This window comes from Pseudomonas sp. KH_040 (assembly GCF_057839305.1).
Genome location: NZ_CM174487.1, coordinates 286,658 through 343,086, shown reverse-complemented (window position 1 = coordinate 343,086; position 56,429 = coordinate 286,658). Strand labels below are relative to the sequence as shown.

The 56,429-nt window shown below is 58.7% G+C and carries 54 protein-coding genes, 1 tRNA gene and 1 pseudogene (1 of these 56 cut by a window edge); 30 read left to right on the top strand and 26 right to left on the bottom strand.

Going from position 1 to position 56,429, the window contains the following annotated elements:
* The 4 genes from AC3IUF_RS01525 to AC3IUF_RS01510 all read left to right on the top strand — a co-directional run.
* Positions 1-106, top strand: partial view of an ABC transporter permease gene (locus tag AC3IUF_RS01525; RefSeq protein WP_007909164.1) — the final stretch only. Its footprint begins 584 nt before the window's first position; only the last 106 of its 690 coding nucleotides appear in the window; its start codon lies beyond the left edge, outside the window; the stop codon is at positions 104-106.
* Entirely contained in the window at positions 87-1,322 is a 1,236-nt protein-coding gene (locus AC3IUF_RS01520; protein WP_007950151.1) for a methyltransferase, read from the top strand. Before AC3IUF_RS01525 ends, AC3IUF_RS01520 begins: the two co-directional genes overlap by 20 nt.
* Positions 1,323-1,667: 345 nt before the next feature.
* Complete coding sequence (locus tag AC3IUF_RS01515; RefSeq protein WP_489280171.1) at positions 1,668-2,504, top strand: FkbM family methyltransferase; 837 nt, start codon at positions 1,668-1,670, stop codon at positions 2,502-2,504.
* A gap of 75 nt (positions 2,505-2,579) precedes the next feature.
* A tRNA-Thr gene (locus tag AC3IUF_RS01510) sits at positions 2,580-2,655 on the top strand.
* 80 nt (positions 2,656-2,735) lie between these two features.
* On the opposite strand, the gene AC3IUF_RS01505 is transcribed toward AC3IUF_RS01510, so the two are convergent.
* Together AC3IUF_RS01505 and AC3IUF_RS01500 are read right to left on the bottom strand one after the other, a co-directional pair.
* Entirely contained in the window at positions 2,736-3,020 is a 285-nt protein-coding gene (locus AC3IUF_RS01505) for a helix-turn-helix domain-containing protein (protein ID WP_007909144.1), read from the bottom strand.
* Positions 3,010-3,327: pseudogene (locus AC3IUF_RS01500) on the bottom strand (transcriptional regulator). Before AC3IUF_RS01500 ends, AC3IUF_RS01505 begins: the two are co-directional and overlap by 11 nt.
* 483 nt (positions 3,328-3,810) lie before the next feature.
* On the opposite strand from AC3IUF_RS01500, the gene AC3IUF_RS01495 reads away from it, so the two are divergent.
* A complete protein-coding gene (locus AC3IUF_RS01495; RefSeq protein ID WP_007909136.1) occupies positions 3,811-4,092 on the top strand; it encodes a DUF3077 domain-containing protein in 282 nt (93 codons plus the stop codon).
* A 43-nt stretch (positions 4,093-4,135) separates the two neighbouring features.
* Here the strand turns inward: AC3IUF_RS01495 and AC3IUF_RS01490 are convergent, their stop codons facing one another.
* Both AC3IUF_RS01490 and AC3IUF_RS01485 read right to left on the bottom strand, forming a co-directional pair.
* The gene (locus AC3IUF_RS01490; protein WP_007909135.1) at positions 4,136-4,801 is read right to left on the bottom strand and encodes an RES family NAD+ phosphorylase; all 666 of its coding nucleotides are present in this window, start codon (positions 4,799-4,801) and stop codon (positions 4,136-4,138) included.
* A gap of 11 nt (positions 4,802-4,812) precedes the next feature.
* A complete protein-coding gene (locus AC3IUF_RS01485) occupies positions 4,813-5,220 on the bottom strand; it encodes an MbcA/ParS/Xre antitoxin family protein (RefSeq protein WP_095113951.1) in 408 nt (135 codons plus the stop codon).
* Positions 5,221-5,917: 697 nt separating this feature from the next.
* Here AC3IUF_RS01485 and AC3IUF_RS01480 point away from each other — a divergent pair.
* Positions 5,918-6,844 carry a LysR family transcriptional regulator gene (locus tag AC3IUF_RS01480; RefSeq protein WP_489280169.1) on the top strand — a complete coding sequence of 309 codons (927 nt, stop codon included), beginning with the start codon at positions 5,918-5,920 and terminating at the stop codon, positions 6,842-6,844.
* Here AC3IUF_RS01480 and AC3IUF_RS01475 read toward each other — a convergent pair.
* The 6 genes from AC3IUF_RS01475 to AC3IUF_RS01450 form a co-directional block, all read right to left on the bottom strand.
* Complete coding sequence (locus AC3IUF_RS01475; protein ID WP_007909127.1) at positions 6,761-7,078, bottom strand: AzlD domain-containing protein; 318 nt, start codon at positions 7,076-7,078, stop codon at positions 6,761-6,763. The two genes, AC3IUF_RS01480 and AC3IUF_RS01475, sit on opposite strands and share 84 nt — an antisense overlap.
* Entirely contained in the window at positions 7,057-7,773 is a 717-nt protein-coding gene (locus AC3IUF_RS01470; RefSeq protein WP_007909125.1) for an AzlC family ABC transporter permease, read from the bottom strand. Before AC3IUF_RS01470 ends, AC3IUF_RS01475 begins: the two co-directional genes overlap by 22 nt.
* On the bottom strand, positions 7,770-8,147 hold the full coding sequence (locus tag AC3IUF_RS01465) for a GNAT family N-acetyltransferase (protein WP_007909123.1): 378 nt from the start codon (positions 8,145-8,147) through the stop codon (positions 7,770-7,772). The genes AC3IUF_RS01470 and AC3IUF_RS01465 overlap by 4 nt, the downstream gene beginning before the upstream one ends.
* Positions 8,148-8,226: 79 nt before the next feature.
* Positions 8,227-8,973, bottom strand: coding sequence for a 2OG-Fe dioxygenase family protein (locus AC3IUF_RS01460; RefSeq protein ID WP_007909122.1), 747 nt, complete (start codon positions 8,971-8,973; stop codon positions 8,227-8,229).
* A gap of 232 nt (positions 8,974-9,205) precedes the next feature.
* Positions 9,206-10,492: an OprD family porin gene (locus AC3IUF_RS01455; protein WP_007909120.1), complete on the bottom strand. Its 1,287-nt coding sequence runs from the start codon at positions 10,490-10,492 to the stop codon at positions 9,206-9,208.
* A 297-nt stretch (positions 10,493-10,789) separates the two neighbouring features.
* Positions 10,790-11,458 carry a DsbA family protein gene (locus AC3IUF_RS01450; protein WP_095113950.1) on the bottom strand — a complete coding sequence of 223 codons (669 nt, stop codon included), beginning with the start codon at positions 11,456-11,458 and terminating at the stop codon, positions 10,790-10,792.
* A 254-nt stretch (positions 11,459-11,712) separates the two neighbouring features.
* Between AC3IUF_RS01450 and AC3IUF_RS01445 the strand changes: the two genes are divergently transcribed.
* On the top strand, positions 11,713-13,806 hold the full coding sequence (locus AC3IUF_RS01445; protein WP_489280166.1) for a TonB-dependent receptor: 2,094 nt from the start codon (positions 11,713-11,715) through the stop codon (positions 13,804-13,806).
* Positions 13,807-13,993: 187 nt separating this feature from the next.
* Here the strand turns inward: AC3IUF_RS01445 and AC3IUF_RS01440 are convergent, their stop codons facing one another.
* The 4 genes from AC3IUF_RS01440 to AC3IUF_RS01425 form a co-directional block, all read right to left on the bottom strand.
* Positions 13,994-14,206, bottom strand: coding sequence for a hypothetical protein (locus tag AC3IUF_RS01440; RefSeq protein ID WP_007909115.1), 213 nt, complete (start codon positions 14,204-14,206; stop codon positions 13,994-13,996).
* Positions 14,207-14,452: 246 nt separating this feature from the next.
* Complete coding sequence (gene aguA / locus AC3IUF_RS01435) at positions 14,453-15,559, bottom strand: agmatine deiminase (protein ID WP_414894993.1); 1,107 nt, start codon at positions 15,557-15,559, stop codon at positions 14,453-14,455.
* A gap of 5 nt (positions 15,560-15,564) precedes the next feature.
* Positions 15,565-16,443: an N-carbamoylputrescine amidase gene (gene aguB / locus AC3IUF_RS01430; protein WP_095113946.1), complete on the bottom strand. Its 879-nt coding sequence runs from the start codon at positions 16,441-16,443 to the stop codon at positions 15,565-15,567.
* Between the two features lie 307 nt (positions 16,444-16,750).
* Entirely contained in the window at positions 16,751-19,663 is a 2,913-nt protein-coding gene (locus tag AC3IUF_RS01425; RefSeq protein WP_489280163.1) for an aminotransferase, read from the bottom strand.
* A 165-nt stretch (positions 19,664-19,828) separates the two neighbouring features.
* Here AC3IUF_RS01425 and rfbC point away from each other — a divergent pair, with 165 nt between their 5' ends.
* From rfbC to AC3IUF_RS01405, 4 genes are read left to right on the top strand one after another with little or no spacing between them, the layout of a single operon-like run.
* Positions 19,829-20,374, top strand: a complete 546-nt coding sequence (rfbC, locus tag AC3IUF_RS01420) for a dTDP-4-dehydrorhamnose 3,5-epimerase (RefSeq protein ID WP_007909101.1) — start codon at positions 19,829-19,831, stop codon at positions 20,372-20,374.
* A gap of 42 nt (positions 20,375-20,416) precedes the next feature.
* The gene (locus tag AC3IUF_RS01415) at positions 20,417-22,225 is read left to right on the top strand and encodes a sensor histidine kinase (RefSeq protein WP_007909099.1); all 1,809 of its coding nucleotides are present in this window, start codon (positions 20,417-20,419) and stop codon (positions 22,223-22,225) included.
* Positions 22,222-23,607: a sigma-54-dependent transcriptional regulator gene (locus AC3IUF_RS01410; RefSeq protein WP_007909097.1), complete on the top strand. Its 1,386-nt coding sequence runs from the start codon at positions 22,222-22,224 to the stop codon at positions 23,605-23,607. Before AC3IUF_RS01415 ends, AC3IUF_RS01410 begins: the two co-directional genes overlap by 4 nt.
* Positions 23,604-24,059, top strand: coding sequence for a YiiD C-terminal domain-containing protein (locus tag AC3IUF_RS01405; RefSeq protein ID WP_007909095.1), 456 nt, complete (start codon positions 23,604-23,606; stop codon positions 24,057-24,059). The genes AC3IUF_RS01410 and AC3IUF_RS01405 overlap by 4 nt, the downstream gene beginning before the upstream one ends.
* A 205-nt stretch (positions 24,060-24,264) precedes the next feature.
* On the opposite strand, the gene cysQ is transcribed toward AC3IUF_RS01405, so the two are convergent.
* Both cysQ and nudE read right to left on the bottom strand, forming a co-directional pair.
* Positions 24,265-25,098 (bottom strand): 3'(2'),5'-bisphosphate nucleotidase CysQ, encoded by an 834-nt coding sequence (gene cysQ / locus AC3IUF_RS01400; protein WP_095113985.1) that lies wholly within the window; start codon positions 25,096-25,098, stop codon positions 24,265-24,267.
* Positions 25,099-25,103: 5 nt separating this feature from the next.
* Positions 25,104-25,670, bottom strand: coding sequence for an ADP compounds hydrolase NudE (gene nudE, locus AC3IUF_RS01395; protein WP_007909093.1), 567 nt, complete (start codon positions 25,668-25,670; stop codon positions 25,104-25,106).
* An 88-nt stretch (positions 25,671-25,758) separates the two neighbouring features.
* Between nudE and yrfG the strand changes: the two genes are divergently transcribed.
* Positions 25,759-26,421 (top strand): GMP/IMP nucleotidase, encoded by a 663-nt coding sequence (gene yrfG, locus AC3IUF_RS01390; RefSeq protein ID WP_007909091.1) that lies wholly within the window; start codon positions 25,759-25,761, stop codon positions 26,419-26,421.
* A 100-nt stretch (positions 26,422-26,521) separates the two neighbouring features.
* Here the strand turns inward: yrfG and lysM are convergent, their stop codons facing one another.
* Positions 26,522-26,962: a peptidoglycan-binding protein LysM gene (lysM, locus tag AC3IUF_RS01385; RefSeq protein ID WP_007909089.1), complete on the bottom strand. Its 441-nt coding sequence runs from the start codon at positions 26,960-26,962 to the stop codon at positions 26,522-26,524.
* Positions 26,963-27,101: 139 nt separating this feature from the next.
* Here lysM and AC3IUF_RS01380 point away from each other — a divergent pair, with 139 nt between their 5' ends.
* From AC3IUF_RS01380 to AC3IUF_RS01365, 4 genes are all read left to right on the top strand, one after another.
* Positions 27,102-27,989 (top strand): LysR family transcriptional regulator, encoded by an 888-nt coding sequence (locus tag AC3IUF_RS01380; protein ID WP_007909077.1) that lies wholly within the window; start codon positions 27,102-27,104, stop codon positions 27,987-27,989.
* A 92-nt stretch (positions 27,990-28,081) separates the two neighbouring features.
* Positions 28,082-28,921 (top strand): formate dehydrogenase accessory sulfurtransferase FdhD, encoded by an 840-nt coding sequence (fdhD, locus tag AC3IUF_RS01375; protein WP_007909076.1) that lies wholly within the window; start codon positions 28,082-28,084, stop codon positions 28,919-28,921.
* Complete coding sequence (locus AC3IUF_RS01370; RefSeq protein ID WP_077570248.1) at positions 28,918-31,266, top strand: FdhF/YdeP family oxidoreductase; 2,349 nt, start codon at positions 28,918-28,920, stop codon at positions 31,264-31,266. Before fdhD ends, AC3IUF_RS01370 begins: the two co-directional genes overlap by 4 nt.
* A gap of 290 nt (positions 31,267-31,556) precedes the next feature.
* A complete protein-coding gene (locus AC3IUF_RS01365; RefSeq protein ID WP_007909074.1) occupies positions 31,557-32,039 on the top strand; it encodes a glycine zipper domain-containing protein in 483 nt (160 codons plus the stop codon).
* 55 nt (positions 32,040-32,094) lie between these two features.
* Here AC3IUF_RS01365 and AC3IUF_RS01360 read toward each other — a convergent pair whose 3' ends face one another.
* The 4 genes from AC3IUF_RS01360 to AC3IUF_RS01345 all read right to left on the bottom strand — a co-directional run bounded on the left by AC3IUF_RS01360 (position 32,095) and on the right by AC3IUF_RS01345 (position 36,788).
* Complete coding sequence (locus tag AC3IUF_RS01360) at positions 32,095-32,520, bottom strand: acyl-CoA thioesterase (protein ID WP_007909073.1); 426 nt, start codon at positions 32,518-32,520, stop codon at positions 32,095-32,097.
* A gap of 213 nt (positions 32,521-32,733) precedes the next feature.
* Positions 32,734-33,960 carry a 3-hydroxyacyl-CoA dehydrogenase gene (locus AC3IUF_RS01355; protein WP_489280161.1) on the bottom strand — a complete coding sequence of 409 codons (1,227 nt, stop codon included), beginning with the start codon at positions 33,958-33,960 and terminating at the stop codon, positions 32,734-32,736.
* A gap of 213 nt (positions 33,961-34,173) precedes the next feature.
* Entirely contained in the window at positions 34,174-36,102 is a 1,929-nt protein-coding gene (locus tag AC3IUF_RS01350) for a RecQ family ATP-dependent DNA helicase (RefSeq protein ID WP_489280159.1), read from the bottom strand.
* Between the two features lie 182 nt (positions 36,103-36,284).
* Positions 36,285-36,788, bottom strand: coding sequence for a hypothetical protein (locus AC3IUF_RS01345; protein ID WP_007917950.1), 504 nt, complete (start codon positions 36,786-36,788; stop codon positions 36,285-36,287).
* 303 nt (positions 36,789-37,091) lie between these two features.
* On the opposite strand from AC3IUF_RS01345, the gene AC3IUF_RS01340 reads away from it, so the two are divergent.
* The 5 genes from AC3IUF_RS01340 to AC3IUF_RS01320 all read left to right on the top strand — a co-directional run bounded on the left by AC3IUF_RS01340 (position 37,092) and on the right by AC3IUF_RS01320 (position 40,245).
* Complete coding sequence (locus AC3IUF_RS01340) at positions 37,092-37,367, top strand: hypothetical protein (protein ID WP_007917948.1); 276 nt, start codon at positions 37,092-37,094, stop codon at positions 37,365-37,367.
* Positions 37,368-37,461: 94 nt separating this feature from the next.
* A complete protein-coding gene (locus tag AC3IUF_RS01335) occupies positions 37,462-38,604 on the top strand; it encodes a hypothetical protein (RefSeq protein WP_489281587.1) in 1,143 nt (380 codons plus the stop codon).
* 342 nt (positions 38,605-38,946) lie between these two features.
* Positions 38,947-39,246, top strand: coding sequence for a hypothetical protein (locus AC3IUF_RS01330; RefSeq protein WP_007917945.1), 300 nt, complete (start codon positions 38,947-38,949; stop codon positions 39,244-39,246).
* A 292-nt stretch (positions 39,247-39,538) separates the two neighbouring features.
* A complete protein-coding gene (locus tag AC3IUF_RS01325) occupies positions 39,539-39,709 on the top strand; it encodes a YhfG family protein (RefSeq protein ID WP_007917944.1) in 171 nt (56 codons plus the stop codon).
* Entirely contained in the window at positions 39,709-40,245 is a 537-nt protein-coding gene (locus AC3IUF_RS01320; RefSeq protein ID WP_489280157.1) for a Fic/DOC family protein, read from the top strand. Before AC3IUF_RS01325 ends, AC3IUF_RS01320 begins: the two co-directional genes overlap by 1 nt.
* A 181-nt stretch (positions 40,246-40,426) precedes the next feature.
* Here the strand turns inward: AC3IUF_RS01320 and AC3IUF_RS01315 are convergent, their stop codons facing one another.
* On the bottom strand, positions 40,427-41,968 hold the full coding sequence (locus tag AC3IUF_RS01315; protein WP_007917942.1) for a phosphoenolpyruvate carboxykinase: 1,542 nt from the start codon (positions 41,966-41,968) through the stop codon (positions 40,427-40,429).
* Positions 41,969-42,149: 181 nt separating this feature from the next.
* A complete protein-coding gene (gene hslO, locus AC3IUF_RS01310) occupies positions 42,150-43,052 on the bottom strand; it encodes an Hsp33 family molecular chaperone HslO (protein WP_007917941.1) in 903 nt (300 codons plus the stop codon).
* A gap of 105 nt (positions 43,053-43,157) precedes the next feature.
* Here hslO and AC3IUF_RS01305 point away from each other — a divergent pair, with 105 nt between their 5' ends.
* Positions 43,158-43,958, top strand: a complete 801-nt coding sequence (locus tag AC3IUF_RS01305; RefSeq protein WP_489280156.1) for a phosphatase PAP2 family protein — start codon at positions 43,158-43,160, stop codon at positions 43,956-43,958.
* A gap of 121 nt (positions 43,959-44,079) precedes the next feature.
* Here AC3IUF_RS01305 and AC3IUF_RS01300 read toward each other — a convergent pair whose 3' ends face one another.
* Positions 44,080-44,487: an RNA-binding S4 domain-containing protein gene (locus AC3IUF_RS01300; RefSeq protein WP_007917939.1), complete on the bottom strand. Its 408-nt coding sequence runs from the start codon at positions 44,485-44,487 to the stop codon at positions 44,080-44,082.
* Positions 44,488-44,705: 218 nt separating this feature from the next.
* Here AC3IUF_RS01300 and rimB point away from each other — a divergent pair, with 218 nt between their 5' ends.
* Complete coding sequence (gene rimB, locus AC3IUF_RS01295; RefSeq protein WP_007917936.1) at positions 44,706-45,185, top strand: retropepsin-like aspartic endopeptidase RimB; 480 nt, start codon at positions 44,706-44,708, stop codon at positions 45,183-45,185.
* Entirely contained in the window at positions 45,182-46,087 is a 906-nt protein-coding gene (gene rimK / locus AC3IUF_RS01290) for a 30S ribosomal protein S6--L-glutamate ligase (RefSeq protein WP_007949201.1), read from the top strand. Before rimB ends, rimK begins: the two co-directional genes overlap by 4 nt.
* A 323-nt stretch (positions 46,088-46,410) precedes the next feature.
* Here rimK and AC3IUF_RS01285 read toward each other — a convergent pair whose 3' ends face one another.
* Together AC3IUF_RS01285 and ompR are read right to left on the bottom strand one after the other, a co-directional pair.
* Entirely contained in the window at positions 46,411-47,724 is a 1,314-nt protein-coding gene (locus AC3IUF_RS01285; RefSeq protein WP_007917930.1) for an ATP-binding protein, read from the bottom strand.
* 113 nt (positions 47,725-47,837) lie between these two features.
* Entirely contained in the window at positions 47,838-48,578 is a 741-nt protein-coding gene (ompR, locus tag AC3IUF_RS01280; protein ID WP_007917928.1) for an osmolarity response regulator transcription factor OmpR, read from the bottom strand.
* Between the two features lie 357 nt (positions 48,579-48,935).
* On the opposite strand from ompR, the gene AC3IUF_RS01275 reads away from it, so the two are divergent.
* The 6 genes from AC3IUF_RS01275 to tauC all read left to right on the top strand — a co-directional run bounded on the left by AC3IUF_RS01275 (position 48,936) and on the right by tauC (position 56,412).
* Positions 48,936-51,260, top strand: coding sequence for a Tex family protein (locus AC3IUF_RS01275; protein WP_414894990.1), 2,325 nt, complete (start codon positions 48,936-48,938; stop codon positions 51,258-51,260).
* Positions 51,260-51,643 (top strand): PaaI family thioesterase, encoded by a 384-nt coding sequence (locus tag AC3IUF_RS01270; protein ID WP_007917925.1) that lies wholly within the window; start codon positions 51,260-51,262, stop codon positions 51,641-51,643. The genes AC3IUF_RS01275 and AC3IUF_RS01270 overlap by 1 nt, the downstream gene beginning before the upstream one ends.
* A gap of 246 nt (positions 51,644-51,889) precedes the next feature.
* On the top strand, positions 51,890-53,473 hold the full coding sequence (gene gshA / locus AC3IUF_RS01265) for a glutamate--cysteine ligase (RefSeq protein ID WP_095113935.1): 1,584 nt from the start codon (positions 51,890-51,892) through the stop codon (positions 53,471-53,473).
* 314 nt (positions 53,474-53,787) lie between these two features.
* Positions 53,788-54,765 carry a taurine ABC transporter substrate-binding protein gene (gene tauA / locus AC3IUF_RS01260; RefSeq protein WP_257356782.1) on the top strand — a complete coding sequence of 326 codons (978 nt, stop codon included), beginning with the start codon at positions 53,788-53,790 and terminating at the stop codon, positions 54,763-54,765.
* A gap of 16 nt (positions 54,766-54,781) precedes the next feature.
* Entirely contained in the window at positions 54,782-55,576 is a 795-nt protein-coding gene (gene tauB / locus AC3IUF_RS01255) for a taurine ABC transporter ATP-binding subunit (protein ID WP_489280153.1), read from the top strand.
* Positions 55,573-56,412 (top strand): taurine ABC transporter permease TauC, encoded by an 840-nt coding sequence (tauC, locus tag AC3IUF_RS01250; RefSeq protein WP_489280152.1) that lies wholly within the window; start codon positions 55,573-55,575, stop codon positions 56,410-56,412. The genes tauB and tauC overlap by 4 nt, the downstream gene beginning before the upstream one ends.
* Positions 56,413-56,429 lie beyond the last annotated feature (17 nt).

Genomic DNA, 56,429 nt, shown 5'->3' with positions numbered 1-56,429 from the left:
CTTCTTCGCGGCGGGCGTGTTCTATCTGCTGATGGCTTACGTGCTCGTGCGTGGCTTCAAGCTGCTGGAGCGCTGGCTGCGCGTCGATGCCTGCCAAGGGCGTTGATTCTTCCTACGTGCTGACGGGCGAGGACTTACTCGCCCGCTTCACGGCGCTGGATGCTTTTCTGACAACGCATCAGGCGTTATGGAAACCTCGGCCGTTCACTCACCGTTCTCTTGCCTGGGAAGCGTCCTGCCCGGAGTTAGCCTTGTGGCTACGCGGGCGCACTCTGGAAGACGCGGAAAACGCTCACAACCAACCTGCTGATCTTGTCGATGCGCCGGAGCCGTTTGCTTCATTGGCGGCTTTGTCGGCTGAGCTGAGCGCGGTCGGTGAGTTGCCGGGACATGCGCTGAAAGCTGCGGGCCATCGACTGAATGTCGATGTGCCGGGGCGCAAGTGGCAGCAGATCGAGGCGTTTGCCAGTCGATTGTCCTTTGCTTCGCAGCCGACGCACTGGCTGGATTGGTGCTCGGGCAAGGGTCATTTGGGGCGGCGCTTGTTGGGTTTGGGGCAGCAACTGACTTGCGTTGAATACGATCCGCTTTTGGTCGCCAGCGGTCAGGCATTGAGTCAGCGTCATCACCTCCATGCCTTGCACGTGGAACAGGATGTACTGGCGGCGAATGCCTCTGCCGTGTTGAGCGCGACTCACACGCCCGTCGCCCTCCACGCGTGTGGCGATCTACATGTTCGGCTGATGCAACTGGCCAGTGCTGCAGGTTGCCAGCAAATGGCGATCGCGCCCTGCTGCTACAACCGCATCAGTTGCAGCGAATATCAGCCGTTGTCCCACGCCGGACTGGCATCGCTCCTACAGCTCTCAGTCGAAGATCTGGCGCTGCCAATGAGCGAAACCGTCACCGCCGGAGCCCGCGTCCGACGTCAGCGTGACACCTCAATGGCCCGTCGCCTGGCCTTCGACCTACTGCAACGGCAAGTGCGCGGCGTCGACGAATACCTGCCAACGCCCTCCCTGCCCAGCGCCTGGCTGGACAGACCGTTCGCTGAATACTGTCGCGATCTCGCAGCGCTAAAAGAGTTATCCACAATCGGCTCGCCAGATTGGCCCGCACTCGAAGCAGCCGGTTGGCTGCGGTTGGCCGAAGTTCGCAACCTGGAATTGCTTCGCGGATTGTTCCGACGGCCACTTGAGCTTTGGCTGAATCTGGATCGGGCACTTTTCCTCGCAGAACAGGGATACGTCGTACGCCTCGGCACTTTCTGCGAGGCCCCCCTCACACCACGTAACCTGCTGCTGTTGGCCGAACGCGAATAATTCATCGACTTCCTGTGGATAACTCTGTTGATGAATTCTTCGTGGATCCAATATCCATGCCTGTTTCGAGCCCCTAACAGCACTGGTCATTTTTTGTTCACATTGATAAAAAACCAATAAAACAGGGATTTGCGAACAAAATGAGAACGCGTCCACAAATAACTGCCTAAGCATGGTCTCGTGCCAGCCCGTTGTGCATAAGCCGTCAATCAAAACGACATAACCGCCGAAATTCACCGGTCCGAAGCGAATAATTGCGGCGCATCGCCAGCCTTGCTATACAAGTCCACAGCGTGCCGCCAGCGCGTCTCCAAACAAGAACAATCAGACCGACAGGAAGCGCCCGTGACGTTCATTTCTTATGCGCAAAATTTTGAAGACGTCCGCTTGTGGCGCGCGCTTAAACAGTTCGAGCACGGTTTCTACATCGACGTCGGCGCCAACGACCCCAGCCACGACTCTGTCACCAGAGCCTTCTACGACCACGGCTGGCACGGCGTTAATGTCGAGCCGATGCAAAACTACTACGACGCGCTCTGCCAACAACGCCCGCGCGACGCCACCGTCCAATGCATCGCCAGCGACCAACCCGGCGAAACGACCTTCTACGGCATTCCCGGCACAGGCCTCTCCACCGCCGACCCCGCCGTCGCCCAGCAACGCAAAGACCTCGGCATGAACGTGCAGAGCCTCACGGTCAAGGCTCGCACGCTGACCTCGATCTGCGAACAATACGCCGCCGACCGCCCGATCCATTTCCTCAAAATCGACGTGGAAGGCCACGAAGAAACCGTTCTGCGTGGCATGGACTTCAGTCGCTTCCGCCCTTGGGTCATCGTCGTCGAAACCCCATGGCTGCGCGATCACACGTGGGAACACCTGATCACCGACGCAGGCTATCAATCGATCCTGTTCGACGGCCTCAACACCTGGTTCCTCGCCGACGAACACCACAACCTCAAACCCGCGTTCGACATCCCGCCGTGCAACCTCGACAACTTCCAATTATGCAAAGGCCACGCCTTCGCTCACCCGATCAGCGCCAGCGAAGTCGACACCGCCCAACAACTGGCCAACGCTCTGCAACGCGCCGAACAGGCCGAAGCGCAACTGGCGCCCCTGCAAAACAGCCGCACATTGAAGGCGCTGCAAACGCTGCGAAATGTGCTGCGCAGGGCTTGATTTGCAAAGATGCAAAAATAGTCAGAATTCAGGGGTTTACAGAAATTATCCAGTCGCTATAATCGTCGCCCACACGCCGGTATAGCTCAGTTGGTAGAGCAACTGACTTGTAATCAGTAGGTCCCGGGTTCGACTCCTGGTGCCGGCACCATACAAAACGAAGCCTCTGCAGAAATGCAGGGGCTTCGTTGTTTTCTGTAGCAGAAGTCTGCCCAAAGGTTTTAAGTGGTATCAAGCAGGATGCAGATCCCGCAAAACTTCCGGATGCTGGCGGGCGACCCTAAGGAGAGTTTGAGCCGCACCCGTCGGCTGCCGGCGACCCTGCTCCCAATCCTGCAAAGTCCGCAGACTCACACCGATCAGTTTGGCAAACGCACTTTGAGAAACACCCACTTTGGCACGCGCTTCTGCTGCCGCAGAGAGCGGCACTTGAGTCACGCGCGCAGCCTTTCCAGCCTTCATCTGACGTACAGATTCCAGCAAGTCCTGCTGGAATTGCTCCAGTTCATCGACCATCGCTGATTTCCTCCTTCAGTTGCTTAAGGAAGGCTAAGGGCAAATCGTCAAACTTTGCCTTGGTTTAGGCAATGAGTAACCAGATCGAGCCTTCAGAAAGCGTGTTGTAATAAATGACACGTGTACCGCCTCGCTTACCTATGCCGGTGCAAGTCCACCGCACCTTGCGCAAACCTCCACTGCCAGGCACGACATCACCAGCCAGAGGATTTGCAGCAAGCCAATTTATGAATTCATGGCGCTCACCATCGACCCATATGGCGTCTGCATAGCGCTTGAACATTTCCGTTTCGATGATTGTATACATGAACCTGACTATACGGCTACGCCGTACAAACAAACCATAAACGTTTATAGGGACAGATCGACGAAATGCATGGCGCGAAGCCTTGTGAAATCTGTTGTAACGACAAGCCACTACTAGCCACCGTTGCTCATTCGCCCCTCGCAAAGCTACCGTTCAGTTCGTCGCTGCCAATTCAGCGACCGGGCCTGAGAACCCGCGTAAGATACAGGCGCACCAGCGCCCAAAATCACGATTGCCGGCGCTTTTTTGTGCCCGCATCCACGTGTAATGGCGGCTGTGCGTGGGAGACCTTCGGGTCTGCCGGGTTCCTGTATCTCCGGTTTCTCAGCCTGCGCATAGCTGCCACCCTTTCGCCTGAGAACGAAAATGGCGGCTCTCATTTGATACAGGGAGTTCACAAATGAATGCCATTGATCCATCAGCAATTCACAGAGCTGCAGAAACGGTCACCTCACGACACTTCCTTACGGCAGGTGAAGCGAAATGACCGACTACCTCCATTTGAAAACCCCAGGCCTCACGCACTTTTCCTTCCAGGCCAATCAAGCGCTGTTCCGCACCAATCGTGGCGTTCCAGTGATCGCCGCTCTCTCGCACGCCTCACATTTACTTCACATTTCCAAGCTACTGACCGCAGATTCCACAGTCTCGCGCGATCCTGATCTTCACGCTTATGCCTCGCAGTATTTGCAGGAATTGAGCAAGGCGCTGATCGATGATGTGGTGAAAGTGATGGATGCGCCGCCGGACAAGCCGTTGATGTAAACGCCGGTTTCAGGCCCTCGCCGATGCGAGGGCTTTTTGCGTTTCAGACCTGACTGATCTCAAGCACGAACGAAATCTTCTGCTGACTCGCACTCCACACATAGCGCAAATGCTTGCCCTGCTTCGGAATGGATACCGCTGGAGGTCTAAACGCGGCGACACATTCGTGGCCCGGCAAGCGAACGCTGTTGTAGAGAAGCCCCCACGACTCGGTTTCGCGCAGTTGACGGGCGAATAGCTGAGACGGCCCGTAAGCCTCCGGATCCGGATTGTGCAGCTCGGGGTGAACGTGGCGAATATCGTGTAGCGGTTTAACCACCCGATTGACGTAAGTCCGCATGGTCAACTCGAGATCCGCTTCCCGAGTCGCCGCAAGAAATCGCTCCTGGTGATAACAGGTCTCGGCGATGGCCGCAGCCTGACTGCTCGCAGCGTAGTAAACGCCGAAGGTGCCGTCACAGAAACGACTGCGTTTGCCAATATGAGTAAACGCAGCCATCACCGGAGTCGAGCCGGGGCCAGAGAGTCGGTCTTCGGGTCGCACTCGGGCAAGTACCCCGGCCTGCTCGATCAGACGATCATTGGTCAGCGCTTCAATTGCGTAGGCAACTTCCAGATCTTCGGGATCGAGCACGTCTTCGAACAACGCAATCGGCGGGAAGCTGCTGTTGACGATCCGATAGGCTCGCGTCCACGCCACATCAACCAAATCGGGCGCCTTCAACCGCGTACCCCATCGAGATAGCGACGCACATCGGCGATGTCGATCACTCTCCCCGCCAGCATGTAATCCAATGCAGTTTGCCCGTTGAACGGCGCCGCTGTGTTTGGACTGCTAACCCACGTATAGGCGCGCTCACGGTTATTGCTGAAGATGATGCTCAACGCCTTGTGAATGCCCATCAGGTAGGAGATGCGCTCAAGGGTGTCGTTAGGCAGACGTATGTTCGGCAGGTGTTTGTATTTGTAGAACGTGGTGTTACCAACGCCGCCGAGTAATGTGCGTTGCTGCTCTGCGCTGCAGCCCCAACGCTCCATAAGGTTGAAGAAGAACTTCAGCGCAACGCGGCCGGCTTCGGGGGCGTCGAGTTGTTCGCGTGGAGTGAGGGCTGGGGATGAGGTAGTCATTGAGCCTCTCCAGATTTGTCTTGCTTTGATACTAGTACATATACGAATAAGCCGATAAAAAAGCTCCGTAAGCGTATTACTGGTTACCACATTCGCCATTGATTGGGATTCGGATATGACCGGATTTGAGCATTTCGTCGACCGAATCGAACCGCTGCCGAATAGTTCGTGCTTCCAACATGGCTTGGGCAGTCTTGTCCGTAGGAATTCGTGCAATGGACGGTTGCTCTTGAATTTCAATAACGTGATGAAGCCTGTTGCCAACTTGGCACTCCATATCGGCCGCTTCTTTTGATGCAATCACTTCGCTTACCTCACACAGATCTGTAGCCACATAGGCATGATGCCTCCCCACTGCTACTTCATCTGCTTTGACGGGTCGCCGCTATCAGCTCGGTCGCAAGTTCGCCTAAGACGCATCCACGTATTTCGCAGGCCAAAACCACTAACGTTGTCAGCCGTTTCCCCGTGAAAAATCGCCGCTACGCACCAAAACCAAGCACTTTTTTTGACCCCCATCACCCCCACGTCACTAAAAACCCCGATCCTGTGTCAGCCTCCAGCCATCGGCGGGGGCATCAATTCGCTACTAAACCCGCGACAACTATGCTCAGGTACAGGAATATAGCCAGCATATGGCGCCTGACCGGCAGTCTCGTAAACAACAATACCCAGCCCACTTCAGAGGGCATTACCCATGGATAGCAGAACCTTACGCAACCTCATGCGCATCGTGCAGACCGGCTCTTTGTCGGCCGCAGCCGAGCATTCGTGCCTGACCGTGCAGGCGCTGGCCGCGCAGTTGAACAAGGTCGAAGAGCAGTTCGGTTTCCGCTTGTTTCGACGTTCCAACAAAGGGCTGACGCTGACGCCGCTGGGCACTGAGCTGACGCCTTATATGGACAAAGTGCTGATTGCCACACGACAGATGGAAGAAAAGGTCGAGGCGCTGAAAGTGCCGGGGCAGCGGACGTTGAAGGTTGCGTTGAACAACACCTTATCAACTGACTTCAACCGGCGAATGATCGGGCGCCTGATCGAGGTGTTTCCCGATTATCAGATGGAGTTCAGCTACGCCGAGTCGATGGAAAACCTCAGCAAGCTGAAGAATGAAGACTTCGACCTGGCGGTGCTGATCGGTCCGCAGCGGCCGGGTTTGCCGAGCATTGTCTTGCCGGATGTGCAGGTGCAGGTGGTCGGTGCGCATTGCGGTCAGGAGAATGATCCGCTGACCTTGCTGGGCAACAAGTTCCAGGTACGTCCTGCAGAAGATTGTCCGTATTCCCACAGCTTTTTGCGTTTTCTCGACGCCGGGCTGGGCAATCACGAGAACGGTCAGCGCATGGTCTATTCGTGCAGCGAGACCCTGACGCTGTCGCTGATCACGCAGATGGACGCGGTCGGCATGGTTTCGCGTGAGGCCGCGCAAAAGAACGGCCTGACGATTTTCCCCGGGTTCGAGGATTTCCTCGAAGTGCGCCTGGCAGTGAACAATCCTGAATTGTCCAATCAGGCGTTGAGCGACGTCGTCGATCTGCCGTTACATGAACGAGCCGAGCGCAATGTACGCAGCCGTCCCAACCGCCACACTGAGAAAGAGGTTTTTGCTGAAATACGCACATAGCAACGTCGGAATCGCGGCATAGAATTCCGGGCGATCGAGCTGTATGTGCTGATCCTTGATCAATAAGGGTGTCAGGCTGATCGCAGCGACGATCGCCACCGGCAGGTATTCCAGCGCCCGCGCAATAAACGGCGGCCAGTGCTCGGTGTTGACTTGCAGGGGCAAGGCGCGTGGCAGGAAAGTCACGGCCATCATCAGCGCGACCACCAGAATCAGGAACGTTTGGTCAGGCATACACCCACTCCGCAGCCCACAAACGTGGCGATAAACACATTGAACGGCGAACTGCCGACCAGGCTCAGCGCGCCCATGCACAGCACGGCAGCAGCGGCGGCGATGAGTTTGTTGCGCGTATTGCACAGCGACACCAGCACGTAGAGCATCATTGCCGTCAGTGCGTAGTCGAGCTGATATTTGATCAGGTGCGCCGCGTACTGCGCGCAAACCGCGCCAAGCAAACCGCCGAGCACCCACGAGGTGTGGCAGAACAGATTGAAGCCGATCAGATAACGCACATTGACCGGCGCACCCGTGCCGAGTTTAACGCTGTGGAAAGCGAAGGATTCGTCCGTCAGGCCACCGGCGTAAGCCCAACGCTCCATGCGACTCAAGCCGAGTGCGCGCAGGGCCTTGGCCATGTACACCGACATCAGCATGTGCCGCGCGTTGATCAGGAACGTGGTCAGTACGATGGTGGTCAGCGACGCTCCACTTGAGATCAGCGCCAATGCGGCGAATTGCGAAGCGCCGGCATACACGAACAAACACATCGCCACCGGCAGCCACATCGGCAAGCCTGCGTTGACGGCCATCAGCCCGAACACGAATGACACCGTGAAGTAGCCGGCGACGACCGGGCTGGCTTCGGCAAACGTGCGCGATGGCTGATGGGCAGCCATCAGCGGCGCACTGCCGGACGTTTCATTCATAGATCCCTCTCAAATGTCCGTTCGCCATGAGGCTCGCAAAAACCCTGGGCAGTCCAGAATCGCTTGCCCGCGAGGTTAGCATCGTCAACGAACAGAAACATCCGCAACACACCGACACGCTTCATGTCGGAAGACGCCGCTTCAACCAGACGTTGACCGACGCCCTGGCTGCGATAGCGCGGGCTGACGGCCAGATGATTGATGGTGCCGCGACTGCCGAGCATGCCGCCGAGCACCGCGCCGACGATTTCGCCGGCGATGTCGAAGGCGAGATAGGCCGTGGTGGTTTTCTGGATCAGCACGCCGCGCAGGCACTTGGCGTCCTGCCATTCGCAGAAGGACACTTCGTCGAACTGGCGGAAGAAGCGCTCCATGCGCTGCGCATCCTTGGCCGTGGCGCGTCGCAGCACCACCGGCGTCGAGCATTCGACGCCATCGATTGGGGTGATCTGATTAGCGAACAATGTCGAAAGCGGTCCCGGGCCGCGAGAAGGAAATCGCCAGAATCTGCCGGTACGCCATCGCATGAGTGTGCGGGTTGCGGGCCGGGGTCACGTAGTGGCGCATATCGCGATCGAGGAAGTAGGTGGTGTCGAGAATTTCCTGGTAAGTGGTCGACGCCAGTTGATGCTCGTGGATGTCGTACAGACGACTCTCCGCACCCTCGACGTTATTGCGGCCCCAGAAGTGCACACCGCTGAACGGATAGCCGTCGCAGTGAATGCCTTCAGGGGTGATTTCCAGTTGTTTGCCGGGTTTGATCTCGATGCGGATCTGATGGATCTGGCACTGCCAGATTTCATCGTGCAGCTCTTCCGGCAGTACGCTTTTGTACACTTCGAAATCGGTGTCGATCAGGCTGCGCATCACCGGTGAAGTAATCACTTCGTCGGAGAAGTCCTGAAAGTGTCGCACGAGGCCGCCGACATAGGCGTTGTTCTCTTTCGACTGCACGTAGGCGCGATGTTCGAGTTGCTTGAGCTCGCGGGTTTTCGGGTTGTACTCAAAGTCGCTGTAACGACGGTAACGCATGCCGGCTTCGGCCTGACCGTAGTAACTGTCAGGCTCCATGTTTTCCCAACTTTTGGTCAGTCTGACGAAGTCGGCAAAATGACCGTAGAGATTGAAGTCACCACCCTGGACGTTGACATATTTGTCGCGCCGTAGCGATTCGCCCACTTCTCTGTTCAAAACGATCATTACCAAATTCTCCGCTGCGTTGAGCGGCCTAATCTATTAGGTGGAGAAATTGCGTCCATGAGAAAGAATTTCAGGCATTTAAAGCCCTGTTTGAAACGGCGTTTACAGCCACTTAAAAACAACTTTTACATGACAAAAACACAGGTTTTTTCCGGTTTTCATCGAAAAACCGTCGAAAAAAAACCCCGAACCAGTCGGGGTTTTTCTCATGTTTCTTACACTTGATCAGGCATCAGAAGATGTTGATCGGGTAGTCCACGAATACACGCAGTTCGTTACCGCTGACGTTGTACTCGCTGGATTTCTGCGAAACACGCAGGATCGAGCTGCGCAATTTCACGCTCAGGTCTTTGGCCGGGCCAGACTGCACGACGTATTTGAACTGGTTGAAGATCTCGCGCTCGGTGCCACCTTCGCTGGTGGAGGTGGTGATGTTGTCGCCACGCACGTAAGCGAAGTTGTAGCTCAGACCCGGTACGCCGAATGCGCCGAAATCCAGGCCATAGCCCAGCTGCCAGCTGCGTTCGTCTTCAGCGTTGAAGTCGGACCAGTAGGAGTTGGCCAGATAGATGGAGTTACCGCCGTCACCGACACGACCTTGATCTTTCTGGTAACCGCCGTAGGCGTAACCGAGGTTGCTGTCGCCGGTGGAACGCTGGTGCGCCACGGTGAACGAGTGCGGACCGGTAGCGAAGGTTGCGGCCAGGCTCCAGATCTTGTTGTCGTCGCCAGTTACCCCGTTTTCGCGGACATAAGAGTTGTCCAGCTTGGTGCGGTAACCGTTGAAGTCCAGGGTTAGCGACTGATCCTTGTTGAACGGCAACACGTAGTTGGCGTTCACGTATTGTTTCTTCAATACGTCTTCGACGTCGGACGCGTAGAGCGCGCCTTTGAAGTTTTCAGTGAACTGGTAGCTACCGCCCAACACGTTGATCGACTTCAGACCACCGCTGTCACGGCCTTCGTCGCTCTTGCGCGATTCGGCGGTGAAACGACCGGCGTTCAGTTCCAGGCCTTTGATCTCTTTAGAAGTGATCAGGGTACCGGTGTAGCTTTCCGGCAGCAGGCGCACATTGTCGTAGCTCAGCACTGGCAGGGCCGGCATCTGGTCGCCGTAGGTCAACACGGTGTTGGAGAAGCGGAACTTCACCGCGGCACCGCCCTTGGCTATGTCATGGTTCGCGCGACCGTCATTTTCCTGCTTGAAGAAATCGATACCACCGGCGCCGCTACGGCCCTTGCCGCCGTCCAGACGCAGTGCGTACAGACCGAAAGCGTCGACACCGACACCCACGGTGCCTTGGGTGAAGCCGGACGAGAACGTACCGATGGCCGCTTGGCCCCACTCGGCTTTGTCTTTGTTGCCGTCTTTGTAATCACGATTGATGTAGGCATTGCGCAGCAGCACTTTGAGGCTGCTGTCTTCAACAAAACCCTTGGACTCGGCCTGGTCGTTAGCCATGGCCTGAGTGGCGCTCAACATCCCCAGTGCGATCAGACTGATTCGCTTGTTCAACATTTTGTTTTCCTTATTACGGGTTGAAACGCGCTGTGTCGAACGGCGGAAACGGCGCTTTTGCACTCTTTTATTCACCCCGAAACAAAAAGGCCCGCCCACGATAACGTGATGGCGGGCCTGCTCCTTATTTTGAGTCATGGCGGTTGGCCACAGGCGTTGGGCCGAATCGTAGCCGCGCCCTGAACAATGTGTCAATTTCAAGAATCGTCTTTAAATAGGTAAAAATCGTCTAAGAAACGTAAATTTTGCGCTGACTCCTTGCTGGGAAATGCACACAGCCAGTGAATCCAGTGCGTATCAGGCGCAACCATCAATAGAACAGAATGCAGAAGATTTACCGCTTTCATCGAGGACGATTGCCTGTTGTAACCAATCGGCAAATGCCTGCGGCTTGCCCAGCCACGGACTAATGTCGATCAATTGGAATGTGCCATCCTGCTCCAGAGCCATGGTCGGAAAACCCTGGCCGCCCAATTGCGCCAAAAACTGGCGACTGGCTTTTACGTGCCTCTCGCTATCAACGGACTCAAACGCAATGTGGAAATCGTCCTGCGCATAGCCCATCTGCATCGCCAATTCCAACAGCACGGCTGAATCGGCAATGCGTCGCCCTTCCACATAGTGTGCGCTCTGCAACCGCCCCAACATGCGCAGACCGCCTCGGTCGATGGCTTCGGCCGCCATCACCGCAGCAATCGGTGGCGTCGAATCGAACACGGCCGATTGATCTCGCAGCAAACCGTCGAAATAGGCCTCGCCGAAAGGCTGGCCTGTGTACTCGGCAATGCGTCGGTCGTGGGGCATGACGTAATTGCGCAGTTGTGGCGAAACGCGCTGGCGATTGGCGCCACTCATCATTCCCCCGGCATGCGCGATCACTGGCAGCACTGCCTGCGCCGCTTCCACCAGCGGCTTGGCGCCGTAACACCAGCCGCATAACGGGTCGTAGACGTAATGAAGGATCATGGGAAAACTCCGGCAAAAAGTGAGGGAAATCGATGGCGGCAGATTAGTGCCCGCACTCTTGCGGAAAAACGCCAGAATGGCTTTCAGTCTGTTTCATGAATCGGTCAAATTGCCGTTCAGGCAGATTGTGTCGAAGGCGACACAAATTGAAACAATCAGATCAGGGAACTTATAAGGAATAATTAACGGAAGTAAATGCAAAGCATTACCATTTGCGCGATCGAATTCTTCCACCCTTTCGGATGCGCTGTTAAATGCCTGCCCCGTTCCGTCTTACGCCCGTCACCCTTGGGCTTTCTGTTTTTCTGTCCAGTGGTTTTGCCTACTCCGCGACCGAGTTACCCGCCACCGCGATCAGCGCCGAAGCGCAAGCCGATGACCCGCGCGTGAAGCTCAGCAACACCGCAACCCGCACCTCAACCCCGGTGCGCTACGTGCCGCAGGCGATCGATTCGATCAAGACCGCGAACGTCGCCAACTACGGCACCAATGATATCGGCGACGCGTTGAGCGGCATGCCCAACGTCAGCAGCAGCGCCGACACCCGTTTCGACAGCCTGCGCATTCGCGGTTTCGATGCCAGCAACGATTTCTATCTCGACGGCATTCGCGACGACAGCCAATACAAGCGCGACCTGCACAACATCGAACGCGTCGAAGTGCTCAAAGGCCCGGCCGCCGTGCTGTACGGTCGGGGCAGTCAGGGCGGGATCGTCAACCGCGTGAGCAAAATGCCCGAGTTCGGCCGTCGCTCGACCATCGAAGCCCAGGGTGGCAGCGAAGATTTGCGCAGTCTTTACGCCGACCTCAGCACCGATCCGAGCGAAAACATCAGCCTGCGCCTGAACATGGGCAACATGGATGAAAACAGCTTCCGTGATGGCGTCAGCGGCAATCGTCAGTTGTTCGCACCGTCGATGAGCTGGCAACTGACGCCGGACCTGAACTGGTTGGTGCAATACGAATACAGCCGCTACAACCGCACGCCAGATCGCGGCATTCCCGGCGTCAACGGGCGCCCGGCCGATGTCGGTCGTGACACCACCTACGGCAACGATCACGATTTCATTGACGACAAGTCTCAATCGCTGCGCTCCAAACTCAGCTACGAGATCAACGACAACTGGCAACTGCGCCAGACCCTCGGCGTGTTCAAGCTCGACAGTGATTTCGACAACACCTACCTCACCGGTTACACGCCGGCGACCAATAAGGTCACGCGCCAGCACTGGCAGCAGGATCTGACCACCCGCAACGTCTACAACAACCTCGAGCTGGAAGGCGGTTTCGATACCTTCGGCCTTGAACATCGCCTGCTCACCGGCATCGAGATCGGCAGCCAGCGCCGCGATCCGACACTGTACAACGCCGCTACCGGCAGAACGCCGGGCGCGCAGCCCGTGCCGTCGCTCGACCTCTACAACCCCAACCGCAATCTGCGCCACACCGGCAGCATGCAGGTCTCCAGCAGCAGCCACACCGAAGTCGAAAGCCGTGCGGTCTACGTGCAGGATCAACTGCGCCTGAACGACCAATGGCAAGTGCTCGCCGGTCTGCGCTACGACACCTTCGATATCGAGTCGACCAACAAGCTGCGTAACATCTCCGAAGACCGCGACAGCCACAGCACCAGCCCGCGTGTGGGCCTGGTCTGGACGCCGTTGCAGAACCACTCGTTCTACGCTTCGTGGTCGAAGACGTTTTCGCCCGTGGGTGGTGGCTTGATCGGCATCACCCCGGGTGCGGCCGGCAACACCAACGACCTCAGTCCTGAGCTGACCAAGCAGAAAGAAATCGGCGTGAAGAGCGACTGGTTCGATGACCGCTTGAGCACCACGCTGGCGATCTATGACCTGGAGCTCTACAACCGCCGCACCACCGATCCAAACGACCCGACCCTGACCGTCATGTCCGGTCTGCAACGATCGCGCGGGATCGAGTTGACCGCCACCGGTAACATCGTCGGCAACTGGTACATGCGCGGTGGCGTCGGTATGCAGGATGCGAAGATCGAGAAGGACAACAACGGCCTGGAAGGCAAACGCATCAACAACGTCGCCAAGCACAACGGCAGCCTGTTCCTGACCTGGAAACCGGAGATGGGCTGGTACGGTGAAACCGGTCTGACCCTGGTTGGCCAACGCTATGCCGATAACGCCAACACCACCGTGCTGCCGGGTTATGGTCGCTGGGATGCACTGGTCGGTTACCGCTTCAAGGATTGGGATTTGCGCACGGCGCTGAACAACATCACCGATCGTGAGTACTACGCATCGGCAACCAGCCAGTATCAGATTCAACCGGGTGCGCCGCGTAGCGTCGTGATGACCGGCACCTACAGCTTCTGATTTCACACAAATCCCTGTGGGAGCGAGCCTGCTCGCGAATGCGGTGGATCAGGTTACGACGATGTCGACTGACCCGACGCATTCGCGAGCAGGATCGCTCCCACATTGAATGGGTGTGTACAAAATAGTCGTGCATAAAAAAGCGCCGCCATCCCGGCAGCGCTTTGACCAATCCCTGTTGTTCTTCTTATCCTTCCATTACAGCCCACAATGCATCCAGTTCGGCCTCGCTGAACAGGCCAGCGGGGTAACGCTCGATCATCGTCCGGCGCGGATCAGGTTCCCTGATCTGACGCGTTCCATTGGACTTCAACCAGTGCGCGACAATCTGGAGCGATTCGCCGTTAACGGCCATGGGATGCAACGTCCGCTCGCTGACTACGTTCACTTCGGCGTTCATTTCAGCGCTCTCTCCCCGTTCATGAGCGGCTAAGTTATCCAAGGTTTATGACAGAACTGTTGAAGTTCTCCCCCCTCCCTAGTGCACGGGTGATGAATACAAGAGCTATGCCAAGGTTTCGCATTTGTCGACAAGCGGATACAAAGAAGCCCGCAATCCAACCGGGCTGCGGGCTTCTTCACATGCATAGCGAGCTAATCACTGCTCGGCCGATTTGTTAATCAACTCAAGCTGTTACGACTCAACTCACTCTTTGTGTGGTGCGGGTTGCTGTTGGGTAAGGCAGTGGATATTGCCGCCACCCAGTAACAGTTCGCGGCCCGGCACCATTACCACTTCGTGCTGCGGGAATAGTTTCTGCAGGATTTCCCTGGCCGGGGCATCCATCGGATCGTCGAAGCTCGGCGCGATGATGCCGCCATTGACGATCAGAAAGTTCACGTAGGAGCCGGCCAGGCGCACGGACGGATTGCGCTCCTGCGTGCCGTCCACCGGGTCGACACCATCGCACTCTTCTTCGGTCGCGTACAGCGGCCCCGGAATCGGCATTTTGTGCACCGTGAACGGGCGACCTTTGGCATCGGTGCTGCTTTGCAGGACTTTCATCGCAGCCTGGCAGCGCGGGTAGTTCGGATCCTGTGGATCGTCGGTCCACGCCAGCAGCACTTCGCCCGGACGCACGTAGCAGCAGAAGTTATCCACATGGCCGTCGGTTTCGTCGTTGAACAAACCGTCCGGCAGCCAGATGATTTTATCCACAGACAGATTGGCGCTGAGCACCGCTTCGATTTCTTCGCGGCCCAGGTGCGGGTTGCGATTGCGGTTGAGCAGGCATTCTTCGGTGGTGATCAGCGTGCCTTCGCCGTCGACGTGAATCGAACCGCCTTCGAGCACAAAACCTTCAGTGCGATAACGCGGGCTACGCTCGATCTCGAGGATCTTGCCGCCGACCTGCGAATCACGATTCCACGGCGAATACAGACCACCGTCGAAACCGCCCCAGGCGTTGAAGTCCCAGTTCACACCGCGCACTTCGCCGCTGTTGTTGATGACGAAAGTCGGGCCGCTGTCGCGTACCCAGGCGTCATCGCTGGACATCTCGACTACGCGGATATTCGGTACGTCGAGGCGCGCGCGGGCGTTTTCGTATTGGCCGGCGGACACGGCCACAGTCACTGGTTCGAAACGTGCGATGGCTTTGGCCACCGCAGCGTGTGCGGCTTGCGCCGGTTTGCCGCCCAGACGCCAGTTGTCCGGGCGCTCGGGCCAGATCATCCAGGTCTGCGTTTGCGGCGCCCACTCGGCCGGCATGTGAAAGCCGTCGGCGCGCGGGGTACTTTTCAAGGTGGTCATCGGGATCAGGACTCCAGGGAACCGTCGAGGGTTTTCAACGCACCGTACAGGTTCGGACGGCGGTCACGGAATGAACCCCACGCGCTGCGAATGTGTTCGAGCTCGTCGAGGTTGAAAGTGTGCACAAGAATACCTTCTTCGGTTTTATTCAGCTCCTGCACTTTTTCGCCGAACTGGTTGGCGATGAACGAAGAGCCGTAGAACGTGATGTCGTAGCCGTCCTGTTCTTCATTGCCGATGCGGTTGCTGGCGATCAGCGGCATCAGGTTGGCGCCGGCGTGGCCCTGCTGCACCCGCTGCCAGTGATCGCGCGAGGAGATGCTCTTGTCGTGCGGCTCGCTGCCGATTGCGGTCGGGTAAAACAGGATTTCCGCACCTTGCAGCGCCATGCTGCGCGCGGCTTCCGGGAACCACTGGTCCCAGCAGATACCCACGCCGATCTTCGCGTAACGGGTGTTCCACACTTTGAAACCGGTGTCGCCCGGGTTGAAGTAATACTTCTCGTGGTAGCCCGGGCCATCCGGGATGTGGCTTTTACGATAAATCCCGAGGTTGCTGCCGTCGGCATCGATGATCGCGATGCTGTTGAAACGTGCGCGGCCGGCCAGTTCGTAGAAGCTGATCGGCAGGACTACCTGCAGCTCTTTGGCGATTTTCTGGAAATGCTTGATCGCGACGTTGTCTTCCACCGTCGTCGCCAGTTGCAGGTAATCCGGGTTCGGCTTCTGGCAGAAATACGGCGCCTCGAACAGCTCCTGAATCAGGATGATCTGCGCGCCTTTGGCGGCGGCTTCGCGCACCAGCCTTTCAGCGATTTCGAGGTTGGCTTGCAGATCCCAGGAACAGGCCATCTGAGTGGCGGCAACGGTAACGATACGGCTCATGAATCATCTCCGGGCAAGTGCTTTGACGGTCGACAATTCGACCGAAAAGAAAAATGCGCGCACCGGACATGAGATCACCAAGCCGGAGCAATGGCGACTTTATAGCCGATAAATATCGGCTTTAGAAGCTTGTTAAATGCATTTCGTCTAAATAAATTCAATAAAAGCCGATACAAATCGAATTAGAAACCCAAAACAAATGTGGGAGCGAGCCTGCTCGCGAAGGCGTTTATTCAATCAACACCGTTGTTGAATGAGAAACCGCTTTCGCGAGCAGGCTCGCTCCCACAGGGGTCAGTGTGCGTGCTTACAGACCTTCGCTGAGGACTCGGTCGAGCATGTCGACAAAGAAATCCACACTCTTACGCGACGTCACCATCGGTGGCTTGATCTTGAGAATGTTCAGATCATCCCCAGTCGGCTGCATGAAAATCCCCAACTCGCGCAGGCGATCACACAGCAACACCGTCTCCTCGGTCGCCGGCTCCAGCGTCTCGCGATTGCGGATCAACTCAAGCCCGAGATAGAACCCGGAACCGTGCACCGCGCCCACCAGCGGATGTTTATCGATCAGCGCTTCGAGTCGCGCCTTGAAGTGGCCACCGACCACCTGCGCGTTCTCCCAGAGCTTTTCTTCTTCCATCACATCCAGCACCGCCATGCCGATCTGGCAACTCACCGGGCTGCCACCCGCCGACGAGAAGAAATAACCCTCGGCCTCCAGCGCTTCGGCGATTTCCCGGCGAGTGATTACTGCACCCAGCGGTTGACCGTTGCCCATACCCTTGGCCATGCAAATGATGTCCGGCACCACGCCCTGCTCTTCAAAGCCCCAGAAGAAATGGCCCATGCGCCCGTAACCGACCTGCACTTCGTCGGCGATGCACACGCCGCCCTGCGCGCGCACCAGCCCGTAAACCTGTTTCAAATATCCCGGCGGCAGCGAGATGCCCCCGGCATTGCCATACACCGGCTCGCAGATGAACCCGGCCAATTGGCGCTTCTGCTCGGCGAGTTTTGCCAGGTGATGCTCAACGCTGCGCACGTAATCCGGCGCCGAATCGAGGCCGCGGAATTCACCGCGATAGGTGTTTGGCGCAGGCACCGGATGCACCCAGTCCGGACGGCTTTCCAGGGCTTTCGGGTTGTCGGCGACCGAGGTCGATACCGCATCGGCGCCGACCGTCCAGCCGTGATAGGCCTCAAGCACACTGATCATGTCGCGCCCGCCGCTGTAGGCCCACGCCAAACGAATCGCCAAGTCATTGGCCTCGCTGCCGCTGTTGACCAGAAACACCCGATCCATGCCTTCCGGCGCGAGTTTCAGCAAGCGCTCGGAGAATTCGGCGACCGCCGCATAGTTGAACCGCGAGTTGGTGTTCAGTAATGACCATTGGCGGGCGGCGACAGCGGCCATGCGCGGGTGACCGTGACCGAGCACCGCCACATTGTTGAGCATGTCGAGATAGGAGCGGCCCTGCATGTCGATCAGGTGATTGCGCCAGCCGCGCTCAATGCGCGGCGGGTCGACGTAGTAGTGTTTTTGCGTGCGGGCGAAACTGGCATCGCGGCGTTCGAGTAACGTTTTCGCGTCCAGCTCCGGCTCGGCATCGCAGGCCAGCCCCAACAATCCGGCTGGCGATGGGCACAGCGCCTGCCAAGCCGGAGCATGCGTCGGTGTGCAAAACAACGGCGCATCGAGCTGCGCGCCCCGGCACAACTGCACCCGTAACGGGCCGCTCACCGCGCCGAACACCTGACCTTTGACCAGCGCCGCGCCGCTGTGCAGCGAAGGTGTCACGCCCCACAGGCGCACGCTGAGTTGCGGACCATCCAGTTGCAGCACACCGTCTGCGGCCTGATGCACGACGCCAGCGAACGGCGCCTCCACGGTGGTGCCATCGGGCACGCGCAATTCCACGTGCAGCGGGAAGGTATCCGGTTCAACGGCACTTTCGGGACGAGTGCGCGACAAACGGTACTGACCATAACGGCTCGCCGCCAAACCATGCGCCACAGCCGCTTCAGTCAGCAGGCGCTGGTCGATACCCTCCTGCTCCCAATTGCCAGCGTCGAAATGCGGACTCAGTACGCCAAGATCGATCAGCGCAAATTCGCGTCCGACCAGACCGGGCAACAATGGCGCAAAACCTTCACTCTCAATCGCCGGCAAAGCCTGTCCCACCGCCGCCAGAATCGCCGCCTCCATCAACGCCTGAGGCACCGATGTCGCCACGCGGAAAATCTCCCACTCATGGGTAAGGTTGTCCCGGCTGTACGTATTCGCCGGGTCGATGCTGACTTGCTGCTCGCCACTGAGCACCAGCACCGCCGCGCGCGCCACTATCAAAGGCCACAGCGCTTGCAACTCTTCGTGTTGCAGTGGGTTGACCGCGTGGTAGGCCTGCACCGCCGGCAGGATGACAAACGGATCACCACCAGCGTGATGCAGCAACGCCGCACACGTCACTGACAGATCGGTGATGCGCCAGGTGCGCACCAGATCGCCAAAGTCGATCACGCCCTGCAACTGCCAGTGACGCTGGGCATCGCGCGCCCAGACGGCGTTGTCATCGGTGATGTCCATGTGAATCGCCTGCACCGGCAGCTTGTCCAGCAACGGCTGCAAACGGCGCTCGGCCTGAGCGGCGGCCTCGGCGATCAATGTGCGTTGCTGCTCGTCCTTGATCACCGACAGCAGATGGCTGATCAGAGCACTGGCGTGGCGCGCATCCCATTGCAACGTGCGCTCAAGGCCCGGATGATCGAAACCGGCCAGCGCCAGATCCATCTCACCGCAGAGCCGGCCAAACCCCGCCACTACGTCGCGCCCCAAGTGATCAAGATGCGTGAGCGGCTGGCCCTCGATGTAATCCAGCAGCCGCACATGGACGGCTTCGCCGCCGACCTCGAGTGACAGCAGATCCTCGCCATTATTGGCCGCGATCACCCGTGGCACCGTCACCGCCGAGTGCTCGGCCAGGTACTTGAGGCCGGCATGCTGGGCTTGCAGCTCCACCAGAGCGTAATCGCCACGGCAGATTTTCAGCACGAACCGACCGCGCGGACTGTCGACGCGAAAATTCAGATCCTGCTGGCTGCCGAGCGCCTGCAGCCTGCCGCTGAGCCCGTAATGCTCCGCCAGCCATTGCTGGGCCTGCTCTGCAGAAACCTGCGGGCTGGGCAAACTGGCGCGATGAATCAACGTGGCGAGCGGCATGAAACGACCCCTGAAATTTTATTAGGCGCCTATATCGCCATTGCTTGGCAGGATCCGCAACCCCCATCCACGAAAAGGCGTCAGGGCTATTTGTCTTCCTGCACTCGCGCCCTCCGGCACTTTGCGCAAGAATGTCGACCATTAACACTGGCCTATGGAAACCCCATGAATGTAATCACCACCGACCTGCCCGGTGTCCTGATCATCGAACCCAAGGTGTTTGGTGACGAGCGCGGGTTTTTCTACGAAAGTTTCAATGCCAAGGCTTTTCAGGATGCAACGGGGCTGGACACACAATTCGTTCAGGACAACCACTCGCGCTCGCAAAAAGGCGTATTGCGTGGTCTGCATTACCAACTGCAAAACACTCAGGGCAAACTGGTCCGCGTAACGGTCGGTGAAGTATTGGATGTCGCCGTGGACATTCGCCGCAGCTCACCGCACTTCGGAAAATGGATGGCCGTGCGCCTGTCGGCAGACAACCATCGTCAGTTGTGGGTCCCGGAAGGTTTCGCCCACGGGTTCGTCGTGCTGAGCGAGTTCGCCGAATTCCTCTACAAGACCACCGACTACTACACGCCGTCGGCAGAACGCAGCATTCGCTGGGACGATCCGGATCTGGCCATCGATTGGCAACTGGACGAAGCCCCGAAGCTGTCCGCCAAGGATCAGGCTGCAGCCTTCTTCAAGGACGCTGACGTCTTCGCCTGAGGCCGGGCATAATGCGCCTGTCCCTACAGGCGCTTCCGGCTCATGAAACCAACCCTTCCCCGCAGACCTCGCTGGCGCAGCCTCGCGCTGCTGGCCCTGTGTCTGGCGCCGCTGTTGTGGCCGCTGGAACATCTTGCCGAGCGCTATTACCGCAGCGAACTGGCCGGCCAGAACCGCCAGACCCTCGACCTGTACGTCGCCAACCTGCTGGGCACCCTGCACCGCTACGAAGTGTTGCCGCAGATTCTCGGCGACCTTCCCGCTCTGCGCGCGGTACTCGGAGCGCCGGACGACGGCGTCACCCAAGGCAATGCCAATCGCCTGCTGAAGAATATTGCCGCGCAGACTGGCGCCGAAGTCATGTACCTGATGGACACCAGCGGGCAGACGCTGGCAGCATCGAACTGGGACAAGCACGACAGTTTCGTCGGCCGTAATTTCTCCTTCCGTCCGTACTTCAGCGAAGCCATGGCCGGGCGCCTCGGGCGCTTCTTCGGGCTCGGCACCACGTCGGCCAAGCGCGGTTATTTCTTTGCCGCCGCCGTGCGTAACGGCGAAAAAATCATCGGCGTGCTGGTGATCAAGGTTGACCTCGACCACACCGAAAGCCTCTGGGGCAAAACCCCGGAACAACTGTTGGTCACCGACCACAACGGCGTGGTCATCCTCACCTCGCGCCCGGAATGGCGTTTTCGCTCAACCCGTAATTTGAGCGACAGCGAGCGCTCGGCGATCACCGCGATCCAGCCTTACCCGACCCGCGAGCCGCGCCCACTTAACCTTAGCCCGACGGCGTGGCTGATCCAGACCCACGACATTGCCGAAACCGGCTGGAGCGTCAGCATCCTTGCCCCGCGCACGCTGATCGACCGTCCAGTGCGCACCGTGGTCGCCATCGGCGGCGCCACGCTGCTGGTGCTGATGTTGTTGCTCGGTCTGATGATGCAGCGCCGCCGGCATTATCTGGAGCGCATCGCCTTCGAGGCCAAGGCACGCCGCGAACTTGAGGGCCGCGTGGCGGAACGCACCAGCGACCTCGAAGGCCTCAACCGACGTTTGAAGGAAGAAGTGCTGGAGCGTGAACAGGCCCAGCAGGAACTGGTGCGCGCCCAGGATGACTTGGTCCAGGCCGGCAAGCTATCGGCGCTGGGGACCATGTCAGCGAGCATCAGCCACGAACTCAATCAGCCGCTGGCAGCGATCCGCAGCTACGCGGAAAACGCCGAAGTGCTGCTCGATCATCAGCGCACCGACGACGCTCGCGGCAACCTCAAACTGATCAGCGAACTGACCGGGCGCATGGCCTCGATCATCGCCCACCTGCGCGCCTTTGCCCGCCGCGATCGCCACGCGCCGGAAAGCGTTGCCCTGCAACCAGCGCTCGACGATGCCTTGGCGCTGCTGGCCAAACGGCGCCGGAGCATGGAAGTCGAGCTGATCCGCGATCTGCCGGCCGCCACGCTGTGGGTCGAGGCCGGGGAAACGCGCCTGCGTCAGGTGCTTGGCAATCTGCTCGCCAACGCCCTCGACGCGCTCACCGAAAAAGGTCCGCCGCGCAAACTCTGGCTGAGTGCCGAATCCACCGCCGAGGGCGTCAATCTGTACATTCGCGACAACGGCCCGGGCTTTTGCATGGAGGCCCTCGGCCGCGCCAGCGAGCCCTTTTACACCACCAAGACCCGTACTCAGGGTCTGGGGCTGGGGTTGGCCATTTGTGAAACGCTGATGCGCGCCTTCGGTGGTGAACTGTCGTTCGCCAACCACAAGCAAGGTGGCGCCTTGATTACCCTGCGACTGCGCGCCGGTGCGCCCGGGGTCAGCCTGCAACCGTCCGAGGATCGAAGTGCATGACCATCGACAATCGCATTCAGGTGGTGTTGATCGACGACGATCCACACCTGCGTCAGGCCCTCGGCCAGACACTGGATCTGGCCGGTCTGAAAATTTTGCCGCTGTCCGAAGCCAAGGGGCTGGCCGCACAGCTTGAACGCGACTGGCCGGGCGTGGTGGTGAGCGACATCCGCATGCCGGGTATGGACGGCCTGGAATTGCTCAGCGAATTACACGCGCAGGATCCCGAACTGCCGGTGCTGCTGATCACCGGCCACGGTGATGTACCGCTGGCGGTGCAGGCCATGCGTGCCGGCGCTTATGACTTTCTCGAAAAACCTTTCGCCAGCGATGCGCTGCTCGACAGCGTACGCCGCGCGCTGGCCCTGCGCCGCCTGGTGCTGGACAACCGCAGCCTGCGTCTGGCCCTCAGCGACCGCAATGAATTGAGCGCGCGTCTGGTCGGCCATTCGACGCCGATGCTGCGCTTGCGTGAGCAGATCGGTGCGCTGGCCGCGACCAAGGCTGACGTGCTGATCCTCGGCGAAACCGGCGCCGGCAAAGAAGTGGTCGCCCGTGCGCTGCACGATTTGTCCAGCCGTCGTAATGGCCCGTTTGTGGCGATCAACGCCGGCGCACTGGCCGAGTCCGTGGTGGAAAGCGAACTGTTCGGCCACGAACCCGGCGCCTTCACCGGCGCGCAGAAGCGCCGGATCGGCAAATTCGAATTCGCCAATGGCGGCACGCTGTTTCTCGATGAAATCGAAAGCATGAGCATGGACGTGCAGGTTAAGTTGCTGCGCATGCTGCAAGAACGCGTGGTCGAACGCCTGGGCGGCAATCAATTGATCCCGCTGGACATCCGCGTGATTGCCGCAACCAAGGAAGACCTGCGTCAGGCCGCCGATCAAGGCCGCTTCCGCGCCGACTTGTATTACCGCCTCAATGTCGCGCCACTGCGCATTCCACCGCTACGCGAACGCGGCGAAGATGCGTTGGTGCTGTTCCAGCATTACGCCGATGAAGCCAGCGCCCGCCACGGCCTGCCGCCCCACGAACTGCAACCGGCACAACGCGCCTTGCTGTTGCGCCACACCTGGCCGGGTAACGTGCGCGAACTGCAGAATGCCGCCGAACGTTTCGCCCTCGGTCTGGAACTGGCACTGGATAACAGCGGCGCCGAAGGCACTGGCAACACACCGGTTGAAGTCATCAACGGCGGTCTCAGCGAGCAAGTGGAAAACTTCGAGAAATCGTTGATTGCCGCCGAACTGGCGCGCTCTCACAGTTCAGTGCGCAGCCTCGCCGAAGCCTTGGGCGTGCCGCGCAAGACCCTGCATGACAAGTTGCGCAAGCATGGCCTCAACTTTGGCGATAGCAGCCATGGGGATGAAAACGAATGAGCACTGACAGTCGCTATCTGGAATCGGTCCTGCATCACGACATTCCCCTGACACGGGACATGGGGCTGAAGGTGCTCGACTGGCATGCACACCAATTGAGTCTGCATCTGCCACTCGAGCCGAACGTCAATCACAAGAGCACGATGTTCGGCGGCAGTCTTTACTGCGGTGCGGTGCTGGCCGGTTGGGGCTGGTTGCATCTGCGTTTGAAGGAAGAAGGCATCACCGACGGGCACATTGTGATTCAGGAGGGGCAGATCAGTTATCCGCTGCCGGTCACGGGCGACGCCACGGCAATCTGCCCGGCGCCGGACGCGAAGGTGTGGAGGAAATTTCTGGCGATGTATCAGCGTTATGGGCGGGCGCGGTTGACGTTGAGTACGCGGATCGTCAATCAGGGCAGCGAAGAAGACGCCGTGACATTTACCGGGCAGTACGTTTTGCACCGCTGAAGATCAACGGCCCCTCACCCTAACCCTCTCCCCGAGGGAGAGGGGACTGATTGGGGGATGCTTCAGACGTACACCGACCTGATGGCGCTTTGCTGAATCCCTAATCGACCTCATCTTTCAGGTCGATGTATGACGCAAGACAACTCGGTCGGCTCCCTCTCCTGGGGGAGAGCGATGGGGTGAGGGCGATTGCCGATCAGCCCACTTAACCGCGAGCCAACTCCAACAATCTGGAACGCCAGGCCGCCTTCGCCGGCAGCGCCAAAAAGAACTCGTTCAACAGCGATTCCCGCGCCGGATAGCAGAACGCATCCCCGCGCAGATCCAACACTTCACCGCCCGCTCCTTCCAGCACGCCTTGCGCCGCCGCCGTGTCCCACTGCGAAGTCGGCGCCAGTCGCGGATAGCAATCCGCTGCGCCTTCCGCCAGCAGACAAAATTTCAGCGAGCTACCAATGTTCGCCAATTGCAGCTCGCCCAGACTTGCACTCAGCCCTGCCAGCAGACGCTCCTGCTCGGGACTCGAATGCCGCCGGCTGGCCACAACCGTAAACGCCTCGCCCGGCCCCGGCACGTCTCGCACCTGAATCGCAACCGGCGTGCCGCCCTCGTCGCAGCGCCACGCACCAAGCCCGGCACCGCCAACGTAGAAACGACCATTGGTCGGCATCGACACCACACCAAACACCACGCGACCGTTTTCGATCAGCGCGATGTTCACGGTGAACTCTTCGCTGCCACTGATGAACTCCTTGGTGCCATCCAGCGGATCGACCAACCACCAGCGCTGCCAACCCGCGCGTACGCTCTGGGGGATGTTGGCGTCTTCTTCCGACAACACCGGAATGCTCGGATCCAGCGCCGTCAGCCCGGCGAGAATCAGGTGATGCGCGGCCAGATCCGCCGCCGTCACCGGCGATTCATCGGACTTGGCCGTGACTTCAACGCCGGCGCGCCAGAACGGCAAGATCGCCTCGCCGGCCTGCAAGGCCAGTTCAATCACCGGCGCCATCAACGGATGGGGAAACTTCATCGACATTTCACTCATGCTGGAAAGAATCCGCGATCGGTCAGCAGATCGCGGGTCAAATACAGTGCAGCCAATGCACGGCCTTCGGAAAACTGCGGATTGAGCGCCAGCGACGACAATTTGCGCAGGTTCACCTTGTCGACGCGCATCGGCTCTGGCTCGTCGCCTTCCAGCCGCTCTTCGTACAAATCGGTAGCCAGAACGACCTGGATCTTCTGGCTCATGTAACCGGGCGACAGCGACAGCTCGGTCAGATGCTCCAGTTGTCGCGCGCCAAATCCGGCTTCTTCCTTGAGCTCCCGCTCGGCTGCCGCCAATACGTCTTCGCCCGGTTCGATCAAACCTTTAGGCAAGGACAGTTCGTACTCATCGGTACCGCCGCAATATTCCTCGACCAACACCGCGTGTTCGGCATCCAGCATCGCCACGATCATCACCGCGCCGTAGCCCGCACCTTTGCCGACCAGACGCTCGTAAGTGCGTTCCACGCCATTGGAAAAGCGCAGTTTGAGTTCTTCGACGCAAAACAGACGGCTGGTGGCGACGATCTCGCGGGCAAGTACGGTGGGTTTCTGGCGCATGCAAAGCTCCTTGGCGTGAACGCGCTACTATAACGCGGCTTTCCCGATTGTTTATGTCGGATATCTTTCTACCGTTCGAGACGTTGCCATGCCTTCATTACCGTGGTCCGACATCGATACCGTTCTGCTGGACATGGACGGCACGCTGCTGGATCTGCACTTCGACAATCATTTCTGGCTGGAACACCTGCCCCAGCGTTACGCCGAACTGCACGGGGTCAGCCGGGCCATGGCCGAGATGGAATTGCAGCCGCTGTTCGAACGCCACGCCGGCCAGTTGCAGTGGTACTGCCTGGATTTCTGGAGTGCCGAGTTGAAGTTGTCGGTACGTGAATTGAAGCTGGAAACCGCGCACCTGATTGCCTTGCGGCCGGATGCCGATACCTTTCTGGAAGCGATCAAGCGCGCCGGTAAACGGGTGATCATGATCACCAACGCGCACCGCGATTCACTGTCGCTGAAGCTGGAACGGATTGAGCTGGCGCCGTATTTCGAACGGCTGATCAGCTCGCATGATTATGGGTTTCCCAAGGAGAACCCGCAGTTCTGGGATGCCTTGCAGGCGGACATCGGCTTTGATCCGGCGCGCAGTCTGTTTATCGACGATACCTTGCCGATTCTGCGCAGTGCGCGGGATTTTGGCGTGGCACATTTGCTGGCGGTGAAAGAGCCGGACAGCCGCAAGGGGCCGAAGGACACGGCTGAGTTTGCGGCGGTTGAGGATTACCGCAATCTGATCGCTGGCCTTTGATCTTTGTAGGAGCTGCCGAAGGCTGCGATCTTTTGATCTTGTTTGGAAAAATCAAAATCAAAAGATCGCAGCCTGCGGCAGCTCCTACAGGAGTGTTGTGTTACTCAGGAATACGCAGTGTCTGCCCCGGATAGATCTTGTCCGGATGAGACAGCAGCGGCTTGTTGGCCTCGAAGATCTTGTTGTACTGGTTGGCATTGCCATACACGGCGAGGGAAATCGCGCTGAGGGTGTCGCCTTTTTTCACCACGACAAACTTTGCTGCAGCCACCACCGGGCCGGTCACGGTGATCTGATCATCCACGCTGCCAACTCCGGCAATATTGCCCACCGCCAGCAAAATCTTCTCTTTCTCTTCCTGACTCGCGACTTCACCGGTGACGGTCACTTTGTCGCCATCCACCGTTGCCTGCACATTCGGATTGCCCAAGCCGACCTTGCTGATGTGTTCCTTCAACTGCTCACTGGCATTGGCGTTGCCCGGGGTCAGCAGATCGATCAGCTTCTCACCGGCTTCTTTTACAAAACTTAAAAGACTCATCGTGGTTCTCTCCATGGAATAAAAGGATCAGTCGTCCAAGCCTAGACCACCGCAGACAAACCCGGTTCCAAGCCGACCAATGACCCTGCCACCGCGCAAGCGGTAGAATCCCCCACCCCTGCCAGCGCCCGGAGCGAAGATGGACATCAAGCAGCTGAAATTCCTCATCGCCCTCGACGAAACCCGCCACTTCGGCCAGGCCGCCGCGCGTTGCCATATCACCCAGCCAACGCTGTCGATGCGCCTGCGCAGTCTTGAAGAAGAACTCGACCTGCCACTGGTCAACCGTGGTCAGCGTTTCGAAGGTTTCACCGCGCCGGGCGAGCGCGTGCTGGCGTGGGCACGTTCGGTGATGGCGGCGTATGACGGTTTGCACGCGGAAGCGGCGGCGTGTCGCGGCAATCTGATCGGCACGCTGAGGCTGGGCGTGGTGCCGCTGTCGAGTTTCGATCCGCTGCCGTTGATGCAACGCCTGCACAGCGCCCACCCGAATTTGCGCTTTGAAATGTCGGCGCTGAGTTCCGAGCAGATCCTCGAGCATTTGGCGAATAACCGCATTGATCTCGGCGTGTCTTATCTGGATCGTCTGGATAACGAGCGCTTCGAATCCCTGGCCTTCAGTGAAACGCGCATGGGCCTGCTTTACGATCAGCGCTCATTCACATTTGGCGACGCCGCGTTGAGTTGGCAGTCGCTGATCGAACTGCCGTTGGGCATGCTCACCAGCGGCATGCATTTTCGCCAGTCCATCGACCACAACTTCCACAGCCGCGGCCTGACTCCACAACCGTTGCTACAAACCGATGCCGTGCATCAATTGTTACAAGCCGTGCACGGCGGTTTTTGCTGCGCGATCATGCCGCTGGACGGCGGCCTGGAAAAACTCACCGATCACCTGCGCCTGCAACCGATCGAAGACGCCCAGACCCTCGCCCCGCTGGGCCTGATCATGCGTCGCGGCGCCCCACGTTCCGCGCTGGCGGAAGCCTGTTTCGCGCTGTATCGAGAATCACCAACAGCCTCTTGATCGACGGCATCTATCGATAGATCGACACTAGCGATTAGACGCGACAACTTGCCGCGCCTAGTCTTAACGTTGATCAAACCGTCGGTGATGCCATGAACGCCAAGCGCCCAGCCTGCGCGGCGCCTGCACTCGAAACGCCCGCGCCAGCCGCCAGCCAGACCTACAGTTACAGCGATTTACCCCGTGAGGAATCGGCCAGCACCGCGCTGGCCGAGGAAGTCGCGTTGGCGATCGCCTACAACGGCATCAGCCAGGCGGTGATGTTGGTGACGCCGACCGACCTTGAAGACTTCATCGTCGGTTTCAGCCTCGGCAGCGGCATCATCATCGACGCTACTGACATTTATGACCTGCAACTGACCGGCGCCGGCTCCGCGCAATATGCGCAAGTAACCATCGCCAATCGCGCGTTCTGGAACCTCAAGCAACAACGTCGACAAATGGCCGGCACCAGCGGTTGCGGATTGTGCGGCGTTGAAGCGGTCGAGCAAGCACTGCCCGATCTGAAGGTGTTGCCCGGTGCGCCGTTGCCGCCGATTGAATGGCTCGACGGTTTGCGTCAGCGCATCAGTGCATTTCAACCTTTGGGCCAATACTGCGGTGCGGTGCACGCGGCGGTATTCATGAACGCCAGCGGCGAATTGCTACTCGGCCGCGAAGACATCGGCCGGCATAACGCCCTCGACAAGCTGATCGGCGGACTGATCCGCCAGAAGATATCCACAGAAGGCGGCCTAGCGATTGTGACCAGCCGTTGCAGCCTCGAATTGATCCAGAAAGTCTTGCGTGCCGGCATCCAGACGCTGGTCAGCCTGTCCGCGCCCACGGGCCTTGCCGTGCAATGGGCCCGTCGACACAACCTCAATCTCATCCACCTGCCGCAGAAAAGTGCGCCGCGGGTGTACAGCCCCGCGATGGAGAATCAAGCGTGAGCCAACATCATCAAGCCGACCAGAAACCTGTCCCGCGCTATAAGCCTTACAAAGGTGCCGCCGGCGGCTGGGGTGCCCTGATCAGTGTGGCTCAGGCCTGGTTGACCAGCGACAACGCGCTGAAGAACCTGCGCATGATGCTCAAGACCAACCAGAACGGCGGCTTCGACTGCCCGGGTTGCGCGTGGGGCGATTCGCCGGAAAGCGGCATGGTCAAGTTCTGCGAGAACGGCGCCAAAGCGGTGAACTGGGAAGCAACCAAGCGCCGCGTGGACGCCAAGTTCTTCGCCAAGCACAGCGTCACTTCGTTGCTGGAGCAGAGCGACTACTGGCTCGAGTATCAGGGACGCCTGACCGAGCCGATGGTGTATGACGCCGAAACCGATCGCTACAAGCCGATCAGTTGGGACGACGCCTACACCCTGATCGCCAAACACCTGCAAAGCCTGCCGAGTCCGGACCTGGCCGAGTTCTACACCTCGGGTCGTGCCAGCAACGAGGCGGCTTACCTGTATCAACTGTTCGTGCGCGCCTACGGCACCAACAATTTCCCTGACTGCTCGAACATGTGCCACGAGGCCAGCGGTGTGGCGTTGGCGCAAAGTGTCGGCGTCGGCAAAGGCACCGTGACCTTCGACGATTTCGAACACGCCGATGCGATTTTCGTCTGGGGCCAGAACCCGGGCACTAACCACCCACGCATGCTCGAACCGTTGCGTGAAGCGGTGAAACGCGGCGCGCAAGTGGTGTGCATCAACCCATTGAAAGAGCGTGGCCTGGAACGCTTCCAGCACCCGCAACACCCGATCGAAATGCTCACCAACGGTGACAAACCGACCAACACCGCGTATTTCCGCCCGGCACTTGGCGGTGACATGGCGCTGCTGCGCGGCATGGCCAAGTTTCTCCTGCAGTGGGAGCGCGATGCGCAGAAGGCTGGCGAACCTGCCGTGTTCGATCACGATTTCCTCAACGCCCACAGCGCTAACGTGCTGGAGTATCTCGGCGTGGTCGATGACACGCCGTGGGAACAGATCGTCGAGCAATCCGGCCTGACCCTCGTCGAAATCGAGCAAGCGGCGCGCATGTACGCCAAAGGCAAGAACGTCATCATGTGCTGGGCGATGGGCATCACCCAGCATCGCCATTCAGTACCGACCATCCAGGAAATCGCCAACCTGATGCTGCTGCGCGGCAACATCGGTAAACCCGGTGCTGGTCTGTGTCCGGTGCGCGGCCACAGTAACGTGCAGGGCGACCGCACGATGGGCATCAACGAGCGTCCGCCAGTGGCGTTCCTTGATTCGCTGGAACGACGCTTCCAGTTCAAGGTGCCGCGTCATAACGGCCACAACGTGGTCGAGGCAATCCATGCGATGGCCGAGGGACGCGCCAAAGTCTTTATCGGTCTGGGCGGCAACTTCGCCCAAGCCACGCCGGACAGCCCGCGTACCTTCGCCGCACTGAGCAATTGCGACCTGACCGTGCAGATCAGCACCAAGCTCAACCGCAGTCACCTGGCGCACGGTAAAGACGCGCTGATCCTGCCGTGCCTCGGCCGGACCGACATCGATATCCAGACCGAAGGCCCGCAAGCGGTCACCGTGGAAGACTCCTTCAGCATGGTTCACGCCTCCAACGGGCAGTTGCAACCGCTGTCGAACCAGATGCGCTCGGAGCCGTCGATCATTGCCGGCATCGCTGCCGCCACACTGGGTAGCAAACCGGTCGACTGGAACTGGCTGGTGGCCGATTACGGGCGCATCCGCGAACTGATCGCCGACACCATTCCCAATTTCAAAGAGTTCAACGAGAAGATCAAAAACCCAGGCGGCTTCTACCTCGGCAACAGCGCTGGCGCGCGCAAGTGGAACACACCGTCGGGCCGGGCCAACTTCCGCGCGAACATGCTGCCCAAAGATCTGGTACACGAACGCACCCGCGCCACCGGGCAGCTACCGGACCTGATCTTGCAATCGATGCGTTCCCACGATCAATACAACACCACGATTTATGGTCTCGACGACCGTTATCGCGGAGTGAAGGGCCAGCGTGATGTGCTGTTTGCCAACGAGGCCGACATCATTCGTCTGGGCTTCCGTCCGGGGCAAAAGGCCGACATCGTGTCGCTGTGGGACGATGGTCGTGAGCGTCGGGTGAAGGGCTTCACCTTGCTGGCGTTTGATATTCCGGCCGGGCAAGCGGCCGCGTATTACCCGGAAGTGAATCCGCTGGTGCCATTGGAGAGCACCGGGGATGGCAGCCATACGCCGACGTCTAAGTTCATTGCGATTCGGTTGGAAGCGGCGAGTGAGACTGGGTTGATCATGGCCAAATCTGCTTAATTCAAAATCAAAAGATCGCAGCCTTCGGCAGCTCCTACACCGGTTCCTGTAGGAGCTGCCGAAGGCTGCGATCTTTTCGCTTCTGCTTTTCAAACGCCCACAAAAAAGGCCGCTTTTTCACAAAAGCGGCCTGTCCGAAGTAGCTAAAGACCGGTGAAAAACGGTTAAGTTCCGCTGATAAAACAGCAACTTGCAAAATTGTATACAAGTCGTGTTATTCGTCGGATTTCGATTGTCACGCTTGTTACACAGCCTCAGGATCGGCGCCGTCATCCCTTTGAGGCTCCTCTATGAAGTTCTCCTCGATTCTCTTGTTGTCCCTTGGCCTGGTCAGTGGCTTTGCGTCTGCTGGCGGCACCACCGAAGCAGGTGTGGGCGGCGCATTGGGCGGGGTTCTTGGCTCGGTCGTCGGTCAGTCCTTAGGCGGCAATACAGGTTCCACCATCGGCGCAGCCTTGGGCGGTGCGGGTGGTAGCGCGGTCGGCGCCGACAAACGCAGCCGTGGCGAAGCCGCCATCGGTGGTGCGCTGGGCGCAGCCGGCGGTAACGTAGTCGGCCGCAGCATGGGCGGCACCACCGGCAGCCTGATCGGCTCCGCAGCAGGTGGCGGCGCCGGTGGCGCGCTGGGTAACTACATGGGCAACAAAAGCGATGACGATGATCGTCGTTACGACCGTCGTCACGATGATCGTCGCTACTACCGCGACGGCCACCCAGGTCGCGGCCATGCCTACGGCCACCGCAAGCATCACAAGTACTATCGTCACCGTTAAGGCGAATGCTTGAAGAAAAATCGCAGCCCGAGGGCTGCGATTTTTTTTGCCTTTTTTAAACCACAAGGTATTCCAGTGCCTGCCGCAGCTTGGCGGGAATCGGCACTGGCTGGTTACTCGCCCGATCGACGAATACATGAACGAAGCGCCCGGCCGCGCAGGCCTCGCTATCGCCGACCTTGAACACCGCCAACTCGTATTGCACCGAACTGTTGCCCAATTTTCCGACCCGCAGACCGACCTCGATCAGATCAGGAAAGGCAATCGAGGCGAAGTAATCACACGCCGAACTGACCACAAACCCCACCACCTCGCCATCATGAATATCCAGACCACCGACCTGTATCAGGTAAGTGTTCACCGCCGTGTCGAAGAAGCTGTAGTAGGTGACGTTGTTGACGTGACCGTAGGCGTCGTTGTCGTGCCAGCGTGTGGTGATGGGCTGGAAGTGTGGGTAGTCGGTGCGCTGAGGGGTGGACATGGTTGTGCTGGTTCTCTTGTTTTTTCAGTGAGGCTGCTTGCCCTCACCCTAGCCCTCTCCCAGAGGTAGAGGGGACTGACCGAGGTGTTCTCTCGAAATACACCGACCTGAATTGCCGAGCCGAACGCGAAAGGCACAGAGATCGGCTCCCTTTCCCCCTCGCCCCCTTGGGGGAGAGGGCTGGGGTGAGGGGGTAAGATTTTGACTTCAACACTAATCCTGAGCAAACCGCCCACCCTGCGCCGCCAACTCACCAATCAACCGCGCCGGTTTCCACTGATCGCCCTGACGCGTCTCCAGCGCCAGCAAGCGCTGATGAATATCCGCCAGCCCCTGCTGATCCGCCCAGGCCATCGGCCCGCCCTTGTCCGCCGGGAAGCCGTAGCCGTTCAGGTACACCAGATCGATGTCGTGTGCAGACTCGGCAATGCCCTCCTGCAAAATCTTCGCACCCTCGTTGACCAATGCCAGAAGACTGCGCTCCAGGATCTCCTCAGGACCAATCTCGCGGCGCTGGAAGCCCAACCCTTCGCTGACCTGCAATACCAGCGCATCGACCTCAGGATCGTGCTCGGCCTGACGACTGCCCGGCTCGTAATGGTAATAACCGTTGCCAGACTTCTGGCCAAACCGGCCCATCTCGCACAAGCGGTTGTCCACCTGAACCTCTGGCGCATCCTGGCCCTTGCCGGCCAATTCGCGCGCACGCCACTCCAGATCGATGCCGACCACGTCGTACATGCGAAACGGCCCCATGGCAAAACCGAAACCTTGCAGTGCCGCGTCGACCTGCTGTGGATAAGCGCCTTCGAGCAGCATCTTGCGCGCCTCCAGGACATACGGATGCAACATGCGATTGCCGATAAAGCCGTGGCAGTTGCCCGACACCACACTGACCTTGCCCATGCGTTTGCCCAGCGCCAGCGCCGCTTCCAGCACCGCCGCGGAAGTCTGCGCACCGCGAACGATTTCCAGCAATTTCATGATGTGCGCCGGGCTGAAGAAATGCAGACCCAGCACCTGCTCCGGACGCCTTGTCGCCGCAGCAATCGCATCGATATCCAGCGCCGATGTATTGCTCGCCAACAGTGCTTCAGGCTTGAGCAAGCCATCCAGCTCACGAAAGATCTTCTGCTTCAGCTCAAGATTTTCGTACACCGCCTCGATCACCAGATCGACATTGCGAATCGCCGGGTAATCCGCCGCCGCACTGACCCGAGCGATACGTGCATCCGCCTCGGCCTGATCAATCCGGCCCTGGCGCACGTTGTGTGCATAAGTCTCGGCCACTGTGGCGAGCGCCTGTTCAAGCATCTGTGGATTGTTATCCACCCACTGCACGTTCACGCCGGCATTGGCCAGACACATGACAATGCCCCGGCCCATCGTGCCCGCACCGATCACTGCGGCCTGCTGAATATCGAAGGATGTCTGGCTCATGTTGTTCTCTTGTTGGCGATCCAAAGACAGACCTCAACCATAGTCAGCCAACGACGGTTTTTGAAGTTTATTACCGTGATGATCGACATTCAGCGGATGGATAGAGCCCCCGCCTTGATGACACTTAATGTAGGAGCTGCCGAAGGCTGCGATCTTTTGATCTTGAACAAATCAACATCAAAAGATCGCAGCCTTCGGCAGCTCCTACAACGATCAGAGGTGCTCTTGCGCCCAGCTGCGGACTTCGGCGTAGGGATATTCTTCCAATACCGCAAACCCGGGAATCGCACGCGCCTTGAGCTTGGTGAACAGCGGCACGCTGATCCCGCACAGAAACCTCGTCAGCCGCTCAGCCGTTGGAATCACCCCAGTGTGCTGCTCGTGCCTGTGGATAAAATCGCCACATAACGCCGCAAAGTTTTTATCCACAAGCGCTGGCAACTCCGGTGGCGCCGGCAACCGCGCAACCTGGCCGTGACACACTGAACAATGCCCACACTGCTCGGGCGCATTGTGATCACCGAAATACTCGGCCAAGCGATAGCCCAGGCAGCGCTCGCTGGCGAAGACTTCAAGCATCGTGTGGATGCGCGCCACTTCGGCCTGTTCATGCCGGGTGAAATAGTCATGCAACTCAGCGCTCAGGGCATCGCTGTCAAATTCACTATTCAGCAGGCTATAGACCTCGGTCATCTGCTTGCTTTCCAGCTCGACCCAGCCCTTCTCCTGAAAATAATCCAGCGCCTTCACCACTCGATTGCGCTCGGCGGAATACTGCGAGTACATCGCCTCGAAATTCACCGTGGCCCAGGTGCGTGCGCGCGCCGAGGTCTGAATGATCGCAGCGACGAAATCCCTGCGTTCACCTTCGAAGCGCTCAAGCAGCGCTTCGGGTTCCAGCAGGTATTTGAAACGGTATTCGGCGTAGTAGGCGTAGCGCGGCGCGATCAAGCCGCGCAGTTCCAGTTGCACCAGCAATGTCTTCAGCGGAAGTGAGCGAATATTGCTCTGATCCGCCAATGGCCCAAGCAGAAACTCCCACTGCCCGTCCGGCACCGAGGCTTTCAGTTCGTCGAGCACATAACGAATGCCGTCGCGCTCCGGGGTATCACCGTAGACGAAATTTTCCAGCACATTGAGGCTGTCGCGATTGGCTAATACCAGACAGTCCGACGGCTGCCCGTCACGCCCGGCGCGGCCGATTTCCTGGCTGTAATTTTCGATGGATTTCGGCAGGTCGAAGTGCACGACATTGCGGATGTCACTTTTGTCGATGCCCATGCCGAACGCGATGGTCGCGACGATGCAATTGGATTGCCCGGCCATGAAGCGTTTCTGGATCGCTTCGCGTTTGTCGTGGGCTAAACCGGCGTGATACGCCTCGGCCTGAATGCCGTTGCGCGCAAGGTGTTCAGCGATGTGCTCAGCAGTCTTCTGCAAGGTCACATAGACGATGCTTGGCTGCCCCGGCCGCTCGGCCATCCACTCCACCAGACGCCGGCGCTTGTCCTGGCCACGTACCGGTTCCACCAGTAGATTGAGGTTGGGCCGATAGAAACCGGTGGTCACCACATCGTCAGCGGCGATAGCGAATTTGGCCTGCATGTCGGCGATGACTTTAGGCGTTGCGGTGGCTGTCAGCAGCAAAGTTTGCGGGATGTTGAACTGGCGCTGATAGTCCGGCAGCTTCAGGTAGTCGGGGCGGAAGTTGTGGCCCCACTCCGAGATGCAATGCGCCTCGTCCACCACCAGTAACGAGATCGGCACCTGCTGCAGAAAGTTGCGGAAGCGCTCGTTTTTCAAGCGCTCCACCGAGATCATCAGAATCTTCAATTCACCCGAACGGGCGCGAGCCATCACGTCATTGGCATCATCGCGACTCTGCGCCGAATCGATGCTGCCCGCCGAGATACCGTGACGTTGTAAAAAGGCCAGTTGATCCTGCATCAACGCCAGCAACGGCGAGACCACCAACGTCAGATGCGGCAGCATCAGCGCCGGCAATTGATAGCAAATCGACTTGCCGGAACCGGTGGGGAAAATCGCCGCCGCCGAGCGCCCGGCCAGCACCGCACTGATCGCGGTTTCTTGACCGGGTCGAAACTGTGGAAAACCAAAAACCTGTTCCAGGGTGTTGTGCATTCGCTGTCACTCCATTGACTGCTGCCATGCCAACAGCCTAGCGGGCGATCGCAGCGAGTCGAGAAAAGGTCGGGGCCAAATCGATTCGGAATGATACAGCGGATGTCACGAACACCGTGGCACTCTGTGGGAGCGAGCCTGCTCGCGAAGAGGCCAGTCGCCACATCACAAAGCTTAAAAAATCAGGGACGCAACACCGCCACCCGCAACTGCTCATTCAGCATCTGCTCATGCACGCCCTGACTCTTGCTCGCCCACAACGCATGGGCCGGGCTGATGTCGCCGGTAAACGCTGCCGCCAACTGACGCAAGTCAGCGACGCTGCGCACACGCGGGCAAAACGGTTGCTCATCACAGTTCTGGCTGGCGTTGCGATAGGTGCTCAGCAATCCCTCCCAGAGGCCGTCGCGCACGTGGCGAATCGACTTCAGTTGCACGTGGGGCACACCGAGTCGCTGCTCAAGCCCTTCCTCATCCAGCGCCTCGCTGGCCAGCAGGGCTTTAGCGAACATCAACACCTCACCGCGTGAAGCCGTGTCCATATTCGCCTGGCTGATAAGGGCCTCCGGCCAGTCGGTGCGATCGAGGCGATCCAGCACCCATGCATTGCCAACTTCAGAGGCCATGGCCAAACGGCAAGTGCCCAGCCCGAGCAATAAAATTGCGGCCATTCGTAGCCAGTGCATACCTAATTCCCTTTAAGCGCGTGTCAGACGTTTGGAAGCGCCCTACAGATTCTGGCGCGCACGATACAGCGGTTTACCGCGAATCGCCTGACAATCACGTAGGAATTATTACGCCTAAGGGTTTTGGCCTGAAAAAGCTGCGAAAACACGTAGGGCATTTCCTCAAAACACGGAAAAACCCCTACGAATACTGTCCATTGCAGCTGTCTTGTCCCACAGAGAAACGCCCTTCTATAGTGGCCGGCGCGGCTGCAAACCCGCTGCCGGCCCGCCCCAGCGCCTTCGAACAGGACACGCCTCACCATGATCAACCGCTATCGCCCCCTCAAGACCTGCTACAGCGAAAACCCGGTACTGCTTATCGACAGCCACTCAAGCCAGACGGATCTGATCAATGCCGCCGATCAGCGTTTACGGGCGGCCGGGGATTTGCTGGAAACGCTCTACTGCTTATGTTTCAAGCAGGCTGACGTGAAAGATATTCCCAACATCGTCAATGCACTTTATCTGTTGGTGCAGGATGGCTGCGACTTACTTGAAGTTGCCAAACAAAAACCACCGCAAACAACATACAACTGAACCACACTACAAATACGGAAACACCACCACGCTTTATTTATACATGCAACTGACACTAACTTGTTCGCTCTTACAACTAAACGAGAGCAACACCATGACAGTTTTAACCATATTTTTTTGCGGCACCGGATCCAACAAGTTTGACACTACCCATGAAAACTTCTGGGACGGCGAACTGGTTTCCACACTGGCATCCAACCATACCGGCCGGGAATTCGCCGAGTGGATCGTGGTCGACGGACCTGGCAGTGGCAACCTGCAAGCCGACGACCTGTTCACCAAGACCGAGGAGTACGGTCTTACCGGCACGCTGTTTGGCAAAGGCTGGGAGGAAAACGTGCGGCATGCCATCAATATCATCAAGGGCAAATGCGACTGGCAGCGCGAACAACTCACCGAGGCCGAATACAACCGCCTTAAAGCGGCTGGCATTCCTATTGAGGATGTAAAAATCGAAGGTTCGTGGCTCTGGCGTAAATATAATTATGGCGATCGCTGCGTGACCCAACAGAAGTTACAGGAGCAGATCATCAAGACGTTTCGCAAGGATGGCGCTATTCCCACTCAGGTCAATCTGGTGGGCTGGAGTCGCGGCGGCATAAGTTGCCACATGCTGGCCAATGCGATGTTAAATGATCGAGAGCTGAACAATATTCCGGTGAATATATTTGCTCTTGATCCAGTACCGGGAATCGGCAACTTCCAGGATCAGCGCGTAAAACTTGGCGCCAACGTCAAAGAATATGTTGCGTTCTATGCCCGTGATGAACGTTCTAAAGGTTTCAGCTGTGTGATCCCGCAGACCGCCACCGGCACCAAAACCAGCGTCTACCCCATGGCCGGCCGCCACGCGACCATGGCCGGCAACGCCACAGCTGACGGTGGCGTGCCCACCAGCAGCGGCGACCTGAAAACGCTGGTCGAGCCTGGCCGCATCGTTCGCCACCTCGCCGAAACCTGCCTCAAGCGCTGGGGCGTGCAACTGAACAAAACCCTGAACCTGAGCGAAACAGATCTGCTGCGCCTGACTGGCGCCATCGTCGCCGACGAATCGCGCTACAAGCAGATGCACAGCGTTTCCTACACCTACTTCACCGAACTGGATCAAGGTGAGCGCTATGTTTCGCTGGGTAGCAAAGGCGTGCCGTTTTCGGCGGTGAAGGGTTCGATCTACGCGCCGGCAACGGGGCTGACGACGAGTTTGTTGGATGTTTCTGCGTATAAACACCTGCGTTGAAAAAAGATGAAGCGTTGGTAGGAACGTCTGATGAAATCTTCGTCCCGTTCCTACGCAACCAGACGCTTTGTCGCCTATCGCCACTTGAGGGCGCGAACCTATAGTCGTGGCTGTCGCTAAGCAATCAGCGGCTCAGGTTTGGTCACCTGAAAACAGAGATAACTGATGCATGCCCTTGTATGCTGCCAGCACATTCTGTCGGCACGCTTTTTATGGCGGCTGTGTTTGGGACGCTTCGGCGTACCGGGTTATCTCTGCCGGTTTGACCAACTTGAACACAGCCCGCCTCCACCGCTTGGTCACGGTAGCAGCGGTTTTTCGATACCTTCAGAGATATCTAAAATGAAAACATGGAATCAGTTTCTTACCGAACGCTACCGCCCACTAGAATCCAATCTCACAGACACCAAGCCTCTGCTCATCGACACCGAGGCCAACCCGCAAGACATCCTCGAATGCGCCGTACAGCGCCTGCGCGCTTCAAGCGACCTGCTAAAAACCCTCTACTGCCTCAACTTCAAACAAGCCGACGTCGAAGACATACCCCACATCACCCACGCCCTCTATCTGCTGACGCAGGACGGCTGCGACCTGCTGCAGGTTGCGCAGCAGCGGATGCTCAACTGGAAGGCTCCAGCCTGAAATCGAGTGATCGTATCGCTCTTATGCACTCTGTGAGAGCGATCAAAAAACGGTAATCAACCATGGGAGCAACCATAAGCAAATTCTTTGATGAGCTGATGGAAAGCGTGCGAGAAATGGACGAAATTCTGCGTGGTGAATGTGCACCATCGCGTATATCCAAGGCTGGCAAAATGATTCAAAAAAACCAACAGACTCTCGATGAACAGCCTCGCTTTAAGGATCGAAAATCCCGACCTATCACTCCACACGATTGCGCTACACTGGAGTCCTGCACCAAGAGGCCTATGAAATGAGCGAATTGACGTTCCAGCAGAAGCAGGCTTATTACGACAAAGTACGCCGGTCAAACTATCTGGCGAGCTTACGTCTGGAAGGTTTCGATACCAGCCGTGCCGATGCCGAGAAACCGCTTCCATCAAGGGAATCGGTCATTGAAAAATATCGTCAGACTGCACGTTAATGACGGACAAATATGGGGTCGGACAAGACCCCTATTGCTACCCTCATAGTGATGTTCTGCGTAACTTGCTCGACATCCATTCTGAAGAAGAACTGCAAAAAGCAGAGCGAGAGCTCTCGGAAATCGCGATCAGTCGATTTCGTCTTCTCCCCCCTCCTTATGATTTAAGTGTCCTGCAGCACGCCCATAAAACTCTTTTTTGCGATGTTTACGATTGGGCCGGGCAGTTGCGTACCGTTAACATCAAAAAGGGACAAACATTTTTCTGCACTGCAGAGCGAATTCTTCCAGAAGCGCAAAAAATCTTTAGCGTGATGGAGCGCTCGGCGTGGTTCGCGGGAATGGGCAAACCAGAACTTGTGGTGAACATCGCTGAGGCTTATGGCGATTTGAATGTCATCCATCCTTTTCGCGAAGGTAATGGCCGAGCGCAACGCCTATTATTTGAACAAATCATTATTAACGCAGGCTTCCCAGTCGATTGGTGGCTGGTTAAAGATGACGCTTGGGTCCCAGCAAACATTGATGCTGTGTGATGTGATTATCGGGGGCTAGTGGCGATCTTTGACCGCTGCATTGGCGAAAAGCTGGCTCTTTAAGTGGCAGTATTCTGGTAGTTAAGGCCATTTTCTGCGGGAATATTGCCAGTTAGTCTTGTTTTCGCCCACAAAAAAGCCGCCCCTAAAGGGCGGCTTTTTCATTCACAACAAACCAATCTTACAACTTAGGCCCTGCAGCCTTGATCGCGTCGCTTACTTCGAACTTCTTGAAGTTCTCGATGAACAGACCGGCCAGTGCTTTCGCAGCCTCGTCGTACGCAGCCTTGTCAGCCCAGGTGTTGCGCGGGTTGAGCAGGTTGGTTTCAACGCCCGGTACGGCCAGTGGCACGTCGAGGTTGATAGTGTCGAGGTGTTCAGTGGCTGCACCGATCAGCGCGCCGCTCTGGATCGCTGCGATCACTGCGCGGGTGGTCGGGATGTTGAAGCGTTTGCCAACGCCGTAGCCGCCGCCGGTCCAGCCGGTGTTTACCAGGTAGACCTTGGAGCCGAAGCCGCGGATGCGTTTGATCAGCAGTTCCGCGTATTCGCCGGCCGGGCGCGGGAAGAACGGTGCGCCGAAGCAGGTGGAGAAGGTCGACTTGATGCCGCTGCCCGAACCCATTTCAGTCGAGCCCACCAGCGCGGTGTAGCCGGACAGGAAGTGGTAGGCCGCTTGTTCTTCGTTGAGGATCGACACTGGCGGCAGTACGCCGGTCAGGTCGCAAGTCAGGAAGATCACCGCGTTTGGCTCGCCACCGAGGTTGTGCTCGGAACGCTTGGCTACGTGCTCCAGCGGGTACGCGGCGCGGCTGTTCTGGGTCAGGCTGACATCGGCGTAGTCGGCGTGCTTGGCGTCGTCGATCACGACGTTTTCCAGCACGGCGCCGTGCTTGATGGCTTTCCAGATAACCGGCTCGTTCTTCTCGGAGAGGTCGATGCACTTGGCATAGCAACCACCTTCGATGTTGAACACCACGCCTTCGCCCCAGCCGTGTTCGTCGTCACCGATCAGGTAACGGCTTTCATCGGCCGACAGGGTGGTTTTACCGGTGCCCGACAGACCGAAGAACAGGGTCACGTCGCCTTCTTCGCCGATGTTGGCAGCACAGTGCATTGGCAGCACGTCAGCAGCCGGCAGCAGGAAGTTCTGCACGGAGAACATGGCTTTCTTCATCTCACCGGCGTAACGCATGCCGGCGATCAGGACTTTCTTCTGTGCGAAGTTGAGGATCACGCAACCGTCGGAGTTGGTGCCGTCACGCTCAGGCACGCACTCGAAGTTGGCCACGTTGAGCACTTGCCACTCTTCACGACCGGCCGGGTTGTACTGGGCCGGGTTAATGAACAGGCAACGACCGAACAGATTCTGCCAGGCAGTCTGGGTGGTCATTTTCACGGCCAGGTAGTGATCTTCCGCCGCGCCTACATGCACGTGGGACACAAAGTGCTCTTGCGCGTTGTTGAATGCTTCTACACGAGCCCACAGCGCGTCGAACTTGTCGGCCGGGAACTTGCGGTTGATCGGGCCCCAGGCAATAGCGGCCTGGGTGGAAGGCTCTTCAACGATGAAACGGTCAACAGGCGAACGACCGGTGCGGTGACCAGTGCGAACAACCAGAGCGCCGGTATCGGCAAGCTCGCCCTCACCGCGGTTCAGGGCTTCTTTTACCAGATCATCAACACTCAGATCGGTGTACACGGCGTTATTGGCTTGCGTCATGAGGTTCCCCGTCGGCCAGTGGCCGAGTGTGCTCCAAACGTTTTGTAGTAGAAAGTCGTGCACTACTACCGCGAAAAAAGTGGGCCGGATTATGCCAGAAAAGCCCAAAAAGAGTAGGGTCCTCCCGTCGTAACGGCGAAATTCCGTCGTTACGCAGTGAATTTACCTGCGCTGAACCGTTTTAGTGCCGGGTATCTGACGGCGTGTCGACGCCTGCGCCAGCGAACAATTGAGCAACATCCGTGGCATCGAACAGGTAGCGCTCGTTACAGAACTGGCAATCAACCTCGATGTTGCCACCGTGTTCGACCACCAATTGCTGCGCATCTTCCAGACCCAGACTGACCAACGCATTGCCGGAGCGTTCCCGCGAGCAACTGCAACGGAAGCGCAGTTTCTGCACATCGAACAGACGAACCTGCTCTTCGTGGTAGAGGCGATGCAGTACGGTTTCGTTGTCCAGGCTGAGCAATTCATCGGCGGTCAGGGTGGTGGCCAGTGCGGTGATGTGCTGCCAGCTGGCGGCGCGATCTTCTTCGTCTTTCAGACGATCGGCCGGCAGTTGCTGCAGTAGCAGGCCGCGAGCGCGACGACCGTCGGCAAACAGCTTGAAGCGGGTGCCGACCTGTTGCGACATGACGAAATAGTTGGTGAAGCAATCGGACAGGGTTTCGCCGTCGAGATCGACAATGCCCTGATAGCGCTGGCCGACAGTCGGGTCGACGGTCAACGCCAGAACGCCATTGGGCATCAGATCGGCGAGGGTAGCGTCCGCAGCAATCTGGTCAGCGTGATAACGCGCCAGACCACGGATGTCGCGCTCGCTGGAGCACTCGATCATCAGCATCGGGATCGGGCCTTCGGAACGCGCCTGCAGAATCAGCAAGCCGTCGAACTTCAAGGTGCCCACCAGCAACGAGGCCGCCGCCATCAATTCGCCGAGCAGTTGTGCGACCGGCTCCGGGTACGGGTGCTTGGCGAGGACTTCGGCGTAGCTGCGTTCAAGTGCGACCAGTTCGCCGCGTGTGTCGCTGTCATCAAAGATGAAACGTTGGGTGAAATCGGTATCCGGTAGGTCGGTCATAATTTTGGGTATCTGAATGTGGTGACAAAATGGTTACAAGACGTGAAAATTTGCACTTCTTGGCACTCTTTTTGGTGCCGACTGCTCTGCCATGGGAGGCATTTTATGAACAATCCGGGTTTGTTCCAATCAAGGTGGAACCTCGGCCGGCTGGTTCTGTGCAACATAGTGCCATTAGCGCTACTGGCTTTCTGGTTATGGCCTACGGGCAACTCGCTGTGTGTGATTTTCGACGAGTGGCTGTTTCGCTCACTCAATGCACCGCTGGCCAGCAACCCCATATGGCTCCACATCTGGGCAATTGCAAGTATGCGTCCGTTCGACATCGTCGTGGGCTTGATCCTGCTGACGCTGCTGATCAAGGGCGACTGGGTGTTCAAGGCGATTGACGTGCGCCGGGCTTTTTTCGGTTTTCTTTCGATCCTGCTATTGATGGTGCTGATTCGCGCACTGTTTTCCAAGTTCGCCGACCATATGGATTGGCAGCACAGCAGCCCGTCGATGATGCTTGAGGGAGCTGTGCACATCAGCGATTACTTCCCGAATCTGGAAAAAACCTGGGAAGTGAAGGATCGCTCGAGCCAGAGCTTTCCCGGTGACCACGCTTCGGTGTTGTTGATCTGGGCGCTGTTCATGGGCGTGTTCAGCCGTACGGCCGGCCAGTTCGTGACGATCTGGGGCCTGGCGCTGTTGTTCATGCTGCCGCGCCTGGTGGCCGGTGCGCATTGGGGTCAGGACGATTACATCGGCGGTGTGCTACTCGCGGTGTGGGCGTTGGGCTGGGGTTACTACACGCCGTTTGCGTATCACGCCTCGAACTTCTGGCTGAAGGTGACGGCGCCGATCTTTGTGTTGCTGGGCAAGTTGCCGCTGGTTGCGCGGATGAGTGTGGTGCGTAGCGCCTGATACCGAGCGGTCTTCGGCGAGGGCTGCGCCCTCGATTCGCGAGCAGGCTTGCTCCCACATTAGAATGCAATCTCCTGTGGAAGTGAGCCTGCTCGCGAAGAGGCCAGCAGCAACAATGCGATTATTCGTCGTTACTACTGCCGCGAAACTTGAACAAATCCCGCCGCTGCTTCTTGCTCGGTTTGCCGTCGGTGCTCACGCCCAACGCCCCCGCCTTGCGCATTGCCGCAGCCGCTTCACGTTTGGCAATACTCGCCTCGGTCTCCGCATACAACGTCTGCGCTTCGGGTGCGCCGCGTCGAACAATCGACAACGCCTCGACCTTCACCGTACGCACTTCAAAGCCGGTACGAATCTCGAACTCATCGCCGATGCGTGGCTCTTTGCCAGGCTTGCAGCGCTCGCCGCGACAATGCACCTTGCCACTCTCGATCGCTGCTTTGGCCAAGGCACGGGTTTTGTAAAAACGCGCGGCCCACAGCCACTTGTCGAGACGGACCTTGTCGTCCTCTTCGCTTTTTTGTGCCATGGCATTTCCTCATTCTGAAATATTGATGAACTGTACTACCGTTTCACTCATGTCATGAATGACCGCGTCCCGGATTACAATGCGCGCGTTTCGGCGCCTGCTTCCGGGGCCGGAAATCCGGGCTGTAGAAATCTGTCGCCTTTTAACCCTTATTCTGCGTGAATACCGCGAATCCGGCCTCGTGCGGGCTGAAGCGGTTGTCACGGTTGAGCATTTTTTTGAAGACATTTGACCATTTGACCGTTGTCGGTCTGCGCGAGTGGGTGGCGCTCCCGGATTTGGGAGTTGCGGGCCTGCGAGCAAAAATCGACACCGGCGCCAGCACCTCCAGCCTGCATGCCACCGACATCGAGCCGTTCGAACGCGACGGCGAGAAGTGGGTGCGATTCACTGCGCACCTGGGCACGGTGGTGCAGTTGCGCCACCGCCGCTGCGAAGCCCCTCTGGTAACACGCAAAACCATCAAAAGCTCCAACGGCCATGCGCAGGTGCGCTACGTCATCAGCACTACCCTGGCCCTCGGTGATCGGGTCTGGCCGGTCGAGTTCACGCTCGCCTGCCGCAAGTCCATGCGCTATCGCCTGTTGCTCGGTTCCAAAGCCCTGATCGATGGCCAGTTGGTGGTCAATCCGGGCATCAAATATGTACAAGACAAGCCGGTGTTCCCGGTATCTACCTCTTCCACAGGTGTTGCATGAAGATCGCTGTGCTGTCGCGGAACCCGCGTCTGTATTCCACCCGCCGTCTGGTCGAAGCCGGAACCGAGCGCGGGCATGAAATGGTAGTGATCGACACCCTGCGCGCCTACATGAACATCGCCAGCCACAAGCCGCAGATCCACTATCGCGGCAAACCGCTGGAAGGCTTCGATGCGGTGATCCCGCGGATCGGTGCGTCGGTGACGTTTTATGGTTGCGCGGTGTTGCGCCAGTTCGAAATGATGGGGGTATTTCCGCTCAACGAGTCGGTGGCCATCGCCCGTTCGCGGGACAAGCTGCGTTCGCTGCAACTGCTGTCGCGGCGCGGCATCGGTCTGCCGGTGACGGGTTTTGCTCACTCGCCGGATGACATTCCCGATCTGATCGACATGGTCAACGGCGCACCGCTGGTGATCAAGGTGCTGGAAGGCACGCAGGGCATCGGCGTGGTGCTGTGCGAAACCGCCACGGCCGCAGAATCGGTGATCGAGGCGTTCATGGGCCTGAAGCAGAACATCATGGTTCAGGAGTACATCAAGGAAGCCGGCGGTGCCGATATTCGTTGCTTCGTGGTCGGCGACAAAGTGATCGCGGCGATGAAGCGTCAGGCCAAACCGGGTGAGTTCCGCTCCAATCTGCATCGCGGCGGCAGCGCCAGCCTGATCAAAATCACCCCGGAAGAACGCATGACCGCGTTGCGCGCGGCCAAGGTCATGGGCCTGGCAGTGGCGGGTGTGGATATCCTGCGTTCCAATCACGGGCCGTTGGTGATGGAAGTGAATTCGTCGCCGGGGCTGGAAGGGATCGAGACCACCACCGGCAAGAATGTGGCGGGGATCATCATTGAGCATCTTGAGAAGAATGGCGGGCCGAATATGACCCGGACCAAAGGCAAGGGCTAAAAGCGAGCCCCTCACCCTAGCCCTCTCCCGAAGGGAGAGGGGACTGATTGGGGGATGCTTAAAAGATACGCCGACCTGATCCTGCTGTGCCGAATCCACAATCGCCCCAGTCTTTCAGGTCGATGTATGACGCCAGACACCTCGGTCGGCTCCCTCTCCCTCTGGGAGAGGGACCGATTGGGGGATGATTAAGAGATACGCCGACTTGATCTTGCTGGACCGGATCCATAATCGACTCAGTCTTTCAGGTCGATGTATGACGCAAAACACCTCGGTCAGCTCCCTCTCCCTCTGGGAGAGGGCTGGGGTGAGGGGCTTTTGACCTACACAGCATCTCGCGGCAGCATCAATCCCAAAGGCAACCTCACCCGCGCTTCCAGTCCACCACCGGACCGATTGCGCAATTCAACATTGCCGCCATGCATCGAAGCAATCCGCTTCACGATCGCCAAGCCCAAGCCAGTGCCCTTCCCGCCCCGCGCACGATCACCACGGGTAAACGGGTTGAAGATCGCCTCCAGCTCCGAAGGGTCAATCCCCGCACCTCGGTCCATCACGCTCAGCACCACATACGGCGCACTGACGTCCCCGGACACATAAGCGGCGACCTCAACGTGACCGCCGGCATGGTTCAAGGCGTTGCCGATCAGGTTGTTCAGCAAGCGTTTCATCGACACCCGACGCAGCGGAAACGGCTGGATCGGCTCCAGACGCAAACGCACTTTCTCTTCATTCTGGTTGTACGGTGCTGCAACCTCGCGCACCAGATCAGTCAGATCCACTTCTTCCACCGACTCGTCACGACCGTCGCGGATGAACGCGAGGAACTGGTCGAGAATCGCGTCCATGTCTTCAATGTCGCGCACCATGTCGTCGGTCAGGTCATTGCGATCGCCCATCAACTCCAGCGACAGCCGCAACCGGGTCAGCGGAGTGCGCAAATCATGAGACACACCGGCGAGCATCAACTCACGCTCGCGCCCGGCCTGCTCGACGTCTTCGGCCATCTGGTTGAAGGCGCGATACACCTCGGTCATCTCGCTCGGCGTATCGCTGATCGGCAGACGTACGCTGCGACCCTGACCGAGTTGCCGGGCGGCATAGACCAGGCGTTTCAATGGCTGGTTGAGTTGGCTGACGAAAATCCACGCCGATGCCGTCGACAGCAAGCCGATGGCAAGGAACCAGCCAAGCACGTTCCAGATTTTCTGGCCGCGCAACGGGTGCGGATACAACGGCACCTTGAGCCAACCGTCACCGAGGCTCGGTGCGCGCACCCACAACGCTGGCGGTGAATGCATGCGCAAGCGCACTTCGGTGTCGGCACCCAGTTCCGCCTGCATCTGCCGCTGGTAGATTTCGCTGTACGGCCAGTGCTGTTCGCCTTCCGGCACACCGGCGCCCACGACCCGAATCAGGGTGGCGGCATCAGCGATCTTCGCGCGGTTTTCTTCATCGGCAGCCCAATAGGCTCGCAGCGTCAGGGCGACGCCGTGGCTGTATTGGCGATCCACCAGCACGTCCTCGTTCATCAACAGATAAACCAGGGTCAGCGCCTTGGAAAACAGCACGACGATAAGCACCAGCCAGAGGGTGCGAGAGAAAAAACTTTGGGGGAACCAGACAGGGGTTTTCATCTATAACCGCTACACACTTGCAGGAGCGAGCAATGCTCGCATATTGCGGATTGCGAGTCTGCGGGCCTGGCCGTTCGACCAAAACCTGCAGACTCGCTCCTACAAATCGCCGATCACTTGGTGGCGGCGCCATCCGGTACAAACACGTAGCCCACGCCCCAGACGGTCTGGATGTAGCGCGGCTTCGATGGATCCGGCTCGATCATGCGGCGCAGACGGGAAATCTGCACATCGATGGAACGCTCGAGGGCATCCCACTCGCGGCCACGGGCCAGGTTCATCAACTTGTCACGAGTCAGCGGCTGACGCGCGTTCATCACCAGAGCCTTGAGTACCGCAAACTCACCGGTGGTGAGCATGTGCACTTCGTCGCCGCGTTTCAGTTCGCGGGTGGCCAGCGACAAGACGTAATCACCGAACGTGACGTTTTCGTCTTCACTGCCCGGTGCGCCTGGTACCGGTGTGGCCTGACGACGCAACACGGCTTTGACGCGGGCCATCAGTTCGTCCGGGTTGAACGGCTTGGCCAGATAATCGTCGGCGCCCAGTTCCAGGCCCTTGATGCGGCTCAACTCATCGCCTTTGGCGGTGAGCATGATGATCGGAATCTGGTTGTTCGCGCCACGCAGACGGCGGCAAGCGGTCAGACCGTCTTCGCCGGGCAGCATCAGGTCGAGGACGACCAGATTGAAAACTTCACGCGACAGCAAACGATCCATCTGTTCGGTGTTCGGTACGGTGCGGGCACGGTAGCCCTTGCTGACGAAAAAACGTTCCAGCAGGCTGCTCAGGCCCGGATCGTCGTCAACGATGAGAATTTTTTCGCCTTCAGCAGTTTGTGCAGTGCTGCTCATTGGATGCTCCTTTTAGCTCGGCGCGCATTATGGCGTAGCTGCCGTTATACGCACCGTGTGCATTGTTAGCAGATTTTTCCTTCACTGCCAGAAAACCGGGGTTTATGCCTACAGACTGCAACGCCCCCGAACGACAGAACGCTGGTTATAATGCGCGGCGTTTTGTGCCAGGCAACGTCTGAATCGTTACCGCAGGTGGCAGGCTTTTTTCCTGCCGAGCGCAGTAATTGTTCGATTTCACGGGTCAATGGGCTGCCTTTTGACCCAGGCAGCGGCAATTTTCTAGCCGCTCAACCAGACTCCGGGCCTTTATTTCCGTGCCTGCGAGCCTGATTTCACAATATGTCAGGTGGTTTTATGGACAGCATCAACAGCCGCATTGCCGAGGAACTCGGCGTACGCCCACAACAGGTCGAAGCGGCCGTCGCGCTACTCGATGAAGGCTCTACCGTTCCCTTCATCGCCCGTTACCGGAAAGAAGTCACCGGCAGCCTCGATGACACCCAGTTGCGTCATCTGGAAGAACGTCTGCGCTACCTGCGAGAACTCGACGAACGGCGCATCAGCATCCTCGCCAGCATCGAAGAGCAAGGCAAACTCACCCCTGCCCTCGAGCGCGACATCAAACTCGCCGACACCAAGACCCGCCTCGAAGACTTGTACCTGCCGTACAAGCAGAAGCGCCGCACCAAGGGCCAGATTGCCCTGGAAGCCGGCCTCGGCGACTTGGCGGACGGCCTGTTCAACGACCCGAACCTGAACCCGGAAACCGAAGCCGCACGCTTCGTCGACGCCGAAAAAGGCGTGGCCGATGTCAAAGCCGCCCTCGAAGGCGCGAAATACATCCTCATGGAGCGCTTCGCCGAAGACGCCAGCCTGCTGGAAAAACTGCGTAACTATCTCAAGCAGGAAGCGACCCTCAGTGCCCGCGTCATCGCTGGCAAGGAAGAAGAAGGCGCCAAGTTCCGCGACTACTTCGAACACGACGAACCGCTGAAAAGCATGCCGTCGCACCGCGCGCTCGCCATTTTCCGTGGCCGCAACGAAGGCATCCTCAGCTCCGCGCTGAAAGTCGGCGATGAACTGCCGGGGACCATGCACCCGTGCGAAGGCATGATCGGCCAGCAATTCAACATCCAGAACCAGAACCGCCCGGCCGACAAATGGCTCGGCGAAGTGGTGCGCTGGACCTGGAAGGTCAAGCTCTACACGCATCTGGAAACCGACCTGCTCGGCGAACTGCGTGACGGCGCCGAAACCGAAGCGATCAACGTGTTCGCCCACAACCTGCACGACTTGCTGCTGGCCGCCCCAGCCGGCCCGCGCGCGACTCTGGGTCTCGACCCGGGCCTGCGTACCGGTTGCAAAGTGGCCGTGGTCGACTCGACTGGCAAGCTGCTGGATCACGCCACGGTTTACCCGCACGTGCCGCACAACAAGTGGGATCAGACCATCGCCATTCTGGCCGCCCTGTGCGCCAAGCACTCGGTTGACCTGATCGCCATCGGCAACGGCACCGCCAGCCGCGAAACCGACAAACTGGCCATCGAGCTGATCAAAAAGTATCCAGCGATGAAGATGACCAAGGTCATGGTTTCCGAAGCGGGTGCATCGGTGTACTCGGCGTCGGAACTGGCGGCCAAGGAATTCCCGGATCTGGACGTGTCGATCCGTGGCGCCGTATCCATCGCCCGTCGTCTGCAGGATCCACTGGCAGAACTGGTGAAAATCGATCCGAAATCCATCGGTGTCGGCCAATACCAGCACGACGTGTCGCAGTTGAAACTGGCGCGTGGCCTGGACGCAGTGGTCGAGGATTGCGTGAACGCCGTCGGCGTTGATGTGAACACTGCTTCGGTAGCACTGCTTGCGCGGATCTCCGGCCTCAACGCGACGCTGGCGCAGAACATCGTGACGCACCGCGATGAGCACGGCGCCTTCAAAACCCGCGCGGCGCTGAAAAAAGTCGCACGTCTGGGCGAAAAAACCTTCGAACAGGCCGCCGGTTTCTTGCGCGTGATGAACGGCGACAACCCGCTGGATTCGTCGGCGGTTCACCCGGAAGCCTATCCGCTGGTGCAGCGCATTGCCGCTGAAACCGACCGCGACATCCGCTCGCTGATCGGTGATGCAAGCTTCCTCAAGCGTCTGGATCCGAAGAAATTCACCGACGAAACCTTCGGTCTGCCGACCGTGACCGACATCCTCCAGGAACTGGAAAAACCGGGCCGCGACCCGCGTCCGGAGTTCAAGACTGCCGAGTTCCAGGAAGGCGTCGAAGACCTGAAAGACCTGCAACTGGGGATGATCCTCGAAGGCGTCGTCACCAACGTGACCGCGTTCGGCGCATTCGTCGATATCGGCGTGCATCAGGACGGTCTGGTGCACATCTCGGCGCTGTCGGAGAAATTCATCAAGGATCCGCGTGAAGCGGTGAAGGCCGGTGACGTGGTGAAAGTGAAGGTCATGGAAGTCGACATCCCGCGCAAACGCGTTGGCCTGTCGATGCGCATGGGCGACACCCCCGGCGAGAAAATCGACGGTGCCCGTGGTTCGCGTCCGGGCTCGGCGCAGCGCCAGCCTTCGAACAATGCGCCACGCAAGGAAACCTCGACCGCCGCACCAGTGAACAACGCGATGGCCTCGCTGTTCGCCAACGCCAAGCAGTTGAAGAAACGCTGATGGAAATTCCGGCCGGGCTCGTCGAGAGCGCGTTTTTCAAGCTGTTGGGCTGCCGCCTGCACAGCCTGGAAACCGGGGTGGCGCAAGTCGCCCTGGTGCTGGAACCGGAACTGCGCAATCGCGGCGGCAAATTGCACGGTGGCGCGCTGTTCAGTCTGGTCGACATCGCCATGGGGCTGGCCTGTTCCAGCACCCACGGCTTCGATCAGCAGAGCGCGACGATCGAGTGCAAGATCAACTATATCCGCGCCGTTTCCGACGGTGAGGTGCTGTGCACGGCGCGGGTGATTCACCCGGGCCGCCGCACGTTGGTGGTCGAAGCCGACGTGATGCAGGGCGACAAACTGGTCGCAAAAGCGCAAGGCACGTTCGCTGTCCTGTAGCTAGACGCCATCAATTTGAGTTAATTTCGGCGCAACGAACCCTGTGGGAGCTGCCGCAGGCTGCGATCTTTTGATTTTGTTTTTCAATAGCAAGATCAAAAGATCGCAGCCTGCGGCAGCTCCTACAGGTATGTGTGCGGCTGACCGGCTAGAAAAACCAGGCGATAACGCCAGTTTCAACTTCACCCTTGTAGACCGTCCTGCCCACCCCCATATTGGGGCGACTGACGCGTGAAGGAATCCAAATTGAGCGAACTTCTCAACCGCCGCCTGGCTCTGCTCGGCGAGCGCGCTAACCTCTCTCTGCTCGAGCAGTGCCTGCACGGTATCGAACGTGAATGCCTGCGCGTGACCAGCGAAGGTCGCCTGGCGCAAACGCCGCACCCCGAAGCCTTGGGTTCCGCGCTGACCAACGAACAGATCACCACCGACTACTCCGAGTCGCTGCTGGAATTCATCACGCCCGCCCTGCCGGATCCGGCTGATACCTTGGCGAGCCTGGACAAGATTCACCGTTTTGCCTACAGCAAACTCGGCAACGAGTACCTGTGGAGTCCATCGATGCCGTGCCCGTTGCCGGCCGAGGAAGACATCCCGATCGCCTATTACGGCACCTCCAACATCGGTCAGCTCAAATACGTCTACCGCAAGGGCCTGGCCCTGCGTTACGGCAAGACCATGCAGTGCATCGCCGGGATTCACTACAACTTCTCCCTGCCGGAAAAGCTCTGGCCGCTGCTGCGCGAGACCGAAGGGTTTGTCGGCACTGATCGCGATTTTCAGTCGTTTTCCTACATCGCGCTGATCCGTAATTTCCGTCGTTACAGCTGGCTGCTGATGTACCTGTTCGGTGCATCGCCTGCGCTGGACGCCGGTTTCCTGCGTGGTCGTTCGCATCAGCTGGAACAGCTCGATCCGGACACCTTGTATCTGCCGTACGCCACCAGCCTGCGCATGAGCGACCTCGGTTACCAGAGCAACGCCCAGGCCGGTCTGACCCCGTGCTACAACGATCTGGCGAGCTACACCGACAGCCTGCGCAAAGCCGTGGCCACGCCGTACGCGCCGTACGTTGAAGTCGGCACGCACCAGGATGGCGAGTGGGTGCAACTCAACACCAACATCCTGCAGATCGAAAACGAGTACTACTCCAACATCCGCCCGAAACGCGTGACCTACACCGGCGAGCGGCCGATTCAGGCGCTGGTGGCCCGTGGCATTCAGTACGTCGAAGTGCGTTGCCTGGACATCAACCCGTTCCTGCCAATGGGCATCGACCTCACCGAGTCGCGCTTCCTCGACGCGTTCCTGCTGTATTGCGCGCTGAACGACAGTCCGCTGCTGACCAACACGTCGTGCGGCAACGCGACGTCGAACTTCCTCAGCGTGGTCAAGGAAGGTCGTCGTCCGGGTCTGCAATTGCAGCGTGACGGTGAGTCGGTGGAGATGAAGACCTGGGCAGCCGAACTGCTGGAACAAATTGCTCCATTGGCGGCGTTGCTGGATCAGAGCCATGGCGGTGATGCGCACAGCAAGGCGCTGGATGCACAACTGGCCAAGGTCAACGACCCGTCCCTGACGCCATCCGCGCAAGTGCTGGCGGCGATGGCTGAGCACAAGGAAAGCTTTGCGCAGTTCTCGTTGCGTCAGAGCCAGGCGCATGCGGAGTTTTTCCGTAGCGAGCCTTTGGCGGCGGATGAGCAGGCGAAGTTCGAGGAGCTGGCGCGTACGTCGCTGGCAGCGCAGGCTGAGCTGGAGCAGAACGAGGTGGGGGATTTTGACGTGTTTGTTGGGTCGTATCAGGCGAGTATTTTGGCGATCAGCAACTGAAGAGCCCCTCACCCTAACCCTCTCCCAGAGGGAGAGGGGACTGACCGTGTTGTCAGTTCGAGCTACACCGACCTGAACGACCAAGTCGAACTCAGGATTTGAAAAGCCCCCGATCTGCTCCCTTTCCCCCTCTCCCATTGGGAGAGGGCTGGGGTGAGGGGCTGGATCTCAATGACACAACTTTTCTCGAACACATCTCCCGCTTAGATTTTTCCGCTCATAAGCTCATTCTAAAAAGTTATTTATTTACCGATTCTTAGATCATTTAGTCTCCTTTCACGCCGACGCTCGGTCGCCTGATATGGAGCTGTTCAATGAAACTGAATTTCCCGCTTCGCCTGCTCGCCGTAGCCTCCTTGGCTGCCGCAAGTTTCCTGGCTCAGGCCGCCGACCTCACCGTCGCTTACCAAACCACTGTTGACCCGGCGAAAGTCGCTCAGGCCGACGGCGCTTACGAAAAAGCCACCAAAGCCGACATCGCCTGGCGCAAGTTCGATAACGGCGCCGACATCATCGCCGCCATCGCCTCCGGTGACGTGCAGATCGGCTACCTCGGCTCGAGCCCGCTGACTGCCGCGATCACCCGCAAAGTCCCGGTCGAAACCTTCCTCATCGCCACGCAGATCGGCGCCGCTGAAGCACTGGTCGCCCGCGACGGTTCCGGCATCAAGACGCCACAGGATCTGATCGGCAAGAAAATCGCCGTGCCATTCGTATCGACCGGTCACTACAGCCTGCTCGCCGCGCTGAAGCACTGGAACATCGATCCTTCGAAAGTCACCGTGCTCAACCTCGCGCCGCCAGCGATCATCGCAGCGTGGAAACGCGGCGACATCGACGCCACTTACGTGTGGGATCCGGCGCTGGGCGTAGCCAAGGAAAACGGCAAAGTGCTGATCACTTCCGGCGAACTGGCCAAGTTCGGCGCGCCGACCTTCGATGCGTGGATCGTGCGTAAAGACTTCGCCGAGAAGCACCCGGAAATCGTTACTGCATTCGCCAAGGTCACCCTCGACGCCTACGCCGATTACCGCAAAGACCCGAAAGCCTGGCTCGCCGACCAATCCAACGTCGACAAACTGGTGAAACTCTCCGGCGCCAAGGCCAGCGATATTCCGCTGCTGTTGCAAGGCAACGTCTACCCGCTGGCGGCTGATCAAGTCGTCAGCCTCGGCGCGCCGACCACCAAAGCCATCACTGACACCGCCGCGTTCCTCAAGGAGCAAGGCAAGGTCGAAGCCGTTCTGCCGGACTACGCGCCGTACGTCAGCGCCAAATTCATCACCAACTGATCGGGAGTTAATCGCGATGGCCTTGCTACAGCTGGAGCGCATCAGCGCACAGTACCCGGGCAGCCCGACACCGGTGCTGGCGGATATTTCTCTGACTCTGGGGCCTCAGCAATTGCTGGTCGCCCTCGGCCCGTCCGGCAGTGGCAAGACTTCGCTGTTGAACCTGATTGCCGGTTTCGTCGAACCGAGTGCCGGGCGCATCACCCTCGACGGCGTACCGGTCAAAGGCCCGAGCGCCGAACGTGGCGTGGTGTTCCAGGACGATGCTTTGCTGCCCTGGCAGGATGTGTTGGCCAATGTCGCGTTCGGTCTGGAACTGGCTGGTGTCGCCAAAGACAAGCGCGAAAAGATCGCCCGCGAAATGCTCGCACTGGTTGACCTCTCCGGTTTCGAAAGCCGTCGTATCTGGCAGCTTTCCGGTGGCCAGAAACAACGCGTCGGCCTCGCCCGCGCCCTCGCCGCTGATCCGCGCGTATTGCTGATGGACGAACCCTTCGGCGCCCTAGACGCGTTCACCCGCGAACAGATGCAGGAGTTATTACTGCAAGTCTGGCAGCGCACGGCCAAGCCGGTTTTCCTGATTACCCATGACATTGAAGAAGCGGTATTCCTCGCCACTGACCTGATTCTGCTCGCGCCGAATCCGGGGCAGATCGTGGAGCGTCTGCACTTGGACTTCGGTCAGCGTTACGCCGCCGGTGAGTCCGCCCGCGCGATCAAATCCGATCCACGTTTTATCGAAACCCGCGAACACGTACTGGGCAAAGTGTTCTCGCAACGCAGCGCCGGGCAACGGCAGGAGCGCGCATGAGTAGTTATGACGTTTCCTCGCCTGCGGTAAAACCCGCCACCGCGTCGGTGACGATTCCGCTGCGCCGCAGCCTCAGTACACGCTGGATAAGCCTGCTGACGTTGTTCGCTTTGTTGGCCATCTGGTGGGCGGTGACTGCTACTGGATTGATCGAACCGCTGTTCCTGCCACCCCCCTCCGCCGTGCTGCAAAAGGGCTGGTTGCTGGCGACCACGGGCTATATGGATTCGACGTTGTGGCAGCACCTCGGCGCGAGCCTGAGCCGCATCGGTCTGGGCCTCGGTTTTGCGATTCTGACTGCCGTACCGGTGGGCATCGCGATCGGCGCCAATCGCATCGCCCGTGGCGTGCTCGATCCGCTGATCGAGTTCTACCGCCCTATTCCGCCGCTGGCTTATCTGCCGCTGATCGTGATCTGGTGCGGCATCGGCGAGTTGTCGAAAGTGCTGCTGATTTATCTGGCGATTTTCGCGCCGATTGCCATCGCTACTGCCACCGGCGTGCGCACGGTTGATCCAGCGAAATTGCGCGCGGCGCAGTCGTTGGGCGCGACTCGCGTGCAACTGATTCGTCATGTGATTTTGCCGAGCGCGTTGCCGGACATTTTGACGGGCGTGCGCATTGGTCTGGGGGTTGGTTGGTCGACGCTGGTCGCGGCTGAACTGATCGCCGCCACCAGCGGTTTGGGCTTCATGGTGCAGTCGGCCGCGCAGTTCCTGGTCACCGATGTGGTGGTGCTGGGGATTCTGGTCATCGCCCTGATCGCCTTCGCCATGGAAATGGGCCTGCGCGCCCTGCAGCGCAAACTGGTGCCGTGGCACGGCCAGGCCCACTAAAGCATTTTTTGAATCAC

Excerpts from the sequence above, each read along its gene's own strand:
- AC3IUF_RS01520 (WP_007950151.1), top strand. The coding sequence starts at position 87 with ATGCCTGCCAAGGGCGTTGATTCTTCCTACGTGCTGACGGGCGAGGAC.
- AC3IUF_RS01505 (WP_007909144.1), bottom strand. The coding sequence starts at position 3,020 with ATGGTCGATGAACTGGAGCAATTCCAGCAGGACTTGCTGGAATCTGTA.
- AC3IUF_RS01495 (WP_007909136.1), top strand. The coding sequence starts at position 3,811 with ATGACCGACTACCTCCATTTGAAAACCCCAGGCCTCACGCACTTTTCC.
- AC3IUF_RS01485 (WP_095113951.1), bottom strand. The coding sequence starts at position 5,220 with ATGACTACCTCATCCCCAGCCCTCACTCCACGCGAACAACTCGACGCC.
- AC3IUF_RS01480 (WP_489280169.1), top strand. The coding sequence starts at position 5,918 with ATGGATAGCAGAACCTTACGCAACCTCATGCGCATCGTGCAGACCGGC.
- AC3IUF_RS01475 (WP_007909127.1), bottom strand. The coding sequence starts at position 7,078 with ATGCCTGACCAAACGTTCCTGATTCTGGTGGTCGCGCTGATGATGGCC.
- AC3IUF_RS01470 (WP_007909125.1), bottom strand. The coding sequence starts at position 7,773 with ATGAATGAAACGTCCGGCAGTGCGCCGCTGATGGCTGCCCATCAGCCA.
- AC3IUF_RS01465 (WP_007909123.1), bottom strand. The coding sequence starts at position 8,147 with ATGGAGCGCTTCTTCCGCCAGTTCGACGAAGTGTCCTTCTGCGAATGG.
- AC3IUF_RS01460 (WP_007909122.1), bottom strand. The coding sequence starts at position 8,973 with ATGATCGTTTTGAACAGAGAAGTGGGCGAATCGCTACGGCGCGACAAA.
- AC3IUF_RS01455 (WP_007909120.1), bottom strand. The coding sequence starts at position 10,492 with ATGTTGAACAAGCGAATCAGTCTGATCGCACTGGGGATGTTGAGCGCC.
- AC3IUF_RS01450 (WP_095113950.1), bottom strand. The coding sequence starts at position 11,458 with ATGATCCTTCATTACGTCTACGACCCGTTATGCGGCTGGTGTTACGGC.
- AC3IUF_RS01445 (WP_489280166.1), top strand. The coding sequence starts at position 11,713 with ATGCCTGCCCCGTTCCGTCTTACGCCCGTCACCCTTGGGCTTTCTGTT.
- AC3IUF_RS01440 (WP_007909115.1), bottom strand. The coding sequence starts at position 14,206 with ATGAACGCCGAAGTGAACGTAGTCAGCGAGCGGACGTTGCATCCCATG.
- aguA (WP_414894993.1), bottom strand. The coding sequence starts at position 15,559 with ATGACCACCTTGAAAAGTACCCCGCGCGCCGACGGCTTTCACATGCCG.
- aguB (WP_095113946.1), bottom strand. The coding sequence starts at position 16,443 with ATGAGCCGTATCGTTACCGTTGCCGCCACTCAGATGGCCTGTTCCTGG.
- AC3IUF_RS01425 (WP_489280163.1), bottom strand. The coding sequence starts at position 19,663 with ATGCCGCTCGCCACGTTGATTCATCGCGCCAGTTTGCCCAGCCCGCAG.
- rfbC (WP_007909101.1), top strand. The coding sequence starts at position 19,829 with ATGAATGTAATCACCACCGACCTGCCCGGTGTCCTGATCATCGAACCC.
- AC3IUF_RS01415 (WP_007909099.1), top strand. The coding sequence starts at position 20,417 with ATGAAACCAACCCTTCCCCGCAGACCTCGCTGGCGCAGCCTCGCGCTG.
- AC3IUF_RS01410 (WP_007909097.1), top strand. The coding sequence starts at position 22,222 with ATGACCATCGACAATCGCATTCAGGTGGTGTTGATCGACGACGATCCA.
- AC3IUF_RS01405 (WP_007909095.1), top strand. The coding sequence starts at position 23,604 with ATGAGCACTGACAGTCGCTATCTGGAATCGGTCCTGCATCACGACATT.
- cysQ (WP_095113985.1), bottom strand. The coding sequence starts at position 25,098 with ATGTCGATGAAGTTTCCCCATCCGTTGATGGCGCCGGTGATTGAACTG.
- nudE (WP_007909093.1), bottom strand. The coding sequence starts at position 25,670 with ATGCGCCAGAAACCCACCGTACTTGCCCGCGAGATCGTCGCCACCAGC.
- yrfG (WP_007909091.1), top strand. The coding sequence starts at position 25,759 with ATGCCTTCATTACCGTGGTCCGACATCGATACCGTTCTGCTGGACATG.
- lysM (WP_007909089.1), bottom strand. The coding sequence starts at position 26,962 with ATGAGTCTTTTAAGTTTTGTAAAAGAAGCCGGTGAGAAGCTGATCGAT.
- AC3IUF_RS01380 (WP_007909077.1), top strand. The coding sequence starts at position 27,102 with ATGGACATCAAGCAGCTGAAATTCCTCATCGCCCTCGACGAAACCCGC.
- fdhD (WP_007909076.1), top strand. The coding sequence starts at position 28,082 with ATGAACGCCAAGCGCCCAGCCTGCGCGGCGCCTGCACTCGAAACGCCC.
- AC3IUF_RS01365 (WP_007909074.1), top strand. The coding sequence starts at position 31,557 with ATGAAGTTCTCCTCGATTCTCTTGTTGTCCCTTGGCCTGGTCAGTGGC.
- AC3IUF_RS01360 (WP_007909073.1), bottom strand. The coding sequence starts at position 32,520 with ATGTCCACCCCTCAGCGCACCGACTACCCACACTTCCAGCCCATCACC.
- AC3IUF_RS01355 (WP_489280161.1), bottom strand. The coding sequence starts at position 33,960 with ATGAGCCAGACATCCTTCGATATTCAGCAGGCCGCAGTGATCGGTGCG.
- AC3IUF_RS01350 (WP_489280159.1), bottom strand. The coding sequence starts at position 36,102 with ATGCACAACACCCTGGAACAGGTTTTTGGTTTTCCACAGTTTCGACCC.
- AC3IUF_RS01345 (WP_007917950.1), bottom strand. The coding sequence starts at position 36,788 with ATGCACTGGCTACGAATGGCCGCAATTTTATTGCTCGGGCTGGGCACT.
- AC3IUF_RS01340 (WP_007917948.1), top strand. The coding sequence starts at position 37,092 with ATGATCAACCGCTATCGCCCCCTCAAGACCTGCTACAGCGAAAACCCG.
- AC3IUF_RS01335 (WP_489281587.1), top strand. The coding sequence starts at position 37,462 with ATGACAGTTTTAACCATATTTTTTTGCGGCACCGGATCCAACAAGTTT.
- AC3IUF_RS01330 (WP_007917945.1), top strand. The coding sequence starts at position 38,947 with ATGAAAACATGGAATCAGTTTCTTACCGAACGCTACCGCCCACTAGAA.
- AC3IUF_RS01325 (WP_007917944.1), top strand. The coding sequence starts at position 39,539 with ATGAGCGAATTGACGTTCCAGCAGAAGCAGGCTTATTACGACAAAGTA.
- AC3IUF_RS01320 (WP_489280157.1), top strand. The coding sequence starts at position 39,709 with ATGACGGACAAATATGGGGTCGGACAAGACCCCTATTGCTACCCTCAT.
- AC3IUF_RS01315 (WP_007917942.1), bottom strand. The coding sequence starts at position 41,968 with ATGACGCAAGCCAATAACGCCGTGTACACCGATCTGAGTGTTGATGAT.
- hslO (WP_007917941.1), bottom strand. The coding sequence starts at position 43,052 with ATGACCGACCTACCGGATACCGATTTCACCCAACGTTTCATCTTTGAT.
- AC3IUF_RS01305 (WP_489280156.1), top strand. The coding sequence starts at position 43,158 with ATGAACAATCCGGGTTTGTTCCAATCAAGGTGGAACCTCGGCCGGCTG.
- AC3IUF_RS01300 (WP_007917939.1), bottom strand. The coding sequence starts at position 44,487 with ATGGCACAAAAAAGCGAAGAGGACGACAAGGTCCGTCTCGACAAGTGG.
- rimK (WP_007949201.1), top strand. The coding sequence starts at position 45,182 with ATGAAGATCGCTGTGCTGTCGCGGAACCCGCGTCTGTATTCCACCCGC.
- AC3IUF_RS01285 (WP_007917930.1), bottom strand. The coding sequence starts at position 47,724 with ATGAAAACCCCTGTCTGGTTCCCCCAAAGTTTTTTCTCTCGCACCCTC.
- ompR (WP_007917928.1), bottom strand. The coding sequence starts at position 48,578 with ATGAGCAGCACTGCACAAACTGCTGAAGGCGAAAAAATTCTCATCGTT.
- AC3IUF_RS01275 (WP_414894990.1), top strand. The coding sequence starts at position 48,936 with ATGGACAGCATCAACAGCCGCATTGCCGAGGAACTCGGCGTACGCCCA.
- AC3IUF_RS01270 (WP_007917925.1), top strand. The coding sequence starts at position 51,260 with ATGGAAATTCCGGCCGGGCTCGTCGAGAGCGCGTTTTTCAAGCTGTTG.
- tauA (WP_257356782.1), top strand. The coding sequence starts at position 53,788 with ATGAAACTGAATTTCCCGCTTCGCCTGCTCGCCGTAGCCTCCTTGGCT.
- tauB (WP_489280153.1), top strand. The coding sequence starts at position 54,782 with ATGGCCTTGCTACAGCTGGAGCGCATCAGCGCACAGTACCCGGGCAGC.
- tauC (WP_489280152.1), top strand. The coding sequence starts at position 55,573 with ATGAGTAGTTATGACGTTTCCTCGCCTGCGGTAAAACCCGCCACCGCG.